Below are 57,671 nucleotides of genomic sequence, written 5' to 3'. Positions count from 1 at the left end.
AAGCGTTAATTATATTGCGATTAACCCCCAATTAAATAAAGAAGAAATTAAAGACTTAAAGATACAACTGGTTTCTTTACATCCAGTTACAACTCTAGTTAAAAAAGCTGATGGTACTTATCAATATCAATCGGTTATTCAATCTACAGTTGTCAGCACCACCCCATTTAATATCTCTGCTCAAGGAGCTGATTATCCTCTACCCACACAACAAATTGGCGATTTTTCCTTAAGCATTCTTGGAAAAGATAATACTGTACTTAATCAGTTAAAATTCAGTGTGGTAGGTGCCAGTCAACAGCCTCTAGCTAAAAATGCCGAATTATCAATCAAACTCAATAAAACTGAGTATCAAGCCAATGAGGACATTGAGATTCAAATCACCGCACCCTATACTGGCTCTGGCTTAATTACTATAGAACGTGATAAGGTTTATGCAGCTCAATGGTTTAAAACAGATACAACAAATTCAGTGCAAACCATTCACATCCCTGCTGATTTTCAAGGAGATGGATATATTAATGTCGCCTTTATACGCGATTGGAGCTCACCTGAACTCTTCATTAGCCCACTCAGCTATAGCGTTGCCCCTTTCACTGTCAATCATGAGACTCACGATGTAAAAATTGATCTGCAAACCGCCGCCGTAGCACGTCCTGGTGAACCATTCACTATTGATTATCACACAGATAAACCAGGAAAAATTATTGTGTTTGCTGTTGATGAAGGTATTTTACAAGTAGCACGCTATGAGACTCCGGATCCTTTATCATTTTTCTTCCAAAAGCATGCTCTTGAAGTTTTGACCCAACAAACAGTGGATCAAATCATGCCCAAATTCATTCAGGATCGTGAGCTTTCTGCTGTTGGCGGTGACAATGGTGAAGAAGGTATGGCAAGTCGTCTAAATCCTTTCAAACGAAAAACTGATCTACCCGTAGCTTATTGGTCAGGGATTGTTGATACTGATTCAAGTGCCCATCAGTTAGTGTATCAAGTTCCCGACTACTTTAATGGAACATTACGAGTCATGGCAGTAGCGGTATCATCTGACTCAGTCGGTTCACAAGAGACCTCTGCCGAAATTCGCGGAGATTTTATTATTAATCCCAATGTTCCAACTTTTGTGGCACCGGGTGATGAGTTTGAAATCTCTTCATCAATTGCAAATAACATTAAAGGTTCTGGAGAGCACGCTCTCGTTAATGTAGATTTGATTGCTTCACCTGAAATCGAAGTAATTGGCTCTCCGACACAAACATTAGAAATTGCGGAAGGCCATGAACAAACTGTTCATTTTAAATTAAAAGCCAAATCACTTTTAGGTGACGCCAAGTTGAGCTTTAAAGCAAGCATGGGCGACAAGTCCAGTACTATGAGTGCGACGCTTAGTGTCAGACCTGCTACACCGCTTAGTACTTACATCAATAGTGGTAAATCAACAGATGCCCAAAAAACTTTGGATGTTATGCAAACATTATATCCTGAATATCGCAAAGCAAATGCAACTGCTTCTACTAGCCCCATGATTTTGGTATTTGGTTTACAACGTTACCTGGATAATTATCCTTATGGTTGTACAGAGCAATTAACAAGTAAAGCCCTTCCATTATTAGCAATGAATAATCAAACTGGATTTGGTGGCGAAGCAAAACAAGTTAATGAAAAAGTAAACGCTACAATTCAAATGTTAAGCCAAAGGCAGATGTCTAATGGCGGATTTAGTTATTGGCCAGGACTGGGTGACAATCAGGGTAATGATTTTTCCTCAGTTTATGCAATGCACTTTCTGACTGAAGCGAAAACCCAAGGATTTAATATTCCTAGTGACCTTTTCTTTAATGGGATTAATTACCTTAAAACCTTGGCAAGTCAAAATGTAACAGATATGGATGCAGCAAGAATTCAAGCCTATGCCATTTACATTTTAACTCGTAATGAAATAGTAACTACCAATTATCTGGCTAACTTGCAATTGTATCTGGAAAAAGATCAAACAAAGGCTTGGCAAACAGATATTTCAACAGCCTATATTGCTGCTTCATATCAATTGCTGCAAAGCCATGATGAAGCAAATCAATTAATTGGTTTGTACAAGCCACAAAATAATCAAGCCTATATTACTGATTTTTATAGCAGTGCAATTGCTGATGCTCAGTATTTATATCTTGTAGCCAAACATTTTCCTAATTTATTACCACAAGTTGGAGATGGACTGGTTAAGCGCTTAATTCAAGCGATCAATAATGATGAAATCAATACGGTTTTATCTGGTTTTACGAGCTTGGCTTTAGGGGCGTATCATCCAGCTTTATCAAATGATCAGGCACCTGCTTTATCAATGACAAAAATCATGGACAATAATAAAGAGGTTAATATCCCTGCTGCGAATGTGGACTATCAAAAAATTGATATTGAATCTGATGTCCAAAAAATTCGCTTTAACAATCCTGACAAGAAAACATTTTTCTATCAGCTCATGCAATCAGGTTTTAATCGAGTTATTCCGAATGCTCCATTAAAACAGGGCTTGGAAATCTTCCGAGAATATAAAGATGCCAAAGGAAATGTGATTAGTTCAACAACCCTAGGGAGTGAAATTGAAGTACATATTCAAATTCGTGCATTAGGTAGCGATTATTTATCCAATATCGCGATTGAGGACCTATTACCTGGCGGATTTGAAGTGGTTAATGACTCTGTAAAAAATAATAATACAATGGATTATGTTGACGTACGTGAAGATAGAGTGAATTTTTTTGGTGGTGTTGAGTCTGCTGCTAAAGAAATTGTTTATAAAATCAAGGCTGTGAATATAGGAAAATACATTGTTCCACCTGCATACGCCGAAGCAATGTATAATCCTAATACCAAAGCCCAAGGTGTTTCTTCTGTGATTACAATTACAGAAGCACCGTAATACTTGAATTGTTCGAGTAATAAAGTTCAATTGTAGCCTAATTGAAGGAGAGCAGTAACCCGAAAAATCTGTGATACAAAACCGGGTTCCGCTACGCTGGCTCAGGCTACAATTATAAGTTAATTGTTTAGCTAATTTTTTAAACATGGAACTCAAAATAAAGTAGATTTTATTACATTTTAAATAAATCTATTTTAGATTTAGGGAATTAGATAAATCAGGACACAAGTACCATTCAATATGATTGGATAAAAAGAATTTTTAATATGTAAATGGTGTAAATTTTTATGAATAATTTCAAAAAAGGCATTAGCAAGTTTATTTTTATGGGTAGATGGCTGCAACTTCCGCTCTATTTAGGACTTATTTTAATACTGGCTGCGTATGTTTATCGTTTTGTTCATGAGCTCTTTGAATTAATAACCCACCTTAATAGTTTTGATGATACACTCATTATGCTTGGGGTATTAGATCTAATTGACGTAGTAATGATTGCAAATCTACTGATTATGGTTGTTATGGGGGGATATGAAACCTTTGTTTCTCATCTTGCCCTTGAATCTCACCCTGATCAACCAGAGTGGCTCGATCATCTCGATGCAGGGGCTATGAAAATAAAGCTTGCTCTTTCATTAATCGGTATCTCATCAATTCACTTATTAAGAACGTTTATTGATCCGAACAAACTGAGTAATTACTCGGTAATGTGGCAAGTAATAATACATTTAACCTTACTTGTTTCAGCCCTGGCAATAGCATTAACTAATAAAATGCTCGTGCAGAGTAAAACACATTAAAGAGCGATAGCCCAAGCCAAGAGTCATAACACTTCTTAGAAAAAATCTCCTGGACGAGGTCCAAGCTTGGAACTCTGGAAATTTCCATTAGTTTTTAATTATCCCAGAGTTCTACAAATTTCATTGGGACAATTTTAGTGTGTCGCACTGTATACTGAATATTTTTATGTCCAGGTCATGTTGGAGGCTTAGTACATCTCGACTGTAGAAAATTGGACAAATAAGCAATTATTTAACAAAATGTCAATGATTTTTAATGAGACAACCGTTTACCAGGAAACTCTTGCTGCTGGATCATGTTTGAAATATGTTGTTGATCGAGAAATAATGTTTTTTTAATAAAATTTTGATGTAAATCATTTCGTGAAAACTGAACCAATTGTAGGTCCGTTAAATTTAGAAGAAATTTAGGGGGGCAATTTTCAGCGGACTCAACTTTCGAAATGATTTCTTGAAGAACTTGTTTTATTTCATCGCGACAATGCTCAGAGCAATAAGGGAAATATCCTATAGTAGTCGTGAGCACCTGGGCACCATGCTTGGCAATTCCACCTATTTGACTAAGGGCTCCTCGTAAATCCATAATTTGTTCATTTAATTTCCACCTTATTCCTAAGCTTCCATTTGTATTTAATGATATGGATTCCAACTCCAATTCAACGATAGGTTTTTTTTGGATTTGAGCGACTAACGATTGCTCTACCGTGTCACTAAGTAATGATGTATGGCATTGGATTTTGACAAAATGAAGAATATCAGTAGCCTCGTCCTCTATTCCTAATATTTTTCTTGAAAGAGTTGGCGCTAACGTATTGAGAACTTTATCTAAATCCATGTTATCAAGAAGCATAATTTTGCTCAGTTCAATGATTTCAATTTCTTCCATTTCTGGTTGATATTGTGTTAATTTCGCATACAAATAGGATTGCATCAGGCAATTGTTCCAGCTGTTTTCATCATATGAATCAATCACTCTTAGTGCGGCGATAGTAGTATGGAGATTAGTAATCGGAGCAAAGGAAGTTGGTCCTATGCGTTCGTTATTCTCACTGATGAATTGTTGAGCTTCCAGATTTTGAATTGCTTTGGGGAAATGATTGAGCAATTCGTTTTGGAAATTAATAATAAATTGACCTAATGCAGAGCCTGCCTCATGAAAAATAACCAGTGTTTCACCAAAACTGCCAAATAGTTTATTTGTTCGATTTATACTAACCTTGTTCTCATCAATCGCTGTAGTTTTCAAAGCGATTTTTTGAAGTTGCGAATTGAGTACAAAAAAAGTGTTACTGCCTGTTTCTAATAGTGATTTCATAATTACTTAATGTAGGATTAAAAAATATCGCTTATGACCTTAATTATTCCTTAATGAAAAATATTTATACTATTAGCAGTTTGATTTTTCATTACAGCTTTTATTATGGCTAAAATATCTTTTGGACAAGCGTTATTGTTATTAATTGATAAATACAAAGAAGACAAATCCACTTGCACCACTTTGAAGCAATTTTATATTCAAGGCGTGGTTTCTTCAACAGATTTAGACTATATTGAACAATTGTTCAAAGAGAGTCAATTAACATACAAATATAAAATCTCTTACAGTAAAAAAGACATCGATGAAGATGCATCCCGACGATATTTTGAAACCCATTTGGCATTTGAAACGCTATTAATCTCCTTAGACCAAATGAAGAAAGATGATATTTTACAATATAATAAAGTACTTTATGATACATTACCTGAAGTAAGTCGAAATAAATTTAACGATTTTATAGACGGTAAGATTTCTCCCAAAATAGATGGTTTTGCTACTGAATATATGGATGCATTCCAAAAAGTGCAGCATCATGAAAATTATCAGCGCTTATCCAAGGAGCAAAAAGAAAAAGTATTATTAATTCTCCGGGCATCTTGGATCGGTGTGTTGCATGCGAGAAACCCTGAAGTTCCTGTTAACCTATATGGAACAGGATTTTTCTCAGAGCAGAATAGAGGTCGAGTAGTTAAAGATAAGCCCCTCTCACCTACTTCAGCCTATCTATCTGAAAAATCACCGTTTTTTTCAAATCATTTTGGCTTGATGAAAACCAGCATGCCGATGCCTCGCAATGATATTGCTTATGCAGAATCGGGATTTTCTTTTGTAAAACCCTCGGATCAAAATACCTATGATCCAGAAGCTGCGTGGCCTGTCCTGAATTTTTCTAAATTAGTTCATCCATTTTCCTGTTCTATATCAGGAACAACACTATGCCAATTACGTCTGATGATAAAATTACAGGACGAAAACAAGCAGGTTTTTGATACTGAAGAAAAATTTGCTAATTTTTTGAAATGTTTTATGTCAATTCTATTATTCAATAGTGGCGGCCATGTTTTCAATGAATTTTTAGGTGTATTAGAGATAGCTCAAGTGCGCGAGAAATTCACCTTTATTAATGGGTTTGAACAAATTAATGCAACAAGTCTATTATTGAATGGAAATGAAGATGCTTTTGATAAAGCCTTAGGTGATACACTCAACTATACCAAGGTCTTGCTAGCAAAAAAAGCAATTCATGAGGAACTGGACACTCTATCCATGAAGCTTAATTAGTCTTTTATTTCTGATTCAGTTGCAAACCGCCCATGAGTTTATACTATCTAACTCAAACTAATGGAATGACAAGATGCATTCTATAAAACCTACCTATTGCATTTAAATGGAATTAAATGATGTTGGTTCTCGATGACTGATTCCGATGAAGGTTTTATCGTTTGAGCGTTCTTGGAAAATTACAGTCATCATATTCAAAGCTTTGTTTTATCTCTTGTAGTCTATTTTTTAAATTTAAAGTTACTTCTATATTTTTTGGTTTCTGATGTTTCTTAGCTTCTTCAATTAGCTCGTTCATTGAATTAAAACTCTTAAAAAAATCAGATAACTTTTCTTCTTTACCCCTTATTTTTGCCTTGTTTATAGACACTCTAATTTGATATTTGTCATCTTTTTCATGTAACAAGATATTATCTTTTTTGTTTTCAAAATGTGTCGCAAATATTAATTTATCGTTTATAAACTCTTGAATGTCATTTAACTCTTCATTGCTTAATTTGGTACTACTGACTAACTCTTTTTCTAATTTAGCGTAAGCGATGATTTTATCAGGAGATACTTTATCTTTAATTAACGTTTCATTGTAAATAGATCCCCATTCTGGCGGCATTTTATCTTCTTTTCGATACTCCCTAAATTTATCTATTGTTATGGCTGTTCTAATCCATTCCGCAGAATTCCCCCTGTCCCGACAAGAAGCATCATGTAATAAAGTAGATTCTGGTGCCTCTATAGCCACCCAATCACAGTGAGACGATGGGTGTTCTAAATAACCAAAAAATACATTTTCTTCCCTATGCCCTGGCATATTAGGTCTATAGAAAAGAGCTGCTTCATTTATCCAATCAGATTCCTCATCAAATGCAAGAATCGTTGCCAATAGTTCAACATTATCTTTGAGTTCTTCTCTTCTTTGTTGTATCCATTTCGCTCTATTTTCTATTCCTATTTCATAAAGATTTTTTTCCTTTGGCAACCTTCCAGTTGCTCTTAATATAGATTTTGATAGAAGTCCCTCTTTTAAAAAAACTTCAATAGAAGCACCTGCTTTTTCGCCATCAGAATTATGACCCATTTCATGAAAAATTAACGTTTTTTCAGGCTCGATCTTGTTTCGCATAGTCAATCTTTAACTTTATTACTAAGTAAGAGCATAATAAATCATTTGTATTATATGTAAACATGGGCATCAATTTATTTACATAACTGGTCTACATGTTTATCAAAATTCCTAGCACATCAATAACTGATTCAGTATGCATTTCACCTTATTAATACTTTGTTAATGATCTATCTGTATAATTATTAATCAGGCAAGGGGTTTAATTGGGTATGGATGCCTCGTAATTTGAGGTGATAAAATGCAATCTAAGTCAGAAGCTGAATACCAAATTGGTGTTTGTGTAAAAGATACAAATCAGGAAAATGGGCCAGGGCATGTATCAGCGATGCTGATTAAGAAGAAAGAAGGCAAAACTAAAGTTTATCATACAAGCTTTTATCCAGGCCCATTCGGTAGTATTTTGAATGGAATGACTTTTGGCTCCGTACCTGTAAAAGGACAACTAGCTCCAGATCATATGCAAGATGTACATGAGGCTGACCATGTATTAGTTACTTCAGTACCTAAAGAGACCTTTAAAGGTGCAAAAAATGGACATAAAAAGTTTAGTAAAGAGGTACAAGATGGACGTCGAATGTACTCTGTGTTTGCGAAAGACAATCCAATAGCAAATGGTATCAATAAACTGGCATTAGGATGTAAAGGCGCACAGCTAACTATAGAACAACATCTACAGAAGACAGGCTCTCATCCACCTGAAGACATGTGTGGCATCCATGTATTTGATAACAACCATCCAGAAATTAAAAAAGGGCCACGTGTAGATAATTGCGCTAGTTCTGTAACACATGTATTACGTAAAGCGGGTTATAAAGATTTTAAAAATCCTAAAATACCAACGTTTTTTACTAGCGAGTTGGAAAATCACGGCTTCGTAAAAATGGAAAAAGAAGATTTTATGAAACAATTTGGCATGCAACATGGCAGTTCACTCAAAAAATAACCGAACCAATGTACGCCTTGCTTAATATGATTAGGTAAAGCGTACAATAATTACCACCATTTGATAAAAAATTAAATAGTTGATTATAATTCGCACGTTGAAACTTTATTTAATTATAAAAGGATTGCTTATGTTTTCATTTCTAAAGACTAAAAAGAATAATGGAATTAATGCCGCTTCAGATTCAACTCTTAAAAATACCTCTGATATCCCCTATTCAACGAATCCTTCATTAAATAAAACAAAATCCACTGAATCTACAAAAGATACTTGGGTATTTATTTGGAACATGACAGCAGATAAAGTTGGCCATGCTGCAGTTCAAATAGGTGGGTCTAAACCCAAAATGCAAGAAGAAGATCCTGGTGAATATGCCAGTATTCATCCGAATGATATTCCATCCGCAGGATTAACATCAGTCTTACCCTTACCAGCACACATCGCAACAAATTTATCTCAGGATATGGAAACATTAGGTGCTTCAGAACATGCTGTGGCTATTACCGATATGGATGGCCCCATAAAAGTAAAACCTGATAAAGAAGCAAAACCCTTACCACCAGATCACATTTATCATTTTAAAGCCCTGAATACTTCTGCAATGAGTGATCACTTAAAGGAATCTCATAAAAAGGTGACTACTGGTGAAATGGGCTATCAGCTATTTCCGAATGTGAATTTAGTTGGTTTTTTTAAGGACAGTTCTGCATTCATCTCCCAAGATCCTATTGATATTGAAATGCATCGCAGAATATCTGAGAAGCAAACAGATAATAGCAAAGTACATAATTGCACTTCTCTTGTTAGCGAGGTCTTGAATAAAGGTGGATTGCCAATCAAACATTCCAAAATAAAACCATGGGTAATTACTCCAAATGGTTTGTCAGAAGAACTAAGTAGCAAGGCCCATAAATTCTAAATAATGGGCTATGTTAATGTGTGGTTTTCAGTATTTTATCTGAAAACCACTTTTAAAAATGGATCATTATTTTTGTTCTTTAGCTTTTAGATTCTTGGATTTTAAACCTGATACATCATAGATAGTAATGGGCGATTGGATTCCTTTCACTTTTACACGAAGATGTCCATTAATTTCAATGTGTTGTGCAACTTCTTTGTATGTGGATTCAGAAATCAATATTTGTCCACCAAGACTTAGATCTTGAATTCGAGATGATACGTTGACTGCGGATCCTATAGCACTGTATTGCATTCGCCTCTTGGAACCTATATTCCCGACTACGGCAATCCCTGTATTAATTCCTATCCCCATCTCTAAGTGCGGTAAATTAATCTTACTGTTGGCACGATTCAATTTTTTTAACATTTTTTGCATTTCTAGAGCACAAGCTATTGCACGGAGTGAGTCATCCCCTGAAAAAGATGGGGCACCAAAAATAACCATAATTGCATCACCAATAAATGCATCAACGATTCCTTGATGATTTTCTATAACAGGAACCATTTTACTGAAGTAGGTGTTTAAAAGAGACACTAGCGTTTCCGCAGGTATGGATTCAGATAATGGAGTAAAATTTCTTAAATCACTAAACATGATTGTTATTTTACTTTCATAGCCACCTAATTTTTGCTGATGAGGTGATTTAAGTATTGTATTGACTACCTCATCGGACATATAAAAACTGAATACCTTGTGAATCAATTTATTACGTACTTCAAGTTGATTCTTTACTTTTTGTAACAATAAATTCGTTTTACGTAGAATTAACTCATCTTTAGCTATATTGGCTAAATTTAATAAAAGCTCTCGTTGTTTTGAATTAAGCTCTTTAGGGGACGTATCTGCTAAACAAAAAGTGCCTACGTTATAACCTTGGGGATCAGTCAAAGGAATACCTGCATAAAAACGAATAAATGGTTCTTGTTGCACCAAAGGACTATTGACGAATCGTTCATCAAGAAGTGCATCGTTAATGATTAGTGGTTCATTTTTTTTTATTGTCACATTGCAAAAAGAAATGCATCGAGGCGTTTGTTTTTCTTTTAAACCATGTCGTGCTTTAAACCATTGTCTTTCTTCATCTAGAAATGCGATGTAACAAATTGGGATATTGAATAAATCAATCGCAAGACGTACCAATCGCTCATAACTCTCCTCTGGTAGTGTATCCATAATTTTCAATGATTGGAGCGCATCAAGTCTTTTCTGTTCTAATTCTTGAGCATCTTCCACTTTTTTTGATTTCATAATTACTCTCTGAGCCTGGTATTCATAAATTATCAAAAAACGAATTGCCAAATTCTCCTTCACATATAGTCATTATAGATTAAATATATCTCTTCCTTTTGTATCACTATTAACTCATGATATTCTTAGTTTGATTTCAGTTCTTGGCTTATAAAATGTTTACATTAAAAAACGAAAATGCGCACTCTAGACAATTAAGTAAAGTTAATGAACGTGGTGAATATGCACCTTTTCCAGGAGTTACAGTAGTATCTGCCTGCTATCCCAAACAAAAGGAATTTTGTGAAACTCTTTATAAGCTTTTAGTGAGTAACCCACTGATCGTGAATCATTATTTACCACTTCCTGCTCAAAGTTATCATATGACTACAATGAGTCTGGAAACAGAACAACAAATAGGAAGTTCATGGAATCAATTTATTTATAATAATTTGCCTCATTATAAAAGGATCAAGCAGACGCTAGAGAAAAACGCTATTTATCCTTCAATTGAAAAAATGGAAATCAGTATAGGTAGAACCATTTCACTCTCTTTATCTTTGCCAAAAGAGCAAGAAACACAAATTAAGACTATAGCCACATCCCTAAACATCGAAGATACAGTACCTCGAGTTCTTCATATTACATTAGCTTATTCACGTTTCAATAGACCAATGCCCAAAGAAATTTCTGAACCACTGCATGCAGAAATTACCAAAGAACTCAATAAATTCATTGAAAAAATTAAATTTCCAATTGAAATTTCAGAATACATGCTTTGCTATTTTAATGACATGACAGCGTTCCCCTCTTGGGATGCAGAAAATAATCCATTTACTCAATCTAAATTACCGAATCATGATCTAATCTTCAGTCAACGCGATAAAAAAGATAAAGATGAACTCCAAGAAGTACATACTCAGGAGACAATGCTTACCATCTAAGTCATCATTTCTGTTGAAATTAACATTTTGATCTTATATTGTTGCTTCTTAATCATACCATGAATAAGGGAGTTTTCATGAAGAACCATTCTGGGATATTTAGGCTAAGCGATTATAAGATTCTTGATTATCTGGTAAAGCACATAGATTTGAAGCTTGATCTCTCCAAAAAGCCTGTGCAATCAAAAGCGCAGTTAACTATTGAGCCTAATCCAAAATCCAAATCCTATTCTGTAGATTTAGAGTTAGATGGTAAAAATATGGTTCTAGAATCGATCTTGCTCGATGGTAAAAAGCTGTCTCAAGAAGAGTACGAAATCACAGAAGAATCTCTGATTATCAAAAATGTTCCTCAAGATCGCTCCTTTACGCTCGAAACAATAACTCGTTTGGGTGAAAATACGGACTTATTTGGTTTATACGAAACAGAAGGAACCATTCTGGTAAAAGCAGAAACTGAAGGACTGCGCCGGGTCCTTTATTGTCATGACCGGCCTGATAATTTAGCCACTTACAAAACAACAATTATTGCTAAGAAAAAAGACTATCCTGTGTTGCTTTCCAATGGTTCGCTCATTGAACAGAAGGAGCTAGATGAAGAACTACACTCTGTAACCTGGTTGGATGAAGTTCCTAAGCCCAGTTATCTTTTTGCATTAGTTGCAGGGAAACTGCAGAAATCAGTGACTTATTTCAAAACACGTTCTGGGCGTGAACTACCAATTGAATTTTATGTCCCTCCTGATGCAACAGCAAAATGTGATTTTGCTAAAGAAGTATTAAAAGAAGCAATGCGCTGGGAAGAAGAAATCTTTGATTTGGAATGTGAACTACCACAACATATGGTAGCTGGTGTCGATAAGTATGCATCGGGGGCTTCTGAGCCGACAGGTTTAAATTTATTTAATACCGCAAATTTATTTGCTACACCTGAAGCGCGTACGGATGCAGATTTTTTACGAGTATTAGAAGTTGTTGCCCATGAATACTATCATTATTGGTCAGGTGATCGAGTGACTATTCGCGAGTGGTTCAATTTACCTTTTAAAGAAGGATTGACTACTTTTAGGGCTGCTATGTTTCGTGAACGTTTGTTTGGTACTGATTTAATTCGGATGTTAGACGGAAAAAACCTTGATGAGCGCGCTCCACGACAAGATACCTACACGAATGTTAGAAGCCTTTATACCCCTGCAGCATATGAAAAGAGTGCCGATATTTTTCGTATGATGATGCTTTTCTTGGGTGAAAAAGCTTTCTATAAAGGAATGACCCAATTTCTAAAAGATAATGATGGTGGCGCAGTAACTCTGGAAGATGTATTGGAAGCATTAAGTAAATCAACTGGGAAAAATATGCATCCTTTCTTATCTTGGTTTACTGCATCAGGCATTCCACAAGTAACCGTCACGGATGAATATGATGTAGACTCAAAACGATATACTTTAAAATTTAAAACCAAAGATGGAAATGGAAGGCCAATACCAATTGTTGTTGGATTACTCAATAATGCAGGCAAGGAAATTCAATGCGACACAATGATCCTGGTTGATAAACCTGAAATGGAGTTTCAGTTTGAGAACATTAAGGCTCATCCTACCCCATCTTTGTTGCGCAGTTTTTCTGCTCCTGTAAATCTCGAGTTTGCATACAGCTCAGAACAACTACTTCGCCTAATGCAACATGATACTAACATATATAATCGTTGCGAAGCGGCGAATAAACTCATAACCCGGATGGTTAGTGACTACTGTTCTGGAAAGACGCTTACACTTACTCCCGAGTTTATCAATACTTATCGAAATATACTCAGTGAGAATAATAGCTCCTTAAACTATTGGTTACTGGCTGAACTAATAGCGATCCCTCCCGATGAAGTCTTATTTTCCAGCATGCAGAGTCAGGATTTCGAAAAAATAGCTGAAGCACGCCAACTAATTCAAAGCCAACTTGTAAAAGAAATAAAGGAGGATATATTACGATTGCAAAATAAACTCCGCACGTTACCTGTATCTCAAGACTCACCTTTTAAATCATTTGATATCCTAAGTGCTGGAGCCCGACGTTTAAAATATGTTTGTCATTCTTATTTACTGGCGATAGAACCAGAAAAAACCGAACAAGCATTAATTAAGCAATTCAATAATTCACTAAGCAAAAATATGACAAATTGCATCTATGCGCTCAGCTTATTGTTGAATAATAACAGCAGCCAATCAAATAAGCTTTTAGAATACTTTTATGAGTACTGGCAACATGACCCAAGCGCTGTTAATTATTGGTTTAATATTCAAGCAGCAGCCCATTCAGAGAATGTTGTAGGCTTAGTGGAACAATTAATGCTCCATCCTGCTTTTGATTTGTCTAATCCCAACAAGGTAAGTGCTCTATTAGGCACCTTTATTAAAAATCCATATGGCTTCCATGCTATATCAGGAAAAGGTTATCAATTAATTGTTGGTGCGATCCTAAAACTGGAAAAAATCAATCCAACTTTAGCTGCTAATTTGACGGAAAAGTTCAATGACTGGGATAAATACGATAAAAAGAGACAACAGCTCATGCTAAGTCAACTAGAATATATTAATACTAATGCCATAACTGCGGATGTGAGAAACATGGCAAAAAAGGGGTTGGACAAGAGGAAGCTTGATCCGCCCCTTCCCATCCAGCAAATGTTCTTTGACCTCCTTTCCACGACGGATTCAACAACCTTTACCGATGTTGAAAAAACATATTCTTGTAATTAAAAAAACATGTTCCTAAACACGTCTCAAGGTAGACCTTGAGACGTGTTTCATAAAGAGAAATAAGATTGGATTATTGGATAAATGAAAGTTTAAGAATGTGAAAGATAAATTGATTAGTAAATTATTTTTTACGTAGACTTCACTAACTACCATTAATCATTTGAATAAGGATGATTAAGCACCGATTGTTACATGAAAGTATCTACATCGTTCCATAGGTTAATCTAGATTGGGGAATCTGTTGTAACGGTGTACATTCATTTACTGTAATAGCGATTTCCTTACGTGAAAAAATTGAATACGCTGATAATTTTTCATTATTTATTACGTCTCGTCGTATTACCTTTAATGCCTCAATACAACGCGCAAATATATTAATGGTATCTGTCAGGTACTGATCCTGTTTTAACAAGCCAATATCTTGCAATAATTGCACATGAATTTCATGATGAATTGGGGCGTGAAGCCCTTGCATATCAGCCAGCTTATTCGAAACGAGTTCCAATCTCTCAATAAAGCGTTGATATTCAAGACTTGCAATCTTTTTTTCTATATTCCAAAAATTAGCAGAGCAAGCAGATATCCCCACCACAGGAATAAGAAGAAGCCAAGGTGCCAAAAGTGCAAGAGCCACGTATAGGTCACCCTGTTCCCTATAATATCCTCTTGTTTCATAGTCAAGCACTTCTTTATGAGATTCCAAATATTGGTAGGCATCAACAGCACTATAAATAAAATATAATATAATAACTAGTGAACAACAAATAGATCCACCCGACATACTTATTGTTGCCGCCCTAAAAAATGGATCAGCTTGTGGAGTGCGTCTTTGTAAGTCAGCTAAATAATCTTCCATCTGTTTAATCAAGCAATTCAAAACAATCCTATCATTATTTGAATGTTGATAGTGATAAGTGATTGAAGATGAAGGAGATGATTTCGAAATATTGCGCCTTGCTACAGTATTGAGATTTATGTCTGATTTTAAATTATCTTTGAACGCTCTCGGCATCTCCGCTAATATGGAGTCAGGGATGACTTCTTGTCCTATCATTAAGACAAAGTCTTCGTCATTTTTATAACCACGATCTTCAACTTTTTCTTTACCTTTTTCTGATTCAAGATATCTTTGATCTGACTCGATAAAAGTATACCCCCTAGCTGCATATGATAATATTTGATCTTTTGGTACGCTCACACTTTGCAGATATAATGCCCGTGGAATCATTCCTGGATTACATAAATAATTGGCTCTAACTAACTCGACCAGGCTAAGAATTCCGCTATATCGTATATAAAGACTTTTCTCCATTGGATCATATTTATCTTTTTGCTCGTCGAATAACCGAGCATAAGCACTTAAAAAGTGTGCCCTCTCTCTGCTTTTAAGACGAAGCAAAATATGTTCTTGATCGCGGATAGGAAGTTGTCTATGCAACATAAATGAAGTGATATTTTCATTATTGAAAAGATGTAGGTCTGCTCCATTTTGAAATAGTTTTACTATGATCTGAATGAAATTTTTTATTGACTCCTCAACTATTGGTTGTTCTTTTCTGCAATCCAGAAGTGCTTGGTAGCATTTATGCAATGCCGTATTACCATCATCATCTGCTTGATTAATAAATTCATTATCTTTATCTGAAATGACATGATGAAATAAGATATCTATAATTTTATGCTGACCAAGCCAAGCTGTTTTATGTAAAAGTGTAGATTTATATGTGTCACATGCAAAAATCAAAGTTTGTTGGTCGTCTTTTTTTGCCTGATTTAGTAGCTTTATAAAAATATCGCAAAATGAATCTTTTGCTGCATACCAAAAAACCGTTCTTAATTCATGGTCTTTTGTATAAATCACTTCATTATTTTTAATTTCATTAAATAAAAAGTTAGATAGTTCTTCATCACCAGTTGCTAAGGCCAAATGTAACAGTGTTTTATTCTCTTCATCACACGCAAATAAAGAAGCAGGTGATCGTTCATTAATTAACTTAACCAGGTCTATCACATCCTCGTAGTTATTTTCTTTAATAGCTTTAATTAATGCATCTACAAAATAGTGTCTCGTGTACATCCATAACTTCCTTAATTGTATTTAAAATTTTTAATGTTTTTCAGTTTAATCGATAGATCAGATTTAACATCATTTGGATTTTAAAATCGATATTCATGTTTAGTACGATCCCGTACATCACTACAAAATCAGCACTCACTGCGATCGATCAAAAATAAGGCAATAAAGAAACAATAAGACATGACTAACTATCAGGTGAGCCTTCTTTAAACAAACCAAGTGCTTTTGCTATTTTCTTATTTAAAAACCGCTTAGGTAATAATCTTGGAAGTATCCAGTCTGAGAAGAGATTAGGGACCAAAACATAACGCGTTTGAGGATGAGGATTAGGTAAAATCTGATATACAAGTTCTCCCACTTTTTTTGCTGGTAAAGCAGATTGAGCAATCTTATGATAAATATAACTTTTAAATTTAAGTAACGGTTTTGCATAAATTGATTTACGCAGTTTATCATCACTAACCAGGTCTTCACTCTTATGCCAAATCGCGGTATTAATCATTCCTGGACCAATAAGCACGACATCAATACCATAAATCATTAATTCAATTCTTAATGTATCTGAAAACGCTTCCAGACCATATTTTGAGATAGAATACGGACCGAAAAATGGTCTACATATTTTACCTGATATAGAACCTATGTTAATAATTTTTCCAGGTTTTCCTTTCAGAGATTCATCAGCACCAAGTAAAGAAACAAAAGCTTGAGTTACCTGAATTTGCCCAATAACATTGACTTCAAATTGACGGCGAAATTCTTCAATCGGCGTTTCAATTAATGGCCCAACAACAGCAATCCCTGCATTATTAATCAATCCCCAGAGCATTTCACCCTGTAATTGTTCACGTACCATTTGGGCTGCATTTCTAACCGCAATTTGATCGGTTATATCAAAAGTAAGAGGAACAAAAAGAGGGCCGAGTTCATTAATTAGACGTTGTGCATCATTTTGATTACGCACACTTCCAAAAACTCTTACGCCCTGAGCAACCAGTTGCCTAGCTATAGCATAGCCAATTCCAGATGAAACTCCTGTAACCACTACGGAACGGATTTTAGGCTCCTTGCCTGCTGGTTCAACCAGATGTTTTGAAATCCTTTTCATCAATTAATACCTGTATGGTATAAGTATTTTAGTTCATCAAGCTACGATTTTGATTATTCATGCTCAGGATGTACTACAAAAATTCCTGGGGCATTTCTCAAGTATTCATTGTAATCCATGCCATATCCAAATATATAATGATCTTCAACTTGTAAGCCCACAAAATCAGCTTTTTGCAATCCATTTGGGACACGTTTTCGGTACTTATCCACCAAAACAGCGCTGTAAACTTTTTCAGCCCCCAAGGATTTTATTTCATCGATAATTGCTGCCAGCGTAACACCACCATCAAGAATATCATCAACAACAAGAACAGTCCTGCCTTGCAAATTAGCCGATGGCTTTACCTTCCAAACAATATCTCCACCTGTTGTCTCGCCTCGATAGCGAGTTGCATGTACGTAATCTACTTCTAATGGAAAATCCAATCGTGGAAGTAAATTGCCTAAAAGGACTAATCCCCCTACCATAACACAGACAAGTACAGGATTTTGATCTTGCAATTCCTTATGTATATTAATTGCCATTCGATCAAGAGCGGCCTCAACTTCATTAGTTGTAAACAAACAAGATGATTTTTCGTAAACTTCTTTAATTTTATCGGGAATAGTCATTATCAGTCCTCGGGGCAGAGCAGGTTATTGGGATACATTTAATCTTTTATTTTTCCTGTACCAGGAAAAGGGCTAACTTTACTTCCATAGCCTGGATTATCTTTTACTTTGGCTGTCCCTTGTTTTGTAACTTCATCGATACGATAGATTGAATGCATCGGAATAAATGTCCGCTTTACACCATTAAATTCAATCTTTAACCGCTCTTCAGAAGGGTCAACAACTAATGCTGTTTGTTCACCAAACACCAATTCTTCGACCTCGAGAAACCCAAACATCTCACTTTCTTTAATGGAACGTGCATAAATTTCATAAATTGCTTCTTGATTAGCAAAAGTGATTCTGAATATCGTTTTTTTATTCATAAGATTAACCTGTTTTTATGGCAAAGCAAATTATACAAAAACAAAGGCACTCTATTCAAATTAAATTAGCGTGCATCAATTATAACTCGCAAAAGAAAACATTACTCAAGAGCAATTTGGACGGGATAATAACATTTGATATGACTTTTAAATGAAAAGATCAATAATCTATATTATTTTTATTTATCAAGGGGATAAATACTGGAGGTCTGAGAAGAAAAAATAACTGGCTGCAATGGAGCCTGGTAATCTTTCATTGGTAATTGCGCGGGATTTACCTGTAATACAGGTTCTATAACCTGATACTTTTGAGCAACATAACAGTAAAAACCAGAAGGTAAAGGCCAAAGCATTTTGCCTATTTCATCCAAAAAAGTAAATTTTTTAATTAATGAGGCGTTATTAACCGGAGGAATATAGCAAAAGTTGCTTAGAGAATGCTGTCTATAACCTCTTTGCAAAAAAATCCGATTTAGGTTAAACGGCGTTCGCATTTTAACTTTTTGATCACTGTAGCAGTGCAGAAACCCGGATTTCATTGCCCCACCCCAAAGACTCCAAGGATTAATGCTTAATAAAATAACAAACCCCATTGGATTAAGAACGCGATCAATTTCATCAATCAAGCTAAAACTATTGGCAAAAGGTTCAAGAGTGAGTGGTACAATTATACAATCAACACTATTACGATCTAGTGGAAGCTGATGTAAGGCACATTCAATCTGAACTTTATTTGCTATATAAAAAGGAGACGCAATCCACTTATTGATATAATTAAATTTTTTTAGCCATATATTATCGCCGCAATTCCCCAATTGCAGTAATGTATTGCCATGTGAATAGTCACTTTCATGTTCAAGATTTACTAAAAATTCATGAGCAGCAAAAAGCCCAAGAGGCGATTGAAACCATTTATTCAGGGCGCGATATTGTTTAATTTGCCGTTCGATCAACAAAATAATACCTTTTAAAATAGTTAATCCTGAATTAAACTACAATACAACGAGTTTCATATACATACAATCCATTTTTTGATTTTAAATAGTGTCTAGGTGACTTAGTAGAACCCATGAATTCTGGACGAATCAACCATTTGACGATTGTTATGACATTACTCCTCGCTTCGGACTGAATTCGAACAACACGAACATTAATGGAACACGTGAATTTATTAAATTGATTAACTATATTTAATATTATAATAAATACTTACTGGAACTTATGTTAGGAAGCGATGAATTTAAATTATATGGAATAGGACAATTGTTTGTCCTTGAAAAGCTTTTGGATAAACCACAAGCTATAGAGTTCTGTAAACATGCCGCTGCAGAAAAAATCTCTTTAGTTCAATACCTTGTTAAAAATAACATTTTATCAGCCACACAAATCGCACTCACAGCATCCCATAATTTTGGTGCTCCTATGCTGGATTTGGACTGCATTGACATCGATTCCATTCCTACGAATCTGGTAAATGAAAAATTAATTCGTCGACATTCAATGGTTCCTCTATTCCGTCGAGGAAATAACTTATATCTTGCAACAGAGGATCCCAGCAAACAAGTTTCTTTAAAGGAGATCCAATTCCATACGGGACTTAATATACATGCAATTATCGTTGAAGCAGATAAGCTGAGTGCATTAATTGATCATTTACTCACCGTAAAAGAAACTGAAGGTTTATCCGAATTTGTTGGAGATACTGCTGAGTTCGATGGAATAATTATTAATGAGGAAGAAGAAGAGCGTGATACAACTGTTGTCACTTCGATAACAGAAGATGCTCCTATAGTTAAATTCGTTAATAAAATACTTCTTGATGCCATCAAACAAGGAGCATCTGATATCCACTTTGAACCCTATGAAAAAGAGTATCGCATACGCTATCGTCAAGATGGTATTTTACACGAAATTGCAACTCCTCCTGGAACTTTAGCTACGCGAATTACTGCACGCATAAAAATCATGTCCAGTTTGGATATTTCCGAGAGACGAATTCCTCAAGATGGTGGTTTTAAAATGAAAATATCCAAAACCAGATCCATTGATTTTCGTGTAAGCACCTGCCCTACTACCGCAGGTGAAAAAGTTGTTATGAGGATCTTGGACCCCGGTTCTGCAAAATTAGGTATCGAAGCGTTAGGTTTTAGCCCTATCCAAAAAGAATATTTTAAACATTCAATTGAACGACCTCAAGGGATGATCCTGGTAACAGGACCAACAGGAAGTGGTAAAACGGTAACATTATATACCGCATTAAATATTCTTAATACTAAAGAAGTCAATATTTCCACTGCCGAAGATCCCGTGGAAATAAAAGTAACAGGAATTAATCAGGTTAATATAAACCCTAAAGCAGGGTTAACATTTTCTAATGCGTTACGTTCTTTTTTACGCCAAGACCCTGATATCATCATGGTAGGCGAGATACGTGATTTGGAAACGGCTGAAATAGCAGTTAAAGCTGCTCAAACAGGACATTTAGTGCTCTCAACATTGCATACGAATAGTGCAGCTGAAACATTAAATCGTTTAGTTAATATGGGTATTGCAACATTTAATGTAGCGAGCTCCGTAACACTGATTATTGCTCAGCGTTTAGCTCGAAAGTTATGTGAACATTGTAAAGTCTTAAGAGATGACTTCAACAAACCAGGGTTATTAGAGTTAGGTTTTACCGAAGCTGATATAGAGGGAATTAAGTTATACAAAGCGGGGGGATGCGCAAGGTGTACCAGCGGATATCGAGGAAGAATAGGATTATTTGAAGTATTGCCTATGACTAAGAAACTAGGCCAGATCATCATGGCAGGAGGAAACTCCTTGGAAATATTAAAGATTGCTCAGGAAGAAGGGATGATTACTATTTATCAATCCGGACTTGAAAAGATAAAGCAAGGTATTACAACTATTGAGGAAGTCAATCGGGTAACCGTTGATTAACTATGCAAAAATGAAAAAAAATGCCAATACCACCTTAACTTTTCATTACACTGGCGTTAATAAAGCAGCTCAAAAAATAAATGGAGATATTGAGGCTCGAAGTCTTGCTTTAGCCAAAGTGGAGTTACGAAAGCAAGGAATTGTTGTTAATAAAATTGCTAAAAAACGCGCGCCTCTATTCAGTCTAAAAAGCAAAAAAATAAAATCAGCGGATATAACCGTATTTAGCCGCCAATTAGCGACAATGATTGAATCAGGGATCCCTTTAGTACAATCTTTTGATATTGTTGCAAAAGGACAATCCAATAAGCGATTCAAAGAATTAATTGAAACAATTAAGCGAGATGTTGAAACAGGTTTAACGCTCTCAGAATCATTGAAAAAATTCCCAGCGCATTTTAATGAATTATTTTGCAATTTGGTGGAGGCTGGTGAGAAATCGGGCTCCCTAGATATCATGCTGGATAAAGTTGCAACCTATAAGGAAAAAATTGAAACCATAAAGAAGAAAATTAAAAAGGCATTAACTTATCCCCTCGCCGTGTTAGTTGTTGCTTTTTTGGTTACGGCAGGCTTACTTATTTTCGTAGTACCTCAATTTGAAGCGTTATTCAAAGGTTTTGGTGCGGACTTGCCCGCAATGACCCAAGCTGTAGTGAGTATGTCCAAATTTTTTCAATCCTATTGGTATTTAATTTTTGGAATTTTGGGTGGTGGGATTTATGCATTTATCTATGCAGAAAAACACTCACCGCAATTTGCGCAAAATGTAGATAAAGCACTGCTAAAAATACCGGTAATTGGCCCTATTATTGAAAAAGCGGCGATTGCTCGTTTTGCAAGGACTCTATCAATTACCTTTGCTGCGGGCCTGCCTTTAGTTGAGGCACTTAAATCCGTAGCAGGAGCTACGGGGAATATTATTTTCGCCAAAGCCACCGATAATATTAGGGAAGAGGTATCCACCGGGCAGCAAATGAATAAAGCCATGGAAAACACTCAATTATTTCCTAATATGGTGATCCAAATGGTTGCAATTGGTGAGGAATCAGGAGCTCTAGAAAAAATGTTAAGTAAGGTGGCTGATTTTTATGAAGAAGATGTTGATAATGCAGTCGACTCACTGAGTAGTTTATTAGAACCTATTATTATGTGTGTTCTAGGTGTCTTGGTAGGTGGACTTGTTGTTGCAATGTATTTGCCCATCTTTAAACTTGGATCTGCGGTATAAAACATTTAATAATTATATCCTAATAGCTTATTTAGCCTGGGTGCAGCGAAGCGAATCCCCAGGAAATTTATGACCTAAAATCCAGGTTGCGCTTCGCTGCACCTAGATATTTTGGCAGGATCATTCAATGATATATGACCTTATTAGTAATCATACTTGGTTTATGTACCTTGTAATTGCTCTATTTTCGCTTGCAGTGGGTAGTTTGCTTAACGTGATTATTTATCGCTTGCCTATCATGTTAGAAAGAGAATGGAAACAACAATATAATGAACTGGTTGGTGGCAAAAATGAAGAAGAGCAACAACCAATTAATTTATTTTTGCCAAGATCTTTTTGTCCATCATGTAAAGCCATGGTTAAAGCTTGGCAAAATGTCCCGATTTTAAGCTATTTATTTCTACGTGGACGTTGTTACCAATGTAAAAGCCCTATTTCTATCCGCTATCCTTTGATTGAATTAGGCACCATGCTCCTTTCATTATATGCGAGTTGGCATTTTGGCTTTACCTTACAATTGATTTTTGTATTGATTGCTATTTGGATTTTAATTTGTTTATTTTTCATTGATTTGGACCATCAAATTTTACCTGACAGTCTTACCTTAAGTTTATTGTGGATAGGTCTTATTGCCAATACTGAAAATCTATTTACTTCATTACCTCAAGCAGTTCTTAGCGCTGCGGGAGCCTACATGGGATTATGGATATTTATCAAAATATTTTATTTATTTACTGGAAAAATAGGTATGGGTAATGGAGATTTTAAATTATTTGCTGCATTTGGAGCATGGTTTGGTTGGGTATTTTTACCGTTAATTCTCCTTCTTTCGTCAATTGGTGGTACAATCATTGGTTTATTGTATTTACGTTTACAAGGTAAAACCAAAGATACTGCGATCCCATTTGGTCCCTTTTTGTGTGTAAGCGGATTAATTTCTTTATTCTGGGGACAAAGTATAGTGAACTGGTACTTGCATCTTTGGATGTAGATGAATAATCAGGATTCATAAATGCCTTATCAAGTTATTTTATTTGATCTAGATGACACGCTAATTGATTTTACCTATTCCCAACGCATGGGATTGTTAAATATCTATAAACAATTTTACTCAAAAGTCGAATACACTCTTTTTGAGCGTCTATATAAAGAAATTAATACTAGTCTATGGAATCAAGTTGGGTCGGAAAAAAATGCACTCATGCCAAGCGATGTCAGGTTATTACGATTCGTACAGTTAAATCAAAAGCTCTTTTGCACTACTCCTGTTGAAGTGATTGCAGATGAATATGATATCAATCTTTGTGTTCACGCGCATTGGATACCTAACGTGAGAACGGCTATTCAATTCTTACATCAAAAAGGACATATTTTAGGTATTATTACTAATGGTTTCGTCGAGACACAAGAAGAAAAAAGGCAACGACTCCAGTTAAATAATTGGTTTGACTGTTATATTGTTTCTGATGAAGTTGGCGTAGCGAAACCTAACTTAGAAATTTTTAATATTGCCATACAAGAAATCACGAGGAAGCGCAAACAAGTGATTGAAAAAAACTCAATATTAATGGTGGGTGATTCGATTATTAGTGATGGTTATGGAGCAAAGAACTTTGGAATCGATTATTGTTTTATTAATAATCGATCGGTAAATCATGAATCTTCTGCCCCCCCTATTAGATACACCATTAGCTCTGTTGCTCATCTGCCAGCCTGCATAGGCTATGAAACTGAATATATGAATTTTTTAGAATCGCGCAGAACTAGTGATCAGGTACTCATTTAATTGCACCAATACTGAAAATGATGTTTCTTGAATAAAAGAAAATAAACATTAATATCAACATTTACAATCAGAATACAATTAGCAGAAAATAAATTATTTCTATCTTGACTCAGACTCAAGCTAAAGGATTGATATGGATATTAATTTAACAGTTTTTGCTGCACCAATATTTCTAATTTTAATTGGAATTGAATGGAGCATATCCTTTTATAAAAAATCAGATGTATATCAATTCAATGATTCTATTAATAATTTGAGCACTGGCATACTCGAGGAAATTGGGGCACTACCAGTAAGAGGTTTAATAATTTTTGGTTATTATTATATATATGAGCATTTTGCCTTGTTTAATATTAATCCTCATCTTCTTATTTCCTGGCTCATGCTCTGGCTTGGTGTTGATTTTTGTTATTACTGGTACCATCGAGCAAGCCATCGATGTAATTTCCTTTGGATAGGACACTCGGTTCATCATCAAAGTGAAAATTATAATTTATCAGTTGCTCTAAGACAGGGTTATTTTCAAACGTTAACATCTTGGATTTTTTATCTGCCTCTGGCTTTATTAGGCTTTCCAACTTGGATGTTTGTTCTAGTCGCTTCAAGCAATACTATTTATCAATTTTGGATTCATACTCAATTGATTAACCGAATGGGATGGTTTGAACAAATTTTTAATACACCTTCTCATCATAGAGTACATCATGGCATAAACCCGCAATATATAGACAAAAACTTCGCAGGAAGTTTAATTATATGGGACAAACTTTTTGGAACATTTGAGCCAGAAAATACATCTGCAGAATATGGGGTAACTGAGCCGCTTGATTCATGGAATCCTTTTTATGCCAATGTTAAAGTTATTAAAGATGTATTGTATTATGGAAAAAATCTGAAAAATAAGCTGGACATCATTCAAGCATTTTTTATGCCTCCAGAATGGGTAATTCATCGTTTACAGCAGCAGAATCAATACATTTCCAAAAGAATGGTCAATCAGAATAATAGCGAGTCTCCTAAATTATATATGTTATTAAACATAGGAATAGCAATAGCTCTATACGCATATCTTTCATTTATATTCACTTTGAGCTCACTGAGCTCATGGCTTATTGGAGCATTTATTTTATTCACCCTTTATACACTTGGCTCAATTGCCAATGGCAAACAAAAAGTCCTTTTTTTTGAAATAATACGATCCATTTTAGTTTTATTTATTCTTATTCTATTAAAAAGTAGCCTGTTTATATCTTTATGTTTATCTCTATTGTTTTTACTTATAAATCTTTACATATTCCGTTGTCGGTTTTTCAAAAAACAACCATCTATATCCTCAATTTCAGCATAAAATCAGTGTTATCTTAGTCGAGTTAGCCCGATTTAAGTTTTATATACTATACTAAAAACAGTTAATAAAATTATTTAGCGTTCATGCCCTGCGATCATTTCGTTGTTGGACGTAGAGTGAATATGAACCATTTTCTATCTCGAAAAGTACTTTGTTTACGAAGCAAAAAACGATAGCAACTATTATTTTGGGAGACCTTTATGAGAGTTGGCGAATACTGTAACCGGGATGTAGTTGTCATCAATGATTATGAATCAGTAAAAAATGCTGCGGATCTCATGCGTTCCCATCATGTTGGAGACTTAGTTTTGCTTGAGGAACAAGAAAATAAAAAGGTGCCAATAGGTATTGTTACCGATCGTGATTTAGTCGTCGAGGTTATGGCGGCAGGTGTTAAACCTGACTCATTGTTAGTCCGAGATATTCTCACCGAACCCTTTAGTTGCGTCTTTGAAAATGACAGCCTTTTTGATGCGCTTGAAATGATGCATTCAAAAAAAATACGCCGTTTGCCGGTTGTCAATCATGACAAAATGCTTATAGGTATAATTACTCTTGATGATTTCATTGAAATTCTAGCTGAGACAATGGTCAAAATGGTTGATGTAATCAAATTTCAACAAAAAAAAGAAGCAAAACAAAGAACATAGCTTTAAATAATCGTTATTGATGTATGAGATATAAGGAGCAAACAATGAACAATTCAGCATATTTTCCTATACAAATAATATTCAATAATCTACGGTACTCAAAAGCTATTGAGAGTAATGTACGCAAGCATGCTGAAAAATTAGGGAAGTACTTTGACGGTATTATTAGTTGTAGCGTAAGCATTGAAACGCATCGACATCACAATAAAGGCAGAATTTTTCATGTACGTATTGATCTTGTTGTTCCAAATGCAGAACTCGTAGTGAACCGAGATCTTGCAGAAAATCATGCTTATGAAGACGTTTATGTAGCAATAAGAGATAAGTTTCTTGCTATGACACGGCAACTAAAAAAATACGTTCATAAACAACGTGGTGAAATAAAACATCACGAACTTCCACCCATAGGGCTCGTTCGTGAAATAGCGCCTCTGGCTGATTATGGTTTTATTGAAACAATTGATGGTAGAAGACTTCGTTTTACCAGTAAAAGTGTAATCGATTATGATTTCAATAAATTAGAAGTAGGAAAAAGAGTTAGTTTTGTTGAGGCAAGAAGTAATGACGGTCCAGCAGCAAGTACTGTATATGTGAAATAAAGCAATTACTGATGAAAAAGACAAGTTGTCTTTTTCATCAGTAAACCAATCGAGTATACCTTACACGTTCTTAACCAAGGACGACCATTTGAACACTCTGCTTCTCTTGCTCGGTATCATCGGCCAGAACAACTGCCCTATTTCTCAAGTCTGATTAATGCCATTCAGTAGCATTAATAAATCACTACCACACTATATGGTTTAATTTTAGACATTGTTTGCGGGGTGTATATTATACTTATAATAAAGTTTTGGCTGTAATCCAGGAAACTTGTGCCAGAAACCAGAAAGACTTCACTACATATTTAAAATGCGCACATTTATACATATACTTTTGTATCAGATGAGAAACAGCACGGAAAAATACTATGTCATTCATAACGAAATCGTTCGCTTAAAAAAATATTTCTCTGAGGCAGAAATTGCAGAATTAATTGCTTTTTGCAGTTTCATTTCTGCTGCGCAGAAATTTGGTGCGGCCTTGGGTCTTGAGGCTAGAGAAAATTATACGGAAAAGTCCTGATATACATATTCTTAATCAGGTCTACTGTTAGACCATATTATTCTTAGAGTTCATCAATTATTTTTTATCTGCATAGACTCGTTTCCTATACGATCATAATGATAATATATCGTTTTTTTAAACCGTATTTTAAGTTCAACTTATGGATAAAATTGCTGCTATCTATGTAACTAAACCAGAATTTCTAACATTACTATCTCAAGAATTAGGTGAAGTTTCACACATTATAGAAGATTTGGTTTTTTCCCCTCATAAAAAACTAGATGTATGCTTTGCTCAAGATATTTGGTTAGAACCTCAAAAAGTAACTTTTCAATCAATTTCAGAAGCCGTACGAATTCTTCGCCAAGCCGGAAAATTTTGGTATTTGCACCCTATTTCTAACATCAGACGCTCTCGACTAATCGAAGAACAATTACGTCAGGTTCCACCGCTCATGCGTCATTTTCCTATTGAATCTGAAATTCCCTCAATAGGAGCATTTAGCTTATTAGATAAAAATACGTTGATTTATAGCGCAAAACGCAAAAAAAATGGCCGCATGGAATATGCAATTTTATTGAAGATAAAATAAATCCCCCTAATCGAGCCTACTTGAAACTGTGGGAAGCACTTACTCTGTTAGGGAAGTATCCCAAACCGGGTGATGAAGCACTGGACTTAGGGGCTTCTCCTGGAGGATGGACTTATGTCATGCAATCGCTGGGGGCATCAGTAACTGCGGTTGATAAAGCTTTATTAGACCCTAAAATTGCCAAACTACCACGCATTAACTACTTGCAACAAAGCGCCTTCGCTATAGACCCGATGCAGTTGGAACACAGTTATGATTGGGTTTTATCGGATGTCGCCTGTTATCCTGAGCGAGCTTATGCGCTCATCATGAAATGGATAGATTCTGGAAAAGCAAAACAACTCATTTTTACCATAAAATTACAAGGCAAAATTGAGTTAGCGACAATAAAACAATTTCAAAAAATACCTAATTCTTTGCTTACCAATATGTTTTATAACAAGCATGAAGCAACATTTTTTTATCCTTTATAAATAACTATATATATTTATAAAAGTTAATATTTTTTAATAAATTAGGACTAGACTATACATATAAGGCTTTAATATTTAAAGAAGTTGCTCATGAGGTTTCCAAACTAAACCTGATAATTCAGCCATAAGTTCTGAGAGAAGCTTAGATTGTTCATAACTATCTTTCTTCTAAACATCATTCTCCTATAAGAATAATTAATTATAAAAAAATTAAAAATTAAAAAAAATTTGCTAATCTTTCTGATTAAACCTATAAATAGGTGACTTTCATTTCAACCGATTGATTTCAGGAAATAAATCATGGATCTAAAACTTAAAGGTAAAACAGCATTAGTAACAGGTTCCACAGCCGGAATAGGTTTTGCAATCGCGCAAATATTAGCTGAGGAAGGCGCAACAGTTGTTATTAATGGCCGAACCAAGGATAGAGTAAATGAGGCAATGCAACAAATAAAAGCACACAATCCCGAAGCCAATTTGATTGCAGGACCGGCTGATTTAAGTAAAAAAAGTGAAACAGAAGCATTAATGAAGCAAATACCCACAGTAGATATTCTTGTCAATAATGCCGGCATTTACAACACCAAGCCCTTTATTGATATTTCAGATGAGGAATGGCTGCATATGTTTGAGGTCAATGTAATGAGTGGTGTTCGCTTAAGTCGTCATTATATAACCCCTATGCTAAAGCAAAACTGGGGTAGAATTATATTTATTTCAAGTGAATCAGCGGTACAAATTCCTAAAGAGATGGTGCATTATGGGATGAGTAAAACGGCACAGCTTGCCATTGCGCGAGGTATGGCGGAGACAACAAAAGGAACTAATGTCACCGTCAATTCAGTTCTCCCCGGCCCTACTAGCAGTGAAGGTATTAGCCAATTTGTAAGCGATCTTGGAAAACAACAAAATAAATCAACACAACAAATTGAGAAAGAAATTTTTGAGGATTTAAGACCAACCTCGCTAATCAAACGATTTTCTACCCCTGAAGAAATTGCCAATATGGTTGTATTCTTATGCAGTCCATTATCTTCTGCTACCAATGGAGCGAGTATTCGTGTAGATGGCGGGATTATTCGGACAATTGCATAGTATCAATTAAGTAATGCCTTATGCAGTGAAATAGAACCATGATATTTTTCCGGTTATTTTTTCACTGCATCAAGACGATAAACGAATTATTTACATCATGAACCTTAGTTTTAAAAGGATTTAACCCCAATATAAATTGCGCATTGCTCTTGCCCCATATACACCTCAAAATCGGTCTCATACGCTCTGATAACATTGGATTGAGTTTCAAAATAAAGCCAAATTGCTTGCCAGGTTTCGATTATTGCTTTAGGCATAGGACCTGAATTTTTAAAAACAAGATAATTCCCTTTTTTTACATTGACGGTACAAAAATGATTTATTATTGCCAAATCATCAAGTTCGATTCCAGCAGTAACAGTATAAAGACCATTACTATCTGATTCATAATCAGAATATACTCCATAAATCAGTGAATTAGATTTTTTTGCAGGTATTTGTAACGCATAAAATCGTTGCCAAAGCTCTGGAATTTTTGCTGTTTGAGGATTAAATTCATTGGAATTGTAGGTTCGTTCACTCAATCCCATTACGGTAAAAGATTCGATTTGAATAAGTTGAGGCGTATTATGTATCATAATGAGTTATCCCTTAAGTTTATGACCATTGAGCATGCATTGCAGCGGCAATAATTGACTTATCATGTTCACTAATTGGAATTAATCCATACCGCAACTGATAACCCCAATTTTTATTATTTTTCGTAAAATCAAGATCATGAAGTAAAGCAGCAATAGGTATTTCAAGCGCCCTTGCCCATTGTACATTTCTTCGAAAAGGATGAAAGTCTTTATTCATTTCAACTTGATAGGGTTCCCCAGAATTTACAATTCCTATTGCTGTAAATGAGCACAATCTGTCTTTACCATGAAAACTGATTGTTGGAGAGTAATAGATAACAAAGTCATTTGGATGTATCCGCTCTAAAGGAGCACGTTTGCCATGACAAACTTGCATAATTCCTATTTGTTTACCCAAACGAACATGTTCTGCACAAGCAACTGCCAGCCAATTTTTACTCATGATCCATTACCAATTCATTAGAGAAGTTACAAGTGTAATCGAATATAGTGACAGTTTTTGTCAGTAGAAAACTGATATTTACTGAGACTTATTCACAGCAAGAGTTGCCTTCCATTGTTTCAAAAGAGATTGGCGACGTTCAGGATAACTTGTTTCTGTAAGATTTAATTCAATAATACGATCTGTTCGAAAATGTCGAAAATCTTGTCTTAGTTCGCACCATGCAATAAGAATACGGACTTGGTCAAAAAAACCCAGTGCTAATGGCCAAATAATCCGCTCCGAAGCATTTTCATTTACATCTTGGTAGATAAGTTGTAGTTTTTTTTCCAATCGTATTGCTTTTCTAATTTGAATTAAATCAGAGTCCTTACTTTCGGTGACCTTTCCAGGAGCAATAAGAAGTCCAGAAATGTCTAATTGTTCACGTAATTCATTGGGAAGAACCGCTGCAATTTTAGCCAATGCATTTTGTGCAGCAGATTTAAGTTGAGTATCTGTTCGATCCGCGACCCAGCGTGATCCAAGAACTATAGCTTCAATTTCATCGGTAGTAAACATGAGCGGAGGAAGGGTAAATCCTGGTCGCAAGAGATACCCCATACCCGCCTCCCCTTCAATTGGGGCTCCCTGTCCTTTCAACATCGAAATATCGCGATACAAAGTACGGAGACTAATTCCTAACTCCTGGGCAAGCGATACTCCGCTTACTGGAAAACGGTGCCGTCTTAATATCTGAATTAAGTCCAATAGTCGTTGAGTTCGTGACATTTTATAAAAAGCACCTTAAAAATTTAGTGTTATCTTATTCAAGATTAATTTTAAATGCCAATTTTTTATCTGTTTCTCTGCTGATATAAACCATTTTCAAAATGGAAGTTAAATAACCATTTTGACTCATTAATAATTTCTTAATACTTTTTTGATACAATCCACCAAGGCGTGCATTTTTTAAACAGCCTTGAGAGGTGAAAGATGGGTAAAAGCTCCATTCCCAAAGACATAAGACAAAACGAGATAAACTCTATTTGTTCGTTACTAAATCATAATTTAATCCGTACCACCCAGGATTTAATAACTAATTTTGATAAGCTTATTAAACAAATTCACCAAAATACGCACATTTTTAAAGAAACATACACACCAGAACAATGCATTCAAATACTCAAAAAAGCAATCACAACTTACAATAACGTATATGCTTATAAAATCACCCTAAAAGATGAGCTTATAGATAACTTTGTTAGTAGCGAAAGAAAAAGAAACACAGTTAATACAACCCAACCAACCGCTGTTGACACATCAGCTGAAGATGATTTAACCAAAGTAACAAAAGGTTATGATCGCCTTGAAATGGCTCAAGAAAATGTACAGCAAATCAATAGTAATATTTTACGGGTGCTAAAAAATAAAGAATTTGCAGTGGTTCCACAAGTAATTATTGGCTCAGGTGATACTGGAACTACACTTTGGCTGGAACAATATAAAGCACATCATGGAACCAGCCAAGCACTCTTAGCTAATGGAGAGCTTCCTCCAATTTTAATGATCGGTGAAGATCCAGGCAATTGGAAGCATGATTACACACTTGCTCAACCACACAGCATTCTTGAACGAACAGCATGTAAAGAAAACCCATCCATATATTTGCCTACAGGTTATTATCAAAAAAATCCTCATGCTAATGGCCGACATGTCTACCAGGCAAATCAGGTGAATCTTGGTTTTACTGAAGCTCCTTTATTACGAGCCACAGTATTAAGAGTTGAAAAAAGAAGTAACCATTTATGCGATTGGCAATCTCCAGACCAGGAATATCGCTTGGTTGTGAGTACACCTGATGGAGCAAAAAATATCTATGCAAACGAACTAAGCATTTGTACAGGTCTTGGGCCTGCACGAAATATCATTTCAGGATCATTACTCTCATCTTCTGAATTTAATTGCTTAAACAAACTGGATCCTCAGAAAGGATTCACACCGATTGTGGATGGTAATCAATTTATTTTAACGGATACAGAAGAACATGGTAAGGCACCAAGAAAAATTGTGATCTATGGAGGTGGGGGAACTGCTGCGGCATGTTATAGAAAAGGTTTTTTTGGTCATGATAAACGAACTGAAGATATGGAGTTTAATAAAGCAAATCAACAAAACTCTGTTATCTGGATAGCAAAGCAATTTGATAAAGCCGGTACGGGCAAACTTGCTACGACTGCATTATCCACTGCGCAGTTACGTGGAGAATTAATGCTGGCCAAATTAATAAAAATTGAACATCAAAGCAATGGAAAGTTATTATTAACATTTATAACCGATAGTTCCATTGCTAAAAATGCCAAGAATAAAACAAAAGCATTATCTATTGAATGTGATCAATTAATTTACTCTGTCGGACAAGATGACAATCTTATGAGAGGCATTTGCAAGGAAATCGAAGCCGATCTGTCACTTGTTTATGATAAAAATGGTATGGTACTTAATGTATGTTCTCCTGATAAAAAAGTAATTTTCTTCGGTGCAGCTGCCATGGCAGTTCGAGAAAAGGAGTATATGAATGCCACCTGGAAATGGCTCCAATCAGAAAACATTGGAGGTGATGTAGGTCCTGGATCAATGCCTCCTTCCAGAGCACAAATCAAGTGTTATAATTTTTGGCGTGGTCTTACTCCAACCAGCATCAATGCAAACATGGATAGCCAATATTTAATCGTTAAATACTTGGAAAAAGTGGGTGTTGAAGAGAAAGTGGCTGCTGGTTTTGTAGAGGACTTGTTAAATGCTAGAAAAGCAAGTACTTGTGGTGCATCACATTCAATGATTCAAACTCTTTTACAGAAACATAAACTGGATCAAATCATTGAAATTAAAGGACATGGACATCTAGTATTGAAAACAGAGAATCAAGCTGTTTCTACTAAATCCAAACAACAACTCTTATCCTGGCTTGGCCCACAAAGAACAACCAAAGATGCGGATATCTTTGTTTCATCTGTCCATGCTGATAAAAAATCTAAGGATACTATAGAAAAAGAGGAACAGGGTGTACAATTAATTGCTGAGATAAGAACATAATTCGCTCATGTTCTTCATTTTGTAGGGAAAATATTAATATTTTGTGTGTTCCTCAAACAATTCGATTTGGAATCAAATATGCAATTAGCTAAATTTCTTGAGTTAAATGCTCAAGAAAAATACCAGCAAATGAAGTTACTAAGTTTAAAAAAACGATTAGATCCTGATTTTTTTAGTCAAATCATTGAAAATTCAGATCATGAGGTGTTATTCAAGCTTGCTATGAATAACACCGAAATTGATGCGATATGTAAAGCCCCAGAATTTAAATGGTATTGGGAGGAAATATGGCGCCTATGTGGTGTTAATCCAAAAGAAAATGCCGCATTAAATCATGAACCAGTACATGAATATCAACCCATGCCTACTGTTTCCTCATGCTTTGAACTGCTAAAAGGACTTTATCTTTATGAAAATTATAGAAAATTTTTTAAAGACATGGAGCACACACAGAAATGTTATGATGATGCGGAAGAGTTTTTAGCGGCCTCAGGCAGCTATGGATGTTTTTTTGCCTTGAATGCGTTATGCACAGGTGGATTAAATTTATTGCACCATGAATTTGATGAGCAGATTGCACAAAAAATAATTATTTACGCACAAATCGCCGCAAAATATTATTTATCACCAGGCTATTTATTATTGGCTAATGTTTATCAAGAGTTACTTAAATATCAAAATGAAACTAATTTAGTTGGACGAAATTTATCTCTTCAAGCATTTCAAGCAATGAGTGTTGCAAAAAGATTAGAGCCATACTCAGCTCCGATGCTCAATAATGCGTATCAAGGAAAAACATTAGAAGAAGCAAGTAATGGACAAATTACTAGTTTTTCCCAAGCCCTATTCAGGTTACAGCAACATTTGAACCTATCTCCTTTAGAAATCGAAATCGCTACAAATGCGGCAATCACTGAGGCTGCGGCAATTAAAAAAATCTATAAACTTGAAGAATCATTTATTCATACTCGATTAGATGAAGAGCCTACTAGTACAAAACCAGGAATTTTATAATGATAAAGACTCAAATATACCTTAATTATCGATCATTTCTTTCTATATAATATTTAACTTAGACTTTGTGCCAATCCAAAGCCCCCACTGTTTTCCATTTGATGTAAATGATATTGTATCACGTCTAAATCTATAGGATAAAAGCAACTGCATTAAAGGATGGCAAGATGGGGTTTCGTAATTCACAACTTAAAAAATATCATGTTTTTAAATACCTGATTCCATTTTTGCTCGCGTTTCCTGCATGTGCAGCACAAAAGACTATTGATTTAGAAATTAGTTATAAAACTGTATACTTTGACAATAAACCAGCCAAAGCTATTGCTGTAAATAATCAAATTCCAGCCCCTACTTTACGTTTTAAAGAAGGCGATCAAGTGACTATTAATGTTTACAATCATCTGGATAAAGGAACAGCCCTGCATTGGCATGGTGTTTTGGTACCTTGGCAAATGGATGGGGTGGAAGGAGTTGCACAAACTGAAATTCCTCCGGGCGGGGTCTTCCACTATCAATTCACTTTGAAGCAGTCTGGTACTTATTGGTACCATGCACATGCCGGTTTGGAAGAGCAACAGGGTTTATATGGCGCTTTTTTGATTGAACCAAAAAAATCGCCCCGTTATACCTATACTAAAGATTACGTGATCGTTTTATCGGATTGGATTAATACCAAACCAGACCGAGTTTTAGCTAATCTTAAAAAATCTGGTGATTATTATTCACCTCGCTTTCCGCTACAACCATCACTTGCAAAATTTATTTATGATTATCGTAAAGCATCTAAAAGTGAACGACAAAGTCTCCTTGCCGATTATAAAAGCATGCAGCAAATGCGCATGAGCATATATGATATTAGTGATGTTGCCTTCGATGCTTTTTTAATGAATGGACATCCTAATTCCACCCCATGGACTGCCCCCATTAAAGTGGGTGATATCGTTAGACTGAGATTTATTGATGCTGGAAGTAGCACAATATTCCGTATCAAAATACCTGGCTCTATCATGAAAGTCGTACAAGCAGATGGAAACGATGTAAAACCTTATTCGACTAAAGAATTAACAATTTCTCCTGCTGAAACCTATGATGTTTTAGTAAAAATAGAAAAAAATAAACCCTATATCATTTATGCCGGATCAAAAGACACTGTAGGAAATGCATACGGCGCTTTAAAAACCACACCAAATCAAACTGTTGATTTCAGTCATGTCAAACAGTTTCCGGAGCCCATCCCTGTCAGTAGAGAAATGATGAATATTATGATGGGTGGCATGTATCATGGTGCCCTACCTATGAGCCAACAAAAGCAAACCACAGCAAAGTCTTCAATGAAACAAATGCACTCTATGAACATGGATCATAGTATGCATTTGGGGCATTCCATGAATATGAAAATGCCCACGGAACCAACCCGTTTTAGGGATACAATCTCATCTTCTGACTCATCCTTTATGACGTCATTGGAAACAAAATATCGTGATTTAACTGCAGCAGTTCCGACCAATAATCCCAATAAACCCGTAGAAGGGATAATTAAATTGGAGTTATTTGGCTATATGGGACAATTTATCTGGTTCATCAATGGTGTACCTGGTTATAAGGCTAAACCGATTCCATTGAAACCTGGGAAACGTTATCGCTTTGTATTTACTAATACATCCATGATGCATCATCCAATGCATATTCATGGCCATTGGTTCATATTAAGAACTGGAAAGGATTCCTATGATCCTTTGAAACATACACTGGATATTCCACCAGGAGCCACAATAACTGCAGATGTAGATACTGATGCAAGCGGCCAATGGTTTTTCCATTGTCATATGCTTTATCATATGATGACGGGAATGAGCCGGGTCTTTCAATATACAACCATAGTCAACATCGCAGAAGGTAAAGCCAAACCGGAAGACATTGAGAAGGATACTGCTTATTATAACCGCCCCATCATCAGAGTCGATGAAGCAATTAGACCGATTAATTTACATTTGGTGAAGCATCCTATGGCTCATGGCGCAGGTTTTTGGTTTTCAACTTTTGTTGATGTGGGGGCGGATCCATTACATGACTCCCAACGTCTTACTTACAAGGGCTTGTATGGCCCTGATTATAATAAATTAGAATTATTTACCAATGATGCTGAGGTGTATAAAGGTGTAGTTGAAAATGCGGATATTGATATATTTTACTGGCATTTAATCAGTCAATTTTGGGCAGTTAAAGGTGGAGTGAACTATTTTAATCAACCTGCCACCAATCCTTATTGGCAAGCAGGCCTTGGCCTGGAAGGATTAATGCCATTTTTCATTGACACCGACCTAAGAACTTATTTTTATAATGGCAGCGTTAAATTTGATATTGAACTATCGCGGGATACGCAAATTACCAATAATTTTTTTATAAGAACGGGTGTTCGCAGTATTTTAGCAACTAAAACCGTGGTCAACGCTCAAATTGGCAGTGGTTTGAATCAGATGCGTTATACAATTAGGCCTTATTATCGCCTTTTACCCGGTCTAAGTTTGTTTGCTGAATATGAAAACGAACATGATTATGGTGCATTTAAAACAATTGAAGATACAAGTACGACACCAGACATTTCGAATACAGTTTCTTTAGGACTGACATTCCTGTTTTAGAAGAATTTAAAAATCTGATTGGTTGGATGCAGCATAACATAACCGAGGAGTACAGGATGTGAATATAACCGCCAGACCCGGGTTACATTTCCCTTCACCCAGCAACATATTATGATAGGGTTGTTCCATTATATCACCCAAGCTACACTACTAAAAAATTTGATTTATGGACAACTACATTGAGGAACATACCAAGGATACTGCTTGAAAAAATAAATAAGCCCTTTGATTTTATGGCGCAATTGTTGCTGTTACTTACTCTAATAATTGCTTTTGTCCCCTTTTCTCCCAAAATGCCAGCTCCAGGCATTGATCCTTCATGGGCACTTGGACTAAACCAAGCTGTCGCTCAAGGATTGGCTTTTGGCAAAGAAATAATATTTACTCTGGGCCCCTATTCATCTCTTTATACAAAGGCTTATCATCCAGCAACTGATCTTATGATGATTGCTGGATGTCTTTACTTGGCATTCACTTACTGGGGGTGTTTACTTTTTTTAATGAAAAAAAATAGATGGTATTGGACTCTAATTTATTGCGTGCCATTTTTAGGGATGATTTATTCAAGGGATTCTCTGTTTTTTTCTTATCCATTGCTTGCAGGATTGTGCAGCTTAAAAATCAACTCATTAGAACATAAGATTACAGGCAATTATCTTTTGTTGTTTGCTTTTTTTCTCTTCGCTCCATTGGGCTTATTGGCATTAATCAAAGGGTCAATGCTAATTATTTGTCTTCTTATGCTCCTTCTTTGTTTCATTTTTTTTCTCGCCAATAAAGAAAAAAATCTCGCATTGATTTGCCTTGTTTCTCCTTCAATATCAATCATTTTATTTTGGTTGGCAGCGGGACAATCTCTGCTCACCCTACCTGGTTACCTCACCAACTCACTTTTTATCGCTTCAGGATTTACTGAGGCAATGTCCTCTGATGGAAATATGAAAGAAGTCATTTTATATCTGCTTACCTGTTCATTAATTTTCTTAACCATTTTCTTGAACAAACAAATACCAGCTACTCTCAAAATATTTTTATTGGGCGTCTATTTTATTTTTTTATTTGTTTCGTTCAAAACCGGTTTTACACGTCATTTGGGTCATGCCTTTATACCTGGAACTTCTGTTTTGCTTGCAACACTATTTTTACCCTATATTATTAACTCCTGGACCAGCTATCTGCTCATTGTTGTTACATTAAATACTTGGTTCTCCATTAATAGTCAGTACACAAACATATCAATCCGGGATAACTTCATCTCTACTTACTCGTCAGCGTGGCATGGCTTCAAAAACAGAATACAGGATTCTTCCTGGCTCGAAAAAAACTATACGCTTACTATGAGCTTCATACGCGATCAAGCTGCTTTTCCGATTTTAAAAGGCACTACAGATATTTATTCTTACGATCAAGCCTACTTAATATCCTCTCACAATACTTGGGCACCACGTCCAATCTTTCAGAGCTACTCTGCTTTTAATCCAGGTTTAGCTGCGAATAATAGAAAACATCTTCAAGGAAAACATAAACCTGATAATATCATTTTTAAGATTGAACCAATTGATCAACGAGTCCCTTCTTTGGAGGATGGTGCAAGTTGGCCTTTACTACTGGCTAATTACCAACCTATTCATTCCACGAATAATTTTCTATTTCTCAAAAGGAAGAAACATGAACATCCAATAAACATCACTTTATTAAAAAGAGAGTCTCATTCTCTTGGTGAGCCAGTCGAAATACCAGAAACACAACTACTATTTGCTGAAATTGAGATAACCCCTACCATTTTGGGATCTTTAGCAACCATTGTCTTTAAACCACAGCAATTACACATTACTATGAATCTAAACAATGGTACGACAAAAAAGTATCATCTTGTTACAAACATGGCGAAGTCAACGTTCCTTCTTTCGCCTCTCATTGAAAGTACAGTTGAGTTCTCGTTACTTTATAAGAACAATCACGAATTAGACGCCAAAAAAGTAAAATCCTTAGTCATTACAACAAATCAGAGAAAAAATTGGCATTGGAACAACGAATATACTATAAATTTTAAACATGCGACTGATTAGCAAGATATTTTCATATCTGGAATGCTTAACCTTTCTCATTGCGAGAGAGGTTAGCTAGCATATATTCATACCAATTCAAAATGCACCAAACCTGTCTATTTTTGTAACGAATATCCTTCATCAAGCCAGCCTTGTACTCCAGTTTCCAATGATAAGACATTTGTATAACCCATTTTTTGTAAGTTTTCTGCAACCAAGGCACATCGAAAACCTCCACTACAATATACAACGACTTGGGAACTTAGGTCCGGAATTTTTTTCTCAATATCTCGTTCAATAACTCCTTTGCTTAAGTGAATTGCAGTTGGAATATAGCCTGTATCCCATTCATTAAGCTCGCGCACATCAATGAGATGCATCGGTTCATGGCGGTCAAGTTTTTCTTTTAATGCTTTTGGAGTTATTTCTTTAATTCGACTTTTGGATTCAGCAACCAATTTTAAAAATCCTTGCGCATGCTGTTTCATTTCCCTCTCCTAACGTTAAGTTTTATCTTATGTTCCATAATTTATTGCAATTTTTAATCTCTATTTACATACATTCCCAGCAAGAACAATATTTACACTTAATGCTATAATTATAATCAAAGAATCTAAGTTCGATTATTTTAAATCGTTGGAGTGTTCTTGATGAAAGCAAAACAATTTTTTAGCCATGTAAGGCAACCTCGCAAAGGTGAGTACTCATACTCCAATGTTGTATTAGATTATCTAAATACTCGACAAAGTTCAATTTTAAAAGATTTTAAAGCGGTTTATAAAACAAATTTGCATTCGAGGCATGATACATTTCCAAATTTTGTTGCACATCTAGAAAAGAACAATAAAAAAAATCTGATATTTAGAGGTATGAGCAATAATGAAGTAGCCGATTTTCTAAAAATGAAAAAGTTTTTATGCGCACCCAGCAAAAAGAAACAAGATCATTATAACATTCCTGAACATGTTATTCTTAATAACACAACCAGATTTGGTTCGTTTACACCCTCATTACAAGTTGGTGGAACTTATGCAAGTATGAGTACCATTGTACCCAGCACCGGAGCAATTGTCACAACCAATCTGCCACCTTTTTTTGTTAATCCAAAAGAGATACTGGGTACTCACGAAGAGCTATATAAACGTTATAAAAAACGTTATGACTTAGAAACTGAAATGCATACTGAATTCCAAGGGCTTACGGACGTTTTGGAAACGGCAGCAAAAAACATTGAAATTACTATGATTAGAAATTTTGGTAAAAAATATGTTGGATTAGGAATACACGATGTAAAACAAATTCATCTTCTAACAGTTCCAGGTCAATTATTATGTAATTGGACAAGCATCAAGACTCCTTTACATGAAGTAAGCTTTGAAAATCCAGGATACAAACTTAGAGTTTGCTCTGTTAAAGTAGGTTTTGCAGAGCATGATGCTTATCTTGCTGATGAATTTGAGTTAGTTAATCAAAGAAATCGTGATATGGGACTTATTCCTCCTGATGGCAGAGTGATTACGATGCATGAAGCAAAATACTTAGCCAAATCTGGCATATTGGAAATACTTAACAGTATGTATGAAAATGATGATGAAACATATGTATTTTCACATGTACCGAGCAATATTCCAGTTAACGATATGGACGCCATTCGAGATCATATGATGAAAACAATTGAGGCATTACCTTACATGAGAAAAATAGGTCCTAAAATAGAAGAAATTACTGATGAGGAACCCCAAAAAGAAGGACCTGAACTAGGTTAATTTATATAAGCTCATACTACAGGCTAATGATCAAGTAACGAGTAGGAGTTTTTCGTTATAGAATATCCTTGGATTTTTAGGGACTGTTGCCAATTCACCTCGCCGCCGAAGTGCCCCAGATGAGTTGGCAACATTCCCTGGGATTTGATTTTTAAATAGATAATATTTTTTTTAGCACAATTGCATCTTCAACATGGTTATTTTCTATATAGTAAGCTGGTTTAATTTCAATTTGTTCAAATCCCATGCTTTTATAAAGATGTAATGCTGCTTTATTACTAGGTCTCACTTCAAGAACCACATAATCAATATGCTGTGATTCAATTAATGAATGCAGTACTCTTTCTAAGAACTGCCGCCCATAACCTTTTGATTGAAAAGATTTAGCTATACAGAAATTTAAAATATGGCAGCTCTTATTACTATGTCTAGAAATAATATAACCACCAATAATTAGACTATTTTCAACATCTACTTCAAATACACGACAATCATACCCTACACGTACACAATCCCTTAAAATGTCCCTATACCAAGGAGCAATATGAACATCTTTTTCAATTGCATAAACTTTATCAATATCTGATTCATTCATGCTGCGAATATTAAGTGTCATCCTTGTCACTCCTAAACAAATAATCATACCCCGGTAATGAAGTGCTGTCCCGGTGATTATTGCAATAATTTTCCATGTTGCGTCGCCCGTACTGCTATTAAGTTCAAGATTTTTGTCACCCCGCAAAGGCTCTAAAAATGGATCTCCGCATTCGCGGAGATGACAAAGAGTATAGTCCAAATCACTTAACTTAATGGCAGCACCACTTCGCTGCACCCAGATTGTGTATTACATACTATTCATTAGTTTTTTTCTTTTTTGGCAAATATAGATCAGTAATTGTTCCTTCAAATGCCTCCGCAGCTTGAGCAATAGTCTCAGAAAGTGTCGGATGAGGATGTATTGTTAAAGCAATATCTTCAACATCACAACACATTTCAATAGCTAATGCCGCTTCAGCTATTAAGTCACCGGCATTAATTCCAACAATTCCTGCACCTAATATTCGATTCGTATCAGGGCAGAACAATAATTTAGTCATCCCTTCTTCACGCCCCATACTAAGAGCACGACCACTTGCAGCCCAGGGGAAAGTAGCCTTTTCATAACGTATACTTTTTTCTTTAGCTTCTTTTTCAGTTAGACCCGCCCAAGCAATCTCTGGATCGGTATAAGCGACACTTGCAATACACTTAGGGTCAAAGTAATGTTTTTTACCCGCAATAACTTCCGCAGCAACTTTTCCTTCAGGAATTGCTTTATGTGCGAGCATTGGTTGTCCAACAACGTCACCAATAGCAAAAATATGTGATACATTCGTCCTTTGTTGATTGTCTACTTTGATAAAACCACGCTCATCAACTTTTATTCCAGCTTTTTCTGCATCAATTGCACCACCATTAGGTTTTCTACCAACAGCAACAAGAACCTGTTGAAAACAAAGTGGCTTGTCTGTTGCATGTTCACCTTCCATTGAGACATAAATACCATCTTTTTTGGCTTCAACGGCAGTTACTTTGGTTTTCAAAAGGAATTTAACACCCTTCTTCTGCATGCGTTTTTGCAAAACATTAACCAAATCAAAATCAGCACCTGGGATCAATTGATCCATAAATTCAACAACAGTTACTTCAACACCTAAAGATGCATAAACTGTAGCCATTTCCAGACCAATAATTCCTCCACCCAAAACCAACAAATTTCCTTTAATATCAGCAAGTTCTAAAGCACCTGTTGAACTAAAAATTCGTTTATCTTCGGGAATAAAAGGTAAGTTAATGGATTCAGAACCTACTGCAATGATTGCATTTTCGAATTCAACGTCCACTGCCCCATCTTTAGTAGCGACAGTTACTTGATGCGTACCTGAAAACTTACCTAAACCTGTAACGACTTCGACTTTACGCTGTTTTGCTAATGTCTTCAAACCACCTGTTAATTTGGATACTACTGAATTTTTCCATGCAACGATTTTTTTACTATCCAACTTGGGTTTTCCAAAGCTAACACCTTGTTCGGACATTTCATGAGCTTCATCAACAACTTTTGCAATATGCAATAATGCCTTGGAAGGGATGCAACCTACGTTCAAGCAAACACCACCTAGTGAATCATAACGCTCGACCAATACTACCTTTTTTCCCAAATCTGCTGCTCTAAATGCCGCTGTGTATCCACCAGGGCCGCTTCCTAATACAACGACATCTGCTTTTATTTTGTTAGCCATTACAAGCCTCTTCAATTAGATATTATAAAAAAAATTAGAGTAAAATTCGTCTTATATCACTTAAGCAATCGCAAATAAAACGAGTAAAACGCGCCGCCTCAGCCCCATCTATAACACGATGATCATAAGAGAGAGACAAAGGCAGCATTAACCTTGGTTGGAAGGTACCATTTTCATAGACGGGTTTTATTTCCGAGCGAGATAATCCAAGGATAGCTACTTCAGGACTATTCACTATAGGTGTAAATGCTGTACCACCAATTCCACCTAAGCTGGAAATAGTAAAGCATCCTCCTGACATATCTGTTGGCATTAAGCCTTTATCTCGGGCTTTGGTACTTAAACGTGTCATTTCAGCCGCAATTTCAGCAACAGTTAACTTATCGACATTTTTGATAACAGGGACAACCAAACCGTTCGGTGTTTCTACAGCAATACCTATATTGCAATATTTTTTATAAATAAGATTGGCGCCAGTGGCATCTAAAGATGCATTAAATTGAGGGAATGTTTTTAATGCTTTACTGACTACGGCACAAACGAATGCCAGCAATGTCAGTTTATATCCTTTTTCTTTAGCATGCTCTGATTCAGATTTCCTGAATGCTTCAACATTGGTAATGTCTGCTGCATCAAACTGGGTGACATGAGGGATTGTTATCCAAGATCGATGAACATTAACTCCAGTAAGCCTTTTAATTTTATTAAGTGGCTTGGTTTCAATGTCACCAAATTGAGAAAAGTCAATTACGGGGTTAGGTGGAATGCCAAAAGAACCTTGATTTGGTTGTTCGCTAAGACGCCTTTTCACATAAGCTTGTACATCTTCTTTAGTAATACGATCTTTACGACCACTACCTTTAACTTCCGCCAGATTCACACCAAATTCTCGAGCTAAGCGTCTTACTGCAGGGCCTGCAGCAATTAATTTTGAAGAATCTACTTGCTCAGTAAGAACTGGTTGCTGGGAAGTTGCTTCGATTTTATTAAACTCTATTGCGCTTGATGTTTCAGGAGAACTTGCTGGCTTCTGCTCAGCTGCAGGCGCTATTTTTTCTTCCGCTTGCGAGCCATTTTCTGTAGCAACTAAAAGAATCAAATCACCTTCAGATACCTTATCACCTACTTTAACATTTAGTTTAGTAACTTTTCCTGATACCGGTGAAGGAATCTCCATACTGGCTTTATCTGATTCCAAAGTAATGAGTGGGGTATCCACCTCAATTTGCTCCCCAACTTCAACCATTACCTCAATCACGTCAACATGGCTTGCGCCACCTATATCGGGAATTTTAACTTCCTTTACCTGTTCAGATTTCTTTTCTTGTGAAACCATAGGCTCATTTTTCTCAACATTGACAGGTTCTATTTTAGAAGCTTGAGCTTGAATTTCATTTTCTTTTTCAATATTCGCTTTTTCTTCAATTGTGGCAAAAAGAATCACATCACCTTCAGATACTTTATCACCTACTTTAATATTCAGTTTTGTGACTTTCCCAGCAACTGGAGAAGGAATTTCCATGCTAGCTTTATCTGATTCTAAAGTAACGAGTGGAGTATCAACTTCTACTTGATCTCCTACTTGAACCATTATTTCAATCACATCAACCTGAGTCGCTCCACCAATATCAGGAATCTTAACTTCTATTTCGTTTGACATGTCTTTCCTCAAAAGGTTACTCAGTGTATTCAAATCATGACTGTGTTGGAAACATACCTAAGCGATTACTGTATGTTCCAATACAATCACAACCTGGATTACTAAGCCTACTATATACTTTTAATTCTAATGATTAACCGGATTTAATTTATCAGGATTAATGTTATAGCGCTTCATGGCATCCACAACTTTGGATTTATCGATACTGCCCTCAGCGACTAAAGCATTCAATGCCGCTAGAACGATAAATTTAGCATCTACTTCAAAGAAATGACGTAAACGTTCTCTCGTATCACTTCTTCCATAACCATCAGTACCCAAAGTTATATAGTGATTAGGTACAAACGGTCTAATTTGATCTGCATAAATTCTTAAATAATCTGTTGCAGCAATCACAGGTCCTGGTCTACCTTCTAATTGAGTTGTAACATAACTTTTTTGTTCCTTTTCCTTAGGATGCATTGCATTATAGCGTTCCACAGCTAAACCATCCCTTCTTAATTCATTAAAGCTTGTAACACTCCAAATATCTGCAGTCACACCATAATCATCTTTTAACATTTGTGCTGCTTTAATTACTTCACGCAGAATGGTACCACTTCCCATTAGCTGTACATGTTGTTTCGATTTCTTCTTGGTTTCTTGCAATACATACATTCCTTTAATGATTCCCTCTTCAACCCCTTTTGGCATATCTGGATGCATGTAGTTTTCATTCATTACTGTAATGTAATAAAAAATATTTTCCTGCTTCTCATACATACGATACAAACCGTTTTGAATGATCACAGCAAGTTCATAAGCATAAGTAGGATCATAAGAGACACAATTTGGAATTGTTGAAGCGTATAAATGACTATGTCCATCTTGATGTTGTAACCCTTCGCCAGCAAGTGTTGTTCGTCCAGCAGTTCCGCCTAATAGAAATCCTCTGGCCTGCATATCCCCTGCAGCCCATGCCAAATCGCCAATACGTTGAAATCCAAACATTGAATAATAAATATAAAATGGGATCATAGCCAATTTGTTCGAACTGTAAGAGGTCGCTGCGGCAATCCACGAGCAAAAAGCTCCTGCCTCATTAATTCCTTCCTCAAGAATTTGTCCATCTTTTGCTTCACGATAAAACATGACTTGTTCATGATCTACCGGTGTATAAAGTTGACCAACTGGAGAATAAATACCGATTTGTCTAAATAAACCTTCCATCCCAAAAGTTCTACATTCATCAGGAACGATTGGAACGATACGTGAACCGATTTCCTTACTTCTCAACAAGGTTGAAAGAATACGCACAAATGCCATCGTTGTTGAAATTTCACGGTCACCTAACCCTTTGGTAACTGCTGAAAACTCAGCTAGGTCAGGAGCCTTTAGAGGATCAACTTTGGTAGTGCGTGAGGGCAAATACCCGCCCAACATTTCTCTTTGTTTTTTAATATATTTAATTTCGGGACTATCATCTGCAGGTTTATAAAATGGTATTTCTGCAATTTGGTCATCACTGATAGGAATACTAAATCGATCTCTGAATGCCTTCAGTTGATCCACAGTCATCTTCTTTTGCTGGTGGGTAATATTTTGACCTTCACCAGCTGCTCCCATTCCATAGCCTTTAATTGTTTTTGCTAAAATAACCGTTGGCGATCCTTTATGTTCCACAGCTTTAGCATAGGCAGCATAAACTTTTTGAGGATCATGGCCACCTCGATTCAATCTCCAGATTTCTTCATCTGAATAATTCTCGACCATTTTCTTTAATTCTGGATATTCATTAAAGAAATGTTGTCGGACATAGGCACCATTATTTGCTTTGTAAGCTTGATAGTCACCATCAACACACTCTTCCATGCGTTTTTGCAACCAGCCATCCTTATCACGCGCAAGCAATGGATCCCAGCGTCCACCCCAAATGACTTTAATTACATTCCAACCGGCACCACGGAATAATCCTTCTAGTTCTTGAATAATTTTGCCATTGCCACGTACTGGGCCATCAAGTCGCTGTAAATTACAATTCACAACAAAAATAAGATTATCAAGTTTTTCTCGTGCGGCAATGCTTAAAGCCCCTACTGACTCAGGCTCATCCATTTCACCATCACCAAGAAATGCCCATACTTTTCTATTTTCGTTATTAATTAACCCTCGATTTTCTAGATATTTTAAAAATCGGGCTTGATAAATAGCTTGTAAAGGGCCTAATCCCATAGATACAGTAGGAAATTGCCAAAACTCACTCATCAACCAAGGATGTGGGTATGAAGATAAACCATCAACCTCTACTTCTTGTCTGAATTTACTTAATTGCTCTTCTGTCAGTCGTCCCTCAAGGAAGGCACGTGCGTAAATACCGGGGGAAGAATGACCTTGGATATATAGTAAATCACCGCCATGCTCACCATTTGGTCCTTTAAAAAAGTAATTAAAACCTGTTTCATACAAAGTAGATGATGAAGCATAAGAGGCAATATGTCCACCTAGTTCAGGAGCATATTTTCCTGCACGCAATACCATTGCCACAGCATTCCAACGAATCAATGCGCTAATCCGTTTGCCAATACCTTCATCGGGAGGTATTTGCTTTTCTTCATGCAAATTAATGGTATTTCTGTAAGGTGTATTAATTGAACTGGCTAAGTTGACCCCTTCCGCATTCGCTTTATTAAGAAGCTGTTTTAAAAGAAAAGCTCCTCGTTGGGGACCATCATTGATTAATACAGCTTGCAGGGCATCCAGCCATTCACGTGTTTCTATAGGATCCAAATCTAAATTATTTTCATTTGCCATGAAAGTGTTCCCCGAAATCTATTAAACTCAATAAGGTACAGCTTGTAATTTTTTTGGAATTACACCCGTGCAACCTTTCTTACAAATTGTGAAATCTGATAAGCAATCACATGTTACTTTGCGGCATTGTAGTGGATCGCGGTAAGAATTCAACTCACGCATCACCTTTTTGCCTTCAACTTTCCGCTCATGCACATATTTTGCAAAATTTTTTTCTGCTTCCCTTTGAGATGCATGGGAACATGTTGAGCAATTATTAACACAATTTTGTCTACAAAAATCAAAATGTTGCACACAAGTCCTATTACATTGTTCTAATGTTTGGCCTTTTAGTGCATTTTGTTGCAATCCATGACAACCGCCAAGCAGTAATATTATAGTGCAACAAACTAGCCGCAAAAAAGAATTCATATAGATAATATCCACAAAATTATTATGTAGCTTAACTACGTTAGCTCAATACCACTGTTAACTCATCTACAACCAGGTAATTAATGTAAATAAAGCAATAAAAACCAACATAACAATAATTGCATGTTCAACCAATCCCTCTGCTACTGGCATAGGAATTTCTTCTGTTTCATTTGTTTTAACTGCTTGTAATCCACATTCACGTAACATGTCACTATTTACATCAGGTTTAGCAAGAAAGTAACTGGCGAATAAAGAAAAACCTCGTTGGAAATTTCCCACAAGTAAAAAAAGTAATACGGTTATGCGAGCAGGAATCCATTCTAGCAAATCAGTAATTTCATTTGCTTGCTCACCGACGAAATGAATATCACGACATAAAGTAATCAATCGGTATGCCAATGCGCCAATAGGCCCAGCGATGATATACCAAAATACAAGAGAAAATAATTGTCTATTGACTAAAATAAAATAGTCCCCTACGAGCTCTTGGTTGCTCTTGACTTCTGATTGTACTATTGGATAAAAAAGATTTTGAGGGCCAAGGCAATAAAAGAAAATCACCAAACTTAAAAGAAATCCCATCAAACCAAATACTATAGGATGCAGTAATAGATAAATGATGGATACAAGCAGTAAAATAGGCACTATCATTAACGCCAAGAGCGCCCATGGATTATTAAGAACACTATGCTTATCGCCTACATTTTTGATTTTTTGACAATAATCTGAAAACCAATAAAATCGCTGGTAGGAAATAGAGTGAATCAAAAAACGTTCACTTAATAAACACAATAATATTACTAATAATTTCATTATTTAATCCTTACGCATTTTATCAGAGAATGCTATGGGGGTTGGGTATTTCAATACAACAAAATAGGATGACACGATAAAGGTTAAAATAGTAGTTGCTTGAATTAAATTTGAAGCTTTATCCGAAATAAGCTGAGTGCTTAAAGCAATGCTAGCTACAAGCAATGAAAACTCACTCGCTTGTCCTAAACGAATACCCACCTCTTTCGCAACATGTTTTTTTTCGCCAGATTTTCCAAGAAGCAAATAAAATAAAACCGGTTTAAACAGCAACACTAAAGCAGATAAAATAAGCGCAGGAATTACAACTTGCTGGGCCAAACCAAAGTTAAAAGTTGCCCCAATTGAAAAGAAAAACATAACCAGGAAAAAATCCCTTAAAGGCTTGAGGCTCTCTGCAATAAAAAGGGAAATTGGGCTTGCTGCCAACGCAACTCCAGCAATAAAAGCACCAATATCTTCTGAAAGACCCATCTTTTGCGCAAGAACAGACAAACCCAGGCACCAGCCAATTGATAATAAAAATACATATTCCTGAGTTCTGTCAAAACGAGCCAGTAACCGTATTAAAACATATTTCTCAAAAGCAAAAGCAAAAAGACACAATGCAGGTAAATTAATCCCTACTAAAATAATATCATCAATGGAAAAACCACCCGTTTGTTGAGCGCCATTAATTAAGATCAGTACAATGATTGCAATGACGTCCTGCATAAGCAACACGCTTATCATCACTTCGCCAGTATGTTGATGGTGCAGAATAGTCGTGGGTAATAATTTCAAACCAATTATAGTGCTTGAAAACATCATTGAAGCGCCCAAAATCCATGATTCGGTCACAGTTAATCCAAAGAATCTGCCAATCCAATATGCAGTCACAGCAAACATAACAGAACTAATTAAAGCAATCCAGGTAACTTTCTTTAACATGTGCACGAGATTTTGTGGTTGCAAATGCAATCCAAGCAGGAATAATAGGAAAACTATTCCAACATCACCAATTTGTTTGACAATACTCACATCAGATACAAGTTTTAGACCCCATGGTCCAAATACTGCGCCGAGAAGGATATACGCAACCAGCAAAGATTGTTTGGTATAAAGAACCAGGGTTGATAAAAATGCAGCGCCTGCGAAAATTAAGAATATTGTATAAAACACAGAGCCATCATGCATTGATTTTGTACCTCAATATTAAAATAAAACCGACTTTAATTAAAAAAAAACTGTAAGCCTGAATAAGCGCAAAAAAACAAGAAGTTGAATACAAATAAAGAGCGTATACTGTGCTTTTACCCAAGGCTACAATTTTATTACTATTAGTAATTCTAACGTTCTGAAAATTTGACGCAATAATTTTAACCATTAATCCATTAATTAGCTATCAATATTCAATATGAATCAAATCAAAACGGAAAAAGATCCCGTTACTCCATTAAGCGCTAATTTGTGCTTCAAACTATCGGCCATATTTTTTGAACCAAATGGACCAACCCTCACGATATAATGTTGCTTATAGTGTTCGATATAAACTGGAGATGGAGTGATACGTGCTAATTTATCTTTTAAGCGTTTTGCTAGAATTTCGGTTGTAAAAGCACCTGCCTGAAGATAATAATGCGCCTGCCCAGCCGGTCCCATTAATGTTTCAATTTCAACAGGTGCAGTTCCTTTCGGAAAGACTCCTAGTTTTAAAGCCGCAGCATAGGATAAATCGATAATTCTATCAGAATGAAATGGCCCTCGATCATTTACTTTAACAATTGCAACTTTTCCATTATTCAAATTTTTAACTTTTACATAAGTAGGTAAAGGTAAGGTCTTATGTGCAGCAGACATCACATACATATCATAAGGCTCACCACTTGAAGTTCTTTGTTTGTGGAATTTTGTTCCATACCAGGAAGCAATCCCCCTTGCTTTATATCCCGTTGAACTCCTCATCACTTGATATGAGCGACCATCAACAGAATATTCTGATATGTTGCCATATCGACTTAAAGGTTCCTTGGCGGGCACAGGTTCCTTAAAACTGATATGCCTCAATTTAGTGGGTGCTCCATCTTGAACTTGAGTATATCGATTCCCTTTGTTCTTATAACGATTATATATGGAATTATTGGAATTCTTATTATTTTGAGTTACTTGTCGTGTAGGCTGCTTTGTTTTTGATGATGCAGAATCAAGAGACTGATTTGTAGTTTGACAACCTGCTAATATAATCGTCACGGCAATAAGTATCTTTCGCATAATTTCTAGTTTTAATTATTGTTTTCTGGCTAATATACAGAAATATCAGATAATTTCGAAGATTTATTTTATTTTGGAAAAAATTTCATTATTTTTCATCTGCTATTTTGTTGCCTGCAAAAGGCTGTGGTAGTACTATATCCACATTTTTGTAATCGGACTAGATAACAACATGACAAGAACAACGTCTATTTTATTGACAACACTGTTTATCATTACTTTATTTGTACAGTCAACTAACTCTATGGCTGAGGAAGGTACTTTACCAACAAAACCTACTGCAGATCTGGAAAGACCCTCACCTACGGTGAATAATAAACCTTTAGTTACTCCTGCAGCTCCAATGCTTAATGCCAAGGCCTACATACTGATCGATGTAAACAGTGGCAAAATTATTGCTGAGAAAAACAGTGAAGAGCGTTTGCCTCCCGCAAGCTTAACGAAAATGATGACGTTATATGTTATATCTAATGCCCTGCATCATGAACAAATTCATCTCACTGATAACGTTCGAGTGAGTCGTGATGCCTGGAAAATAGGTGGTTCTCGCATGTTTATCAAAGAGGGCCAACAAGTTCCTGTTGAAGACCTGCTCAAAGGGATTATCGTAGACTCAGGCAATGATGCATGTGTTGCTATGGCAGAACATGTTGGTGGCACTGAAAATTCATTCACTGATCTTATGAATCAGCAGGCTCAAAACCTTGGAATGAAAAACAGTCATTTTACTGATAGTACTGGTTTGCCTGACCCTAATCTATATACCACCGCAAAAGATTTAGCGATCCTTGGAAGAGCATTAATTGTTGATTTCCCTCAATATTATGATTGGTATAAGCAAAAATGGTTTACCTATAATGGCATTCGTCAACCCAATAGAAATCGCTTGTTATGGCGCGATAATCAAGTGGATGGTATAAAGACTGGTCATACGAATGAAGCAGGTTTTTGTCTTGTATCCTCTGCAAAACGAGACAATATGCGTTTACTTGCTGTTGTCCTTGGTGAACCAAGCGACTCTTCTCGTGCTGATGATAGTGAAAAACTACTAAACTATGGTTTTAGATTTTTTGAAACACATCAGCTTTATAAGTCAGGACAATCAATTTCCGAGCTTCCACTTTATAAAGGGAGTGTTGATAAGATAACTGTAGGCTTAAATGAAGATCAATACATTACTATTCCTACTGGCCAGTATCAACGTCTTAATATTTCTACTAAAGTTCCCTCATACCTGGAGGCACCAATTAAGAAAGGTGATAAAATAGGTGATTTGGTGGTTCAATTTGATAATAACGTTGTATCAACCCGACCTCTTTATGCTTTGCAAGATGTTGAATCAGGTGGTATTTATACTCGAACAAAAGACTCAATCCGTTTGGCTTTTAAACGCTGGTTTGGCTCTTAGGATTTATAGGGTATAAGGATGGAAAAAACAACTTTAATTGAATTTCCCTGTTATTTTCCTATAAAAATAATAGGGAATAATTCAACTGTCTTTCTTGAAGAGATCAGAGAAATTACCGTCACACACTTTCCTAATATTGCGGAAGATGCGCTGACTCATAAAATGAGTAAAGATTCGAATTATTTAGCTATAACTGTTACTGTTTATGCTGAAAATCAAGAGATACTGGATACATTTTATAGAGCCATTACGCAGCATCCAGAAGTAAAAATGGTTCTATAATGAAAATACGACAGCTAGGTATTCAAAATTACAATGATGTTTGGCTGCAAATGAAAGAATTTACACAAAACCGTGATGTAAATACCCAAGATGAACTTTGGTTATTAGAACACTCCCCTGTCTATACGCAAGGACAAGCAGGTAAACCCGAACACATACTTAATCCTGCATCCATACCCGTTGTGCAATCAGATCGAGGAGGACAAGTAACCTACCATGGACCAGGCCAGCTCGTTGCCTATGTTTTAATGGATATCAGTAGGAAAAACCTAGGTATAAGATCATTGGTGAGTCAATTAGAACAGATCTTAATTTCTGTTCTTGCACAGTATCAAATAGAAGGTTCTATTCGTTGTGGAGCACCTGGGGTTTATGTTAATGATAAAAAAATAGCCTCAATCGGTTTAAGAGTAAAAAATGGTTGTACTTATCACGGAATTGCACTTAATGTTGATATGGACTTAAAACCTTTTTCAGGAATAAATCCATGTGGATTTGCAAAAATGGAAATGACTCAAATAAGCAAGTTTGTTCCATCTGTGCAAATAGAGGAAGTAAATCAGCATTTCGTGCAATATTTTCTGCAACAATTTTATCCCTGAAATAAATATGAACTTGTTCGTAGATTATGTACAGCCACTTACTGACTGGTTGCAACAGAACCCTCACTGGTCTTTATTTATCACGTTTTTAATTTCCCTGACTGAGTCTCTAGCGATTGTGGGTAGTATTGTACCTGGCAGTGTTACCATGACTGCCATTGGAATACTTGCGGGCTCAGGGATTATGCGTATTGATCTTACGTTATTATCTGCGATTTTAGGAGCGGTTGCTGGTGATAGTCTTAGTTATCTCCTGGGGTATTACTATAGTGACCGGTTGACTGAAATTTGGCCATTTAGTAAGTATCCACGTTGGCTACAATATGGCAAAGATTTTTTTGAAACACACGGTGGTAAAAGTGTACTAATTGGTCGCTTTGTGGGTCCTCTACGCTCAATTATTCCCGTCATTGCAGGTATACTGCATATGAAGCAATGGCGATTTTTTGTAGCAAATGTTATATCAGCGATTGGCTGGTCTCTTTTATACATAATGCCTGGTGTTGCAATAGGAGCTGCGAGTCATGAACTATCCACTGAAAGTGCAACGCGCTTATTTATATTAATTCTTATTTTGCTTGCTGGACTTTGGTTTATTAGTTTATTTATAAAACGAATAATTGGATTATTAAGTTCTATTTTAAAATTACACTTACACACCTTTTGGCTAAAGCTAAAAAATAACTCTATTTTTGTTTATGTGTATCAGGTAATTACACCTCGTGGCGAATCAAATCACTATCACACTGCTGCCATTGTATTGATAACTGTCATTTGTCTGCTTTTTTTCCTTATCCTCTTAGGCTTAACTGCATCGACTCAATATCTAACGTTGGTTAATTATCCAGCTTATTTATTCTTACAAAGTTTTAACACACCAACATTAAAAATATTTTTTATCTTTTGTAGTCAATTAGCCTCTACAACAACGATAATCAGTCTCTTTATCATTTGTTGTTGCTGGTTTATTTACAGCAAAAATAAAGCGGCAGTTATTTATTTATCTAGCCTCACTATATTTAGTATTTTATTAGCCCTATCACTTGGATATTTTATTCATAGCCCAAGGCCTGCTGGATTATTGATTGTGATGCCTGGTTCTTCATTTCCCGCAGTTAATCTTTTGATTGCTACAGCATTGTATGGATTTATTTTATTTTACATCAATAATACCTACGACTTGTTCATCAACATGTCAAAGCCTGTTGTATACTCTGTTCTTGGCTTGAGTGGTTTAGGTGCTCTTTATTTAGGAGATTATTGGCTTACAGATATTTTAGCATCCTACTTTGCCGGTACAGCAATTTGCTTAATTCACTGCTTGATTTATAGAAAATCTAATATTCTGCAAAAAAAAGCAATACCTTCAGTATTAATGATTTCTCTGCTTTTTATCGGAGTTCTTTTATCTTCATTTGGATCCACTTATCTGAATTTTAAAACTATATCTTATAGCCATACGCCCTATCATAAAAAATTTACTTTGAGCGAAAAAACATGGTGGGAACAAGAGAAGCCTACTCTACCCATTTATCAATTCAGTAGGATAGGTAAGCGAATTAGTTTATTAAACCTTCAATTCTCAGGTAATTTGGATACGTTGCAAAGTAATCTTGAAAAAAATGGATGGAAATCACACACAGATTCATTTTTTACCAACTTACTTCGACGAATAAGTCAAAAACCAAATAGCATTAAACTGCCATTACTTACTCAGTTATATGAGAATAAAGCACCTATGCTGATCATGACCTATACAGATCAACAAACCAAGTTATCTTTGGAATTAAGAATTTGGGAATCAAGTTTTAACTTCTTAGAATCAAACCAACCCCTATGGATTGGTAGTGTGCATCCGTCCAATCGCCCGAACAAGCAAATGAGTAATCAGGGCTATTTTCCAAACCCAATCAACCCACTAAATTATATGTTTAAATCTGAAAATCCTTTTGCAGTTAAACAAATCAAATTGCCAGAGACTATGATTAAAACAACAATATATCCAACACAGCCCTACTTAACGCTTATTAAAGAAAAATGCATCGACAATACCAATACCTATTAATAAATTGACAGGCTTAACTCATTAAGATAATTTGTTTGGACATTTTGTCCGGATGTACTTCAGAATCATATCTTTCCTTCAAGATAATTCATTTTAAAACTCTGGTATGGACAGCGTGACTATAGTTCATGAAACCAAAGCTCAAGCCACCCATAATCTATACATATACGAAAAATACTGTTATAACTATATAGTTTTAAAGTAAATATCACTTAATTTTGAGAGTATGGCTCAAATGTATACACTGGGAAAATTAATACAAAGTCTTTTTCCATTAATTGCTCTAGTACTCTTTATTATTGGAATTAAAAGAAAAGCTATTTATTACATCATTTCATCTCTTTGGCTTAGCCTTATTGCGCTACTCATTCATTTTCAGTTCTCTGGAAATCAAATTTTTGGAACCTATTTTAACTATCTTAATGCCGGAATCTATTCGTTTAATTTACTTATCTTGCTACTTGCCTTAATACTAGTCATATCGCATTTAAGTATAAATGGTCCTACTTTTAAATACACATATACCTTGATTAATGCATTTTTAGTTGTAGGAGCATTTATTGTTATTAGTAATCTGTGGATTAATGCTTTTTTTATAGAAAATAAGATGGAAGGAACGCCCATAATGCAAGTGGCTCTCTTTGAAAAACCTGGGTATTGCGATAGTAAGTATGTATTTTATAAAATTGATAGTGACAGCTCAGTCGCGTATCTTTGTCCAAACCATTATGGTTTATTACCCTCCATAGGACATTTAGCAACGAGTCCCGATTTCATTGCGACACAATTATCATTACCAATAAAAAAACAAATACTATTAAAACAAAAAAATAAAAGTTAAACGTATTGATACGTTCCAAGTAGAGAATCAATAAAATAGAATAAAGCACTACGTAATTTTATTTAAGAGAGAAGTCTGGGAGGTTAAATTGTTCTTTGCATTAATATTTGATAACATGCCAACAATCCATCACTCTAGTATTTCTATGAAACGGTTATTTGCATTTGTCATAATGATATTTAGCCTTAATTGCTATCCTATGGCTCCTAAGCTTAATTGGGATCAAGCAGTAGACCGAGCAATAAAACGATATGGCTTACGTGTTGAACCACAACTGAAATCTTATTTCTCCAAAGCAAAGGTAAGTTATCCCCCGAGTAATATTGCTTTACTTGCCTTTAAATCAGAAAGAAAAGTTGAACTCTGGGCTAAGAACTCTAATCAATCATGGAAACATATCCATGACTACCCTTTAACTGGATTCAGTGGTCGTCTAGGTCCTAAGTTACGTGAGAATGATAAACAAATTCCCGAGGGTGTCTATAAGTTAGTCAATTTTAATCCATTCAGTAGCATGCATTTGTCAATGATGATTAATTATCCCAATAATTTTGATAAACAAAAAGGTTATCAAGATGGGAGAAGAAATTTAGGCAATAATATTTTTATTCATGGGAAAAATTTATCTGTAGGTTGTTTAGCTGTAGGCGATCTTGCTATAGATCAGCTTTTTGTTTTGGCACGACGTGTTGGTTTAAATAATATTCAGGTAATTATTGCACCTAACGATTTGCGTAAAAGCAAGCCCTCTACCACCACATTTGCGCAGCCCCGATGGCTTCCTGAATTATATAAGCAAATTGCAGAATCATTAAAACCTTTTGATAAAGAAAAAAATTATACTGCTTAAAATCTAGGGGTCTAATAACATTTCATTTAGTTCCGCCTAATTCCCGCGCTTTATGCCTGAGAGATGGTCACAAAGAGTGACCATTATTTTTAAAAAAAGAATAATTTTTTTTGAAGTGCATGAAGATATGTGATCCAATATATTTTCGACATTATAAGGGTTCACCATCATGCACTTGACTGAATTATTACATAAA

At 35.7% G+C, this 57,671-nt stretch carries 45 protein-coding genes and 1 pseudogene (1 of these 46 running past the window's edge); 27 read left to right on the top strand and 19 right to left on the bottom strand.

Annotated features, from left to right (window positions below; genetic code table 11):
- Positions 1-2,920, top strand: partial view of an alpha-2-macroglobulin gene (locus ELY20_RS14140; protein WP_110143401.1) — the 3' portion only. Its footprint begins 2,825 nt before the window's first position; only the last 2,920 of its 5,745 coding nucleotides appear in the window; the start codon falls outside the window, past its left edge; the stop codon is at positions 2,918-2,920.
- 287 nt (positions 2,921-3,207) lie between these two features.
- Complete coding sequence (locus tag ELY20_RS14135; protein WP_110143402.1) at positions 3,208-3,717, top strand: TIGR00645 family protein; 510 nt, start codon at positions 3,208-3,210, stop codon at positions 3,715-3,717.
- Positions 3,718-3,970: 253 nt separating this feature from the next.
- Here ELY20_RS14135 and ELY20_RS14130 read toward each other — a convergent pair whose 3' ends face one another.
- Positions 3,971-5,032 (bottom strand): hypothetical protein, encoded by a 1,062-nt coding sequence (locus ELY20_RS14130; RefSeq protein WP_110143403.1) that lies wholly within the window; start codon positions 5,030-5,032, stop codon positions 3,971-3,973.
- A 105-nt stretch (positions 5,033-5,137) separates the two neighbouring features.
- Here ELY20_RS14130 and ELY20_RS14125 point away from each other — a divergent pair, with 105 nt between their 5' ends.
- Positions 5,138-6,316: a hypothetical protein gene (locus ELY20_RS14125; RefSeq protein ID WP_110143404.1), complete on the top strand. Its 1,179-nt coding sequence runs from the start codon at positions 5,138-5,140 to the stop codon at positions 6,314-6,316.
- A 154-nt stretch (positions 6,317-6,470) separates the two neighbouring features.
- Here ELY20_RS14125 and ELY20_RS14120 read toward each other — a convergent pair whose 3' ends face one another.
- Complete coding sequence (locus tag ELY20_RS14120) at positions 6,471-7,436, bottom strand: hypothetical protein (protein WP_110143405.1); 966 nt, start codon at positions 7,434-7,436, stop codon at positions 6,471-6,473.
- Positions 7,437-7,677: 241 nt separating this feature from the next.
- Between ELY20_RS14120 and ELY20_RS14115 the strand changes: the two genes are divergently transcribed.
- Both ELY20_RS14115 and ELY20_RS14110 read left to right on the top strand, forming a co-directional pair.
- Positions 7,678-8,382: a hypothetical protein gene (locus ELY20_RS14115; RefSeq protein ID WP_110143406.1), complete on the top strand. Its 705-nt coding sequence runs from the start codon at positions 7,678-7,680 to the stop codon at positions 8,380-8,382.
- 130 nt (positions 8,383-8,512) lie between these two features.
- Positions 8,513-9,301 carry a hypothetical protein gene (locus ELY20_RS14110; protein ID WP_110143407.1) on the top strand — a complete coding sequence of 263 codons (789 nt, stop codon included), beginning with the start codon at positions 8,513-8,515 and terminating at the stop codon, positions 9,299-9,301.
- Positions 9,302-9,367: 66 nt separating this feature from the next.
- Here the strand turns inward: ELY20_RS14110 and ELY20_RS14105 are convergent, their stop codons facing one another.
- Positions 9,368-10,591: an adenylate/guanylate cyclase domain-containing protein gene (locus tag ELY20_RS14105; RefSeq protein ID WP_110143442.1), complete on the bottom strand. Its 1,224-nt coding sequence runs from the start codon at positions 10,589-10,591 to the stop codon at positions 9,368-9,370.
- Between the two features lie 155 nt (positions 10,592-10,746).
- Here ELY20_RS14105 and ELY20_RS14100 point away from each other — a divergent pair, with 155 nt between their 5' ends.
- Together ELY20_RS14100 and pepN are read left to right on the top strand one after the other, a co-directional pair.
- Entirely contained in the window at positions 10,747-11,514 is a 768-nt protein-coding gene (locus ELY20_RS14100; RefSeq protein WP_110143408.1) for a DUF1868 domain-containing protein, read from the top strand.
- A gap of 77 nt (positions 11,515-11,591) precedes the next feature.
- Positions 11,592-14,264, top strand: coding sequence for an aminopeptidase N (pepN, locus tag ELY20_RS14095; protein WP_110143409.1), 2,673 nt, complete (start codon positions 11,592-11,594; stop codon positions 14,262-14,264).
- Positions 14,265-14,466: 202 nt separating this feature from the next.
- Here pepN and ELY20_RS14090 read toward each other — a convergent pair whose 3' ends face one another.
- The 5 genes from ELY20_RS14090 to ELY20_RS14070 form a co-directional block, all read right to left on the bottom strand.
- Complete coding sequence (locus tag ELY20_RS14090) at positions 14,467-16,341, bottom strand: hypothetical protein (RefSeq protein ID WP_110143410.1); 1,875 nt, start codon at positions 16,339-16,341, stop codon at positions 14,467-14,469.
- A 184-nt stretch (positions 16,342-16,525) separates the two neighbouring features.
- Complete coding sequence (locus tag ELY20_RS14085; RefSeq protein ID WP_233590603.1) at positions 16,526-17,449, bottom strand: SDR family oxidoreductase; 924 nt, start codon at positions 17,447-17,449, stop codon at positions 16,526-16,528.
- A gap of 53 nt (positions 17,450-17,502) precedes the next feature.
- Positions 17,503-18,063 carry a hypoxanthine-guanine phosphoribosyltransferase gene (locus tag ELY20_RS14080; RefSeq protein ID WP_110143411.1) on the bottom strand — a complete coding sequence of 187 codons (561 nt, stop codon included), beginning with the start codon at positions 18,061-18,063 and terminating at the stop codon, positions 17,503-17,505.
- A 38-nt stretch (positions 18,064-18,101) separates the two neighbouring features.
- Entirely contained in the window at positions 18,102-18,428 is a 327-nt protein-coding gene (locus tag ELY20_RS14075; RefSeq protein WP_058468897.1) for a DUF1820 family protein, read from the bottom strand.
- A gap of 179 nt (positions 18,429-18,607) precedes the next feature.
- Complete coding sequence (locus ELY20_RS14070) at positions 18,608-19,384, bottom strand: methyltransferase domain-containing protein (RefSeq protein WP_110143412.1); 777 nt, start codon at positions 19,382-19,384, stop codon at positions 18,608-18,610.
- A gap of 265 nt (positions 19,385-19,649) precedes the next feature.
- Between ELY20_RS14070 and pilB the strand changes: the two genes are divergently transcribed.
- The 9 genes and pseudogenes from pilB (at position 19,650) to ELY20_RS14020 (ending at position 29,650) form a co-directional block, all read left to right on the top strand.
- On the top strand, positions 19,650-21,371 hold the full coding sequence (gene pilB / locus ELY20_RS14065; protein ID WP_110143413.1) for a type IV-A pilus assembly ATPase PilB: 1,722 nt from the start codon (positions 19,650-19,652) through the stop codon (positions 21,369-21,371).
- 10 nt (positions 21,372-21,381) lie between these two features.
- Positions 21,382-22,602 carry a type II secretion system F family protein gene (locus ELY20_RS14060; RefSeq protein WP_110143414.1) on the top strand — a complete coding sequence of 407 codons (1,221 nt, stop codon included), beginning with the start codon at positions 21,382-21,384 and terminating at the stop codon, positions 22,600-22,602.
- A gap of 127 nt (positions 22,603-22,729) precedes the next feature.
- Positions 22,730-23,593 carry a prepilin peptidase gene (locus tag ELY20_RS14055; RefSeq protein WP_110143415.1) on the top strand — a complete coding sequence of 288 codons (864 nt, stop codon included), beginning with the start codon at positions 22,730-22,732 and terminating at the stop codon, positions 23,591-23,593.
- A gap of 21 nt (positions 23,594-23,614) precedes the next feature.
- Positions 23,615-24,388: an HAD family hydrolase gene (locus ELY20_RS14050; RefSeq protein ID WP_110143416.1), complete on the top strand. Its 774-nt coding sequence runs from the start codon at positions 23,615-23,617 to the stop codon at positions 24,386-24,388.
- 133 nt (positions 24,389-24,521) lie between these two features.
- Positions 24,522-25,736 carry a sterol desaturase family protein gene (locus ELY20_RS14045; protein ID WP_110143417.1) on the top strand — a complete coding sequence of 405 codons (1,215 nt, stop codon included), beginning with the start codon at positions 24,522-24,524 and terminating at the stop codon, positions 25,734-25,736.
- A gap of 200 nt (positions 25,737-25,936) precedes the next feature.
- Positions 25,937-26,386: a CBS domain-containing protein gene (locus tag ELY20_RS14040; RefSeq protein ID WP_110143418.1), complete on the top strand. Its 450-nt coding sequence runs from the start codon at positions 25,937-25,939 to the stop codon at positions 26,384-26,386.
- A gap of 44 nt (positions 26,387-26,430) precedes the next feature.
- Entirely contained in the window at positions 26,431-26,985 is a 555-nt protein-coding gene (locus tag ELY20_RS14035) for an HPF/RaiA family ribosome-associated protein (protein WP_110143419.1), read from the top strand.
- A 665-nt stretch (positions 26,986-27,650) separates the two neighbouring features.
- Positions 27,651-28,555: pseudogene (locus tag ELY20_RS14025) on the top strand (SAM-dependent methyltransferase).
- 300 nt (positions 28,556-28,855) lie between these two features.
- Complete coding sequence (locus ELY20_RS14020) at positions 28,856-29,650, top strand: SDR family NAD(P)-dependent oxidoreductase (RefSeq protein ID WP_110143421.1); 795 nt, start codon at positions 28,856-28,858, stop codon at positions 29,648-29,650.
- Positions 29,651-29,760: 110 nt separating this feature from the next.
- Here the strand turns inward: ELY20_RS14020 and ELY20_RS14015 are convergent, their stop codons facing one another.
- From ELY20_RS14015 to ELY20_RS14005, 3 genes are all read right to left on the bottom strand, one after another.
- The gene (locus ELY20_RS14015; protein ID WP_110143422.1) at positions 29,761-30,228 is read right to left on the bottom strand and encodes a GyrI-like domain-containing protein; all 468 of its coding nucleotides are present in this window, start codon (positions 30,226-30,228) and stop codon (positions 29,761-29,763) included.
- A gap of 19 nt (positions 30,229-30,247) precedes the next feature.
- Entirely contained in the window at positions 30,248-30,673 is a 426-nt protein-coding gene (locus tag ELY20_RS14010) for an EVE domain-containing protein (protein ID WP_110143423.1), read from the bottom strand.
- Positions 30,674-30,751: 78 nt separating this feature from the next.
- On the bottom strand, positions 30,752-31,444 hold the full coding sequence (locus ELY20_RS14005; protein ID WP_110143424.1) for a helix-turn-helix transcriptional regulator: 693 nt from the start codon (positions 31,442-31,444) through the stop codon (positions 30,752-30,754).
- A gap of 204 nt (positions 31,445-31,648) precedes the next feature.
- On the opposite strand from ELY20_RS14005, the gene ELY20_RS14000 reads away from it, so the two are divergent.
- From ELY20_RS14000 to ELY20_RS13985, 4 genes are all read left to right on the top strand, one after another.
- Positions 31,649-33,748: a hypothetical protein gene (locus tag ELY20_RS14000; protein WP_110143425.1), complete on the top strand. Its 2,100-nt coding sequence runs from the start codon at positions 31,649-31,651 to the stop codon at positions 33,746-33,748.
- Between the two features lie 78 nt (positions 33,749-33,826).
- Positions 33,827-34,762, top strand: coding sequence for a DUF5630 domain-containing protein (locus ELY20_RS13995; protein WP_158618889.1), 936 nt, complete (start codon positions 33,827-33,829; stop codon positions 34,760-34,762).
- 167 nt (positions 34,763-34,929) lie between these two features.
- The gene (locus ELY20_RS13990; RefSeq protein ID WP_110143426.1) at positions 34,930-37,404 is read left to right on the top strand and encodes a multicopper oxidase domain-containing protein; all 2,475 of its coding nucleotides are present in this window, start codon (positions 34,930-34,932) and stop codon (positions 37,402-37,404) included.
- 233 nt (positions 37,405-37,637) lie between these two features.
- On the top strand, positions 37,638-39,473 hold the full coding sequence (locus tag ELY20_RS13985) for a hypothetical protein (protein ID WP_233590601.1): 1,836 nt from the start codon (positions 37,638-37,640) through the stop codon (positions 39,471-39,473).
- A gap of 95 nt (positions 39,474-39,568) precedes the next feature.
- On the opposite strand, the gene ELY20_RS13980 is transcribed toward ELY20_RS13985, so the two are convergent.
- Complete coding sequence (locus ELY20_RS13980) at positions 39,569-39,940, bottom strand: rhodanese-like domain-containing protein (RefSeq protein ID WP_110143428.1); 372 nt, start codon at positions 39,938-39,940, stop codon at positions 39,569-39,571.
- 162 nt (positions 39,941-40,102) lie between these two features.
- Here ELY20_RS13980 and ELY20_RS13975 point away from each other — a divergent pair, with 162 nt between their 5' ends.
- A complete protein-coding gene (locus tag ELY20_RS13975; protein ID WP_110143429.1) occupies positions 40,103-41,218 on the top strand; it encodes a hypothetical protein in 1,116 nt (371 codons plus the stop codon).
- Positions 41,219-41,369: 151 nt separating this feature from the next.
- On the opposite strand, the gene rimI is transcribed toward ELY20_RS13975, so the two are convergent.
- The 7 genes from rimI to ELY20_RS13935 all read right to left on the bottom strand — a co-directional run bounded on the left by rimI (position 41,370) and on the right by ELY20_RS13935 (position 51,427).
- Entirely contained in the window at positions 41,370-41,834 is a 465-nt protein-coding gene (gene rimI / locus ELY20_RS13970) for a ribosomal protein S18-alanine N-acetyltransferase (protein WP_110143444.1), read from the bottom strand.
- Positions 41,835-42,069: 235 nt separating this feature from the next.
- Complete coding sequence (gene lpdA, locus ELY20_RS13965; RefSeq protein ID WP_110143430.1) at positions 42,070-43,500, bottom strand: dihydrolipoyl dehydrogenase; 1,431 nt, start codon at positions 43,498-43,500, stop codon at positions 42,070-42,072.
- A gap of 34 nt (positions 43,501-43,534) precedes the next feature.
- Positions 43,535-45,160 carry a dihydrolipoyllysine-residue acetyltransferase gene (gene aceF / locus ELY20_RS13960; protein ID WP_110143431.1) on the bottom strand — a complete coding sequence of 542 codons (1,626 nt, stop codon included), beginning with the start codon at positions 45,158-45,160 and terminating at the stop codon, positions 43,535-43,537.
- Positions 45,161-45,286: 126 nt separating this feature from the next.
- Positions 45,287-47,950 (bottom strand): pyruvate dehydrogenase (acetyl-transferring), homodimeric type, encoded by a 2,664-nt coding sequence (gene aceE, locus ELY20_RS13955; RefSeq protein ID WP_165831625.1) that lies wholly within the window; start codon positions 47,948-47,950, stop codon positions 45,287-45,289.
- A 477-nt stretch (positions 47,951-48,427) separates the two neighbouring features.
- Positions 48,428-49,177 carry a hypothetical protein gene (locus ELY20_RS13945; RefSeq protein ID WP_110143434.1) on the bottom strand — a complete coding sequence of 250 codons (750 nt, stop codon included), beginning with the start codon at positions 49,175-49,177 and terminating at the stop codon, positions 48,428-48,430.
- A gap of 3 nt (positions 49,178-49,180) precedes the next feature.
- The gene (locus ELY20_RS13940) at positions 49,181-50,353 is read right to left on the bottom strand and encodes a cation:proton antiporter (RefSeq protein WP_110143435.1); all 1,173 of its coding nucleotides are present in this window, start codon (positions 50,351-50,353) and stop codon (positions 49,181-49,183) included.
- A gap of 225 nt (positions 50,354-50,578) precedes the next feature.
- On the bottom strand, positions 50,579-51,427 hold the full coding sequence (locus tag ELY20_RS13935; RefSeq protein WP_110143437.1) for a septal ring lytic transglycosylase RlpA family protein: 849 nt from the start codon (positions 51,425-51,427) through the stop codon (positions 50,579-50,581).
- Between the two features lie 172 nt (positions 51,428-51,599).
- Between ELY20_RS13935 and ELY20_RS13930 the strand changes: the two genes are divergently transcribed.
- The 6 genes from ELY20_RS13930 to ELY20_RS13905 all read left to right on the top strand — a co-directional run bounded on the left by ELY20_RS13930 (position 51,600) and on the right by ELY20_RS13905 (position 57,475).
- Positions 51,600-52,835, top strand: coding sequence for a D-alanyl-D-alanine carboxypeptidase family protein (locus ELY20_RS13930; protein WP_165831626.1), 1,236 nt, complete (start codon positions 51,600-51,602; stop codon positions 52,833-52,835).
- A gap of 18 nt (positions 52,836-52,853) precedes the next feature.
- Positions 52,854-53,117, top strand: a complete 264-nt coding sequence (locus ELY20_RS13925; protein WP_110143439.1) for an HP0495 family protein — start codon at positions 52,854-52,856, stop codon at positions 53,115-53,117.
- Complete coding sequence (lipB, locus tag ELY20_RS13920; RefSeq protein ID WP_110143440.1) at positions 53,117-53,719, top strand: lipoyl(octanoyl) transferase LipB; 603 nt, start codon at positions 53,117-53,119, stop codon at positions 53,717-53,719. The genes ELY20_RS13925 and lipB overlap by 1 nt, the downstream gene beginning before the upstream one ends.
- A 7-nt stretch (positions 53,720-53,726) precedes the next feature.
- Complete coding sequence (locus ELY20_RS13915) at positions 53,727-55,784, top strand: bifunctional DedA family/phosphatase PAP2 family protein (protein ID WP_110143441.1); 2,058 nt, start codon at positions 53,727-53,729, stop codon at positions 55,782-55,784.
- A 235-nt stretch (positions 55,785-56,019) separates the two neighbouring features.
- Positions 56,020-56,625, top strand: coding sequence for a type I secretion system protein LssZ (locus tag ELY20_RS13910; protein WP_110143445.1), 606 nt, complete (start codon positions 56,020-56,022; stop codon positions 56,623-56,625).
- A gap of 145 nt (positions 56,626-56,770) precedes the next feature.
- Positions 56,771-57,475 carry a L,D-transpeptidase family protein gene (locus ELY20_RS13905; protein WP_110143446.1) on the top strand — a complete coding sequence of 235 codons (705 nt, stop codon included), beginning with the start codon at positions 56,771-56,773 and terminating at the stop codon, positions 57,473-57,475.
- The last annotated feature ends 196 nt before the right edge of the window (positions 57,476-57,671 follow it).

Origin of the sequence: Legionella qingyii (assembly GCF_003990155.1) — a bacterium.
Taxonomy (GTDB): Bacteria; Pseudomonadota; Gammaproteobacteria; order Legionellales; family Legionellaceae; genus Legionella; species Legionella qingyii.
This window is presented reverse-complemented; position numbering and strand designations above follow the sequence as displayed.

Bases quoted from the DNA above. Each gene is read 5' to 3' on its own strand.
- ELY20_RS14135 (WP_110143402.1), top strand. From the start codon at position 3,208: ATGAATAATTTCAAAAAAGGCATTAGCAAGTTTATTTTTATGGGTAGA.
- ELY20_RS14130 (WP_110143403.1), bottom strand. From the start codon at position 5,032: ATGAAATCACTATTAGAAACAGGCAGTAACACTTTTTTTGTACTCAAT.
- ELY20_RS14125 (WP_110143404.1), top strand. From the start codon at position 5,138: ATGGCTAAAATATCTTTTGGACAAGCGTTATTGTTATTAATTGATAAA.
- ELY20_RS14120 (WP_110143405.1), bottom strand. From the start codon at position 7,436: ATGCGAAACAAGATCGAGCCTGAAAAAACGTTAATTTTTCATGAAATG.
- ELY20_RS14115 (WP_110143406.1), top strand. From the start codon at position 7,678: ATGCAATCTAAGTCAGAAGCTGAATACCAAATTGGTGTTTGTGTAAAA.
- ELY20_RS14110 (WP_110143407.1), top strand. From the start codon at position 8,513: ATGTTTTCATTTCTAAAGACTAAAAAGAATAATGGAATTAATGCCGCT.
- ELY20_RS14105 (WP_110143442.1), bottom strand. From the start codon at position 10,591: ATGAAATCAAAAAAAGTGGAAGATGCTCAAGAATTAGAACAGAAAAGA.
- ELY20_RS14100 (WP_110143408.1), top strand. From the start codon at position 10,747: ATGTTTACATTAAAAAACGAAAATGCGCACTCTAGACAATTAAGTAAA.
- pepN (WP_110143409.1), top strand. From the start codon at position 11,592: ATGAAGAACCATTCTGGGATATTTAGGCTAAGCGATTATAAGATTCTT.
- ELY20_RS14090 (WP_110143410.1), bottom strand. From the start codon at position 16,341: ATGTACACGAGACACTATTTTGTAGATGCATTAATTAAAGCTATTAAA.
- ELY20_RS14085 (WP_233590603.1), bottom strand. From the start codon at position 17,449: ATGAAAAGGATTTCAAAACATCTGGTTGAACCAGCAGGCAAGGAGCCT.
- ELY20_RS14080 (WP_110143411.1), bottom strand. From the start codon at position 18,063: ATGACTATTCCCGATAAAATTAAAGAAGTTTACGAAAAATCATCTTGT.
- ELY20_RS14075 (WP_058468897.1), bottom strand. From the start codon at position 18,428: ATGAATAAAAAAACGATATTCAGAATCACTTTTGCTAATCAAGAAGCA.
- pilB (WP_110143413.1), top strand. From the start codon at position 19,650: ATGTTAGGAAGCGATGAATTTAAATTATATGGAATAGGACAATTGTTT.
- ELY20_RS14060 (WP_110143414.1), top strand. From the start codon at position 21,382: ATGAAAAAAAATGCCAATACCACCTTAACTTTTCATTACACTGGCGTT.
- ELY20_RS14055 (WP_110143415.1), top strand. From the start codon at position 22,730: ATGATATATGACCTTATTAGTAATCATACTTGGTTTATGTACCTTGTA.
- ELY20_RS14050 (WP_110143416.1), top strand. From the start codon at position 23,615: ATGCCTTATCAAGTTATTTTATTTGATCTAGATGACACGCTAATTGAT.
- ELY20_RS14045 (WP_110143417.1), top strand. From the start codon at position 24,522: ATGGATATTAATTTAACAGTTTTTGCTGCACCAATATTTCTAATTTTA.
- ELY20_RS14040 (WP_110143418.1), top strand. From the start codon at position 25,937: ATGAGAGTTGGCGAATACTGTAACCGGGATGTAGTTGTCATCAATGAT.
- ELY20_RS14035 (WP_110143419.1), top strand. From the start codon at position 26,431: ATGAACAATTCAGCATATTTTCCTATACAAATAATATTCAATAATCTA.
- ELY20_RS14020 (WP_110143421.1), top strand. From the start codon at position 28,856: ATGGATCTAAAACTTAAAGGTAAAACAGCATTAGTAACAGGTTCCACA.
- ELY20_RS14015 (WP_110143422.1), bottom strand. From the start codon at position 30,228: ATGATACATAATACGCCTCAACTTATTCAAATCGAATCTTTTACCGTA.
- ELY20_RS14010 (WP_110143423.1), bottom strand. From the start codon at position 30,673: ATGAGTAAAAATTGGCTGGCAGTTGCTTGTGCAGAACATGTTCGTTTG.
- ELY20_RS14005 (WP_110143424.1), bottom strand. From the start codon at position 31,444: ATGTCACGAACTCAACGACTATTGGACTTAATTCAGATATTAAGACGG.
- ELY20_RS14000 (WP_110143425.1), top strand. From the start codon at position 31,649: ATGGGTAAAAGCTCCATTCCCAAAGACATAAGACAAAACGAGATAAAC.
- ELY20_RS13995 (WP_158618889.1), top strand. From the start codon at position 33,827: ATGCAATTAGCTAAATTTCTTGAGTTAAATGCTCAAGAAAAATACCAG.
- ELY20_RS13990 (WP_110143426.1), top strand. From the start codon at position 34,930: ATGGGGTTTCGTAATTCACAACTTAAAAAATATCATGTTTTTAAATAC.
- ELY20_RS13985 (WP_233590601.1), top strand. From the start codon at position 37,638: ATGGCGCAATTGTTGCTGTTACTTACTCTAATAATTGCTTTTGTCCCC.
- ELY20_RS13980 (WP_110143428.1), bottom strand. From the start codon at position 39,940: ATGAAACAGCATGCGCAAGGATTTTTAAAATTGGTTGCTGAATCCAAA.
- ELY20_RS13975 (WP_110143429.1), top strand. From the start codon at position 40,103: ATGAAAGCAAAACAATTTTTTAGCCATGTAAGGCAACCTCGCAAAGGT.
- rimI (WP_110143444.1), bottom strand. From the start codon at position 41,834: ATGACACTTAATATTCGCAGCATGAATGAATCAGATATTGATAAAGTT.
- lpdA (WP_110143430.1), bottom strand. From the start codon at position 43,500: ATGGCTAACAAAATAAAAGCAGATGTCGTTGTATTAGGAAGCGGCCCT.
- aceF (WP_110143431.1), bottom strand. From the start codon at position 45,160: ATGTCAAACGAAATAGAAGTTAAGATTCCTGATATTGGTGGAGCGACT.
- aceE (WP_165831625.1), bottom strand. From the start codon at position 47,950: ATGGCAAATGAAAATAATTTAGATTTGGATCCTATAGAAACACGTGAA.
- ELY20_RS13945 (WP_110143434.1), bottom strand. From the start codon at position 49,177: ATGAAATTATTAGTAATATTATTGTGTTTATTAAGTGAACGTTTTTTG.
- ELY20_RS13940 (WP_110143435.1), bottom strand. From the start codon at position 50,353: ATGCATGATGGCTCTGTGTTTTATACAATATTCTTAATTTTCGCAGGC.
- ELY20_RS13935 (WP_110143437.1), bottom strand. From the start codon at position 51,427: ATGCGAAAGATACTTATTGCCGTGACGATTATATTAGCAGGTTGTCAA.
- ELY20_RS13930 (WP_165831626.1), top strand. From the start codon at position 51,600: ATGACAAGAACAACGTCTATTTTATTGACAACACTGTTTATCATTACT.
- ELY20_RS13925 (WP_110143439.1), top strand. From the start codon at position 52,854: ATGGAAAAAACAACTTTAATTGAATTTCCCTGTTATTTTCCTATAAAA.
- lipB (WP_110143440.1), top strand. From the start codon at position 53,117: ATGAAAATACGACAGCTAGGTATTCAAAATTACAATGATGTTTGGCTG.
- ELY20_RS13915 (WP_110143441.1), top strand. From the start codon at position 53,727: ATGAACTTGTTCGTAGATTATGTACAGCCACTTACTGACTGGTTGCAA.
- ELY20_RS13910 (WP_110143445.1), top strand. From the start codon at position 56,020: ATGTATACACTGGGAAAATTAATACAAAGTCTTTTTCCATTAATTGCT.
- ELY20_RS13905 (WP_110143446.1), top strand. From the start codon at position 56,771: ATGAAACGGTTATTTGCATTTGTCATAATGATATTTAGCCTTAATTGC.